Here is a 43743-nt window from a genome sequence, read left to right as displayed (position 1 = left end):
GCGGCTCCCGGAAGATTCCGGCCGGGTGGTTCCCCGGTCAGTTCTCGATGGACACGGCCATGCCCGGGACGTGCAGATTGCCGCCGAACTGGCCCGCCTGGTCCAGCTTCACCTTGCTGAAGTAGGCGTACGGGACGTTGAGCGGCGGCGGGTGCTCCGGATCGAAGACGATCGGGATCAGCCCGAAGAGGTTGCCCTGCAACCGCTCGGTGTACAGCGTGACCTTGCCGCCGCGGATGGTCGACGTGGAACCCGGGGTCGAGCGCACGTGGTAGTGCTTGCCCGACGACGGGTCGTCGACGATCTGGTGCAGGTCGCCGATGTCGATGCTGTCCGCGGTGAACTTCAGGGCCTGCTTGACGTGGCCGCTCTGCGTCGTGACGTTGACGACGCCCTCGTAGTTCAGACCGCGCAGGGTCAGCCCGCTGGACTCCAGGTGCCACGGGAGGTCCGGCAGGGTGACGGGCGTCTGCTCGTCCTTGCCCTTCTGCTTGTTCTCGACGACGCAGGGGTACGCCTGCTTGCCGCTGGAGTCCTTGCCGGTCAGCGCGCCGCCGGCCGCGTTGTCGGCCGTGCCCACCACGCCGTGCGTGGTGTCGTTGACCGCCTTCGACGGGTCCTTGACGGCGTCCGTGACCGGCTTGGTGACCTCGTCCAGACCGGGCCCGGAGTCCGCCGACGAGGCGGCGGGGGTGGACGGGGCCGGCGCCGGCGCCTTGGTGGCGGACGCGGACGGCGAGGGACTGGGCGAGGCCGTCGGCTGATCGGCCTTCTTGTGGACGCCGAAGAGACCGCCGAGCGCGTCGCCGATACCGCCGAGCAGCCCGCCGTCCGAAGAGGCCGACGGCGACGGCGTAGCGGAGCCCGAGGGCGCCTCGGTCTTCGGGGTGGCGGACGGCTTGGCCGACGGCGTGGCGGCGGGCTTGGTGCCCGCATCCTTGCTCGCGGACGGCGAGGGCGAGGCGGAGGGCTTGGCGGACGGCGTGGCGGTGCTCTTGCCGTCCTTGCTCTTCGCATCGTCGGCCTTGGCGCTCTGCCCGGAGTTGTCCGGGGCGGTGACGCACGGACCGTCCTTGAAGGGGCTCTCGGGCGGCGCCGACTTGGCTATCGCCATCTGGGGCGTCAGCCCCATGCCCATGAGCACGGCGGACGGCATCGCCGCGATGGCGATGGCCTTGCCCGCGGGCACATGCAGCCGAGTCAGCAGCGGCTTTCTGGGTGCCGCGTGCCTCGGCCCGGATCTCGCCCCGGCGGCTGCGTTCTCCTGGTGCAGCTCGTCACCCGGCACGGTGCCTCCCGTTCGTTCCGTTGGTCGGGCTCGTTCCTGAGAAGTCGTCCAGTCCGTTGCCCGACCCGGGACCGCCGGCCGCCGGAGCGGGGTTCGTGGCGACCACCGGTCCGACGATGTGGTCCGGTTCACCGGGCTCGTCCGCGCTCTGCACGGGCTTGCCCGGTGCCCAGGAGACACCCAGCGCACCGCCGATCAACCCCAGCAGGAAGCCGATCAGGAAGGCGCCGAAGTTCGAGACGACCAGGGAAACCAGGGAGAGCAGAATCGCCGCGACACCCGCGAAGACCCGCGAGGCCGGCTGGAACCACATGGTCAGACCGAGCACCACCAGCAGGACGCCGATGATCAGCGAGCCTGCTCCGGCGGTGGTCGCCATGCGGACGGTCAGGGAACCGATGGTGAGGTTCGCATAGGGGATGTACATGATCGGTATGCCGGCCAGCAGAGTCAGCAGGCCGCCCCAGAACGGGCGGTGTCCGCGCCATTCCCGGAACGCAAGCCGCTTCCGGCCGAGGATCTCGATCAGCCCTGATCGCGTTTCGGCGCTCATGCACCAGCCTCCTTGCGGTCGGCGGGCCCGCAAAAGTCGTGCCGCGCGCGCCTGTTCTTGACTCTCCCCCAGCGTCCGGCCGGAGGGACCCCCATGGTCCGCTCGCTCATGCCGAGAGCTCGCTTCGCTCGCCCTCGCATTCGCGAGGCGCGCATCCCCCTGATGATTCGCTCGCTCCGCTCGCTCATGTCGTACGGCTCCTCGGACTGGCAAGTCGGTGGATCAGTGGGTACTGCCCGGCGCTACCGGGCGCGCGGGTACGGGGAACGGCTCTCGCCGCGCAGCTCCACCCCGCACCCGCACGCCTCAGCGCGTCAGTAGCACTCGTTCTTGCCCTTGGCGACGCTCATCTTCAGGCCGCTGAGCTTGAACGTACCGGCCGTGGTGGCCCAGGCACGCTGCTGGACGTGGGTCAGGGTGGCCGAGTCGGCTTCCTGGGCGAAGGAGCCCGGGTCCGCCTTGTCGCCCTTGTGCATACCGGGACCCTTGGACGTCGAACCCGCGGCAACACCGATGTTGATGTTGTTGAAGGTCGCGTCCGCGCTGAGCTGGTCGAGGTCGATGTAGAGGTTCTTGGCCTCCACGGGCTGGCTGCCACCGCCGGCCTGGAGCTTCATCGACACGTCGCCGAAGACCGGAACCGGCACGACGACGGACTGGCACAGGTTGTGGATCTTGGCGTTCGAGAACCCCGAGACCGCCACCGGAACGTTCTTGCCACCCTTCTGGGTGTCGACCGCTCCGTACTGAACGAAGCCGGTGCCGTCCAGTCGGTCCGTGCTGACCTTGAACTGCTGGCCGGACACGCTGAACGACGCCGCGAGCGCACCCTGCGAGAGGGCCACGCCGATGGCGGCGGTGGCCGCCACGCTCGGCACCATGACGACGGCGAACCGCTTCCATCTGGTACCGCCACGAGCCAGGGACTCCATGACTTTCCTCCTTCTCGGACGTACATCTCCGGGACGCTCCGCCTCAGTTGAGACGGCCGTACCTGGGATGGGAGAAGTGCTACGTCCTCGGGAAGGAGAGCGCCTGTCCTCGGAGTTACAACGTGTTTCCGAATACCGGCGATCACCCCCGAGCGACAACCACTGGCCACGCTCTCGCGCAACCTCTCTGGACAGGCCCTGCCGTGTGGGGCAGAGACCCCCCTGTCCACGGCCGGCACCACTGCCGCCGGCCGACTCGGTGGGGACCCAAGTGCCCCGCGGCGCCGACCGGATGCCGGGCTGCGGGAATGGACCGAGCGTGGCCGATCGTCGTGCATTCCCGCCCGCCGCACAAGGCCCTCGTTACTTGCGGGTAACGGACCGATAACCACGCCGCGACGGACCGAGATCAACTGGGCACCCAGTGTCGCCGCTAACGACGAGGGGACATAGGGCAATTACCGACATAGCGCCACAAGGGGGCCGCCTGGACTTACTCCAAGTAACAGCGGCCACGCTTACCAAGATTTGGTAAAACGTGGCCGCGGTTCCGTTTGCCGGACAGGCTCACGGGAGCTGCTTCAGGTTCGTACAGGTCAGAAGCGGGCAGGACGGAAGGAGCAGTTGAGTAAGGGCGGGTCGGCTCAGAACAGGACGCGCGCCAGCGCCGTACGCGCCTTGGTCACCCGGGGGTCGTCCGCGCCGATGACGTCGAACAGCTCCAGCAGCCGCAGCCGCGCGGTCTCCCGGTCCTCGCCGGCGGTCCGCTTCACCGTCTCGACCAGCCGGCCGAAGGCGTCCTCGACGTGGCCGCCCACCAGATCCAGGTCCGCGGCCCGGACCTGCGCCGCGACGTCGGAGGGGTTCTCCGCGGCGTCCCTGCGCACCTCCTGCGCGTCCAGGTCCCGCACCCGCGCGAGGAGTTCGGCCTGCGCGAGGCCGAGCTTGGCCTCCGGGTTGCCCGGGTCGTCGGAGAGGACGTTCTGGTACGCGCGGACGGCGCCGCCCAGATCACCGGAGTCCAGCGCGTCGTTCGCCGCGGTCAGCGCCGCGTCGTACGGACCGGCCGGGGCCGGCGCATCGGCACCCTGCTCCTCGGCCGCCGCGGCGTCGACGGGCGCGCCCACGATGCCGAACTGCTGCTCGGCGGCCTGCACCAGCTGGTCCAGCACCTGCCGGATCTGCGCCTCGGGGGCCGCACCCTGGAACAGCGGGACCGGCTGGCCTGCGATGACCGCGAACACCGCCGGGATACCCTGCACCCCGAACTGCTGGAACAGCATCTGGTTGGCGTCGACGTCGATCTTGGCCAGCACGAACTTGCCGGCGTACTCCGCCGCGAGGCGCTCCAGCAGCGGGCCCAACTGCTTGCACGGCTCGCACCACTCGGCCCAGAAGTCGATGACGACCGGGACCTCGGTGGAACGCTGGAGGACGTCCTGCTGGAACCCCGCCTCGTCGACGTCGAACACCAGGCGCGCACCGCTCGCGGGCACCGCGCCCGTGCGGGCGGCCTCGGCACGGGCCTGCTCCGCCTTCTGCTTCGCTTCGCCGGCCGCCTTCACGGCTGCGAGATCGACGACTCCGCTCATGGACATGTTGCGTGGCTGCATGAGTCCATCCTCCCCCCTGTGCGGCCGGTTCCGGAAAGCGATCCGGAAAGCGGTCCGGAGAACGTTCCGGAAAGCGTCGTGGAAACCCGGGACCGGCGGGTCGGGCCGGACCCGGCGGCGGGCTCCGCACCCGTCCGTACGCCCTGCCGGAGTGCGGCGTACGTTCGGGGACCGGCGCCCGGCCCGGTCCCCTGGAAGACCGGTGTACGGCCCCGAGGAGGGCCGGCGTGCGCGGCCATGGGTCCCCACCCACGGCCAGTGGTGTCGCTCTTTCGCTACGGGTCGTAGCGTAACTCGGAGCCGCCCCCGCCCGGCAACCGGTTCCCGGCCGCCGTGGAGTGATCTCCCTCACGGCGCGCCCCGCCCGCCCCCTTACCCGCCGGTATGGTCGCCCGCATGCACCGCTCCCCCTGTCCCCGGAAAGGCCGCACGGGCCGCCCCCGCAGCGTCGAGACCGACCGCGCGATCCTCGACGCGACCCGTGCCGCGCTCGTCGACGTGGGCTGGGGGAAGCTCACCATGAGCGAGGTCGCGGTGCGCGCCGGCGTGGCCAAGACGACCCTGTACCGGCGCTGGGCCAACAAGAACGAGCTGGTCGTGGACGCGGTCGCGGTCCTCTTCGACGAGCTGGAACTCCCCGACCGCGGCGGCCTCCAGGCCGATATCGAGGGCGTGGTGCTCCAGTTCGGCGCGCTGCTCGCCCGGCCCGAGACCAAGACCGCGCTGATGGCCGTGGTCGCCGAGTCGACCACCGACGACGCGCTGCGCGAGCGGATCCGGTCGGCGATCGTCGACCGGCAGAAGCGGCTGGTGCTGCTGGGCCGGGAACGCGCCCAGCAGCGCGGCGAACTGCCGCCCGACACCCCCGGCCCGGAGGGCGCGCTGGCCGCCTCCCAGGCCGTCGGGCTGATCTTCGACGTGATCGCCGGCGCGATCGTGCACCGCACCCTGGTCAGCGCCGAACCGGTGGACGCCGCCTGGGCCCACCAGTTCTCGACGCTGCTGCTGACCGGCCTCGGCGGCCTGGGCTGACGCGCCGTCACCTGCCGGGCCGGTCAGACCTGGTAGCGCTCCGCGCGGAACAGGTGCAGATGGTCCGCGACCCACTCCGAGGTCCGCTCCAGCCCCTCCTTCAGCGGAACCTGCGGCTCCCACGACGCCCACTGCCGCGCGCGGGAGTTGTCCGAAAGCAGCCGCTCCACCTCACTGCCCGACGGCCGCAGCCGCGTACGGTCCACCACCACCTCGGCCGTGCGCCCGGAGGCCGCGATCAGCGCCTCGGCCAGCGCCCCGATGGCGATCTCCCGGCCGCTGCCGAGGTTGACGACCTGCCCCAGCGCCCGGTCGCAGTCGGCCAGCGCCAGGAACCCGGCCGCGGTGTCGGTGACGTAGGTGAAGTCCCGGGTCGGGGTGAGCGAGCCGAGCTTGATCTGCCGGGCGCCGGAGTGGAGTTGGGCCAGGATCGTCGGGATCACGGCGCGCGCGGACTGGCGGGGACCGTAGGTGTTGAACGGGCGGACCACCGTCACCGGCAGCTCGAAGGCGTGCCAGTGCGACAGCGCCATCATGTCCGCGCCGATCTTCGAGGCGGAGTAGGGCGACTGCGGCTGGAGCGGGTGCTCCTCGCTGATCGGGGCGGTCCGCGCGGTGCCGTAGACCTCGCTGGTGGAGGTGTGGACCAGCCGCCGCACGCCGTGCCGGCGGCACGCCTCGGCGATGTTCTCGGTGCCCACCACGTTGGTCTGCACATACGCGCCGGGCGAGTCGTAGCTGTAGGGGATGCCGATCAGCGCGGCCAGGTGGAAGACCGTGTCGCAGCCCGCGACGGCGTCCATCACCCGGCCCGCGTCCCGGACGTCGCCGGCGATCATCTCGACCGGGCTGCCGGGCGCCAGGTAGCGGGCCAGATTGCCCTTCTCGGCATACGGCTTGTAGTGGACGAAGGCGCGCACCTCGGCGCCCGCCTCGACCAGCAGATCGACCAGCGTCGAGCCGATGAACCCCTCGGCCCCGGTGACCAGGACCCGGCGGCCGGCCCACTGCTGCGCGGTGCTGCCGCCGGCGGTGGTCGTGGTGCTGCTGTTGCTGGTGGTCATGCGGACTCCTTCAGGTTCAGGGGGTTGGGGTAGCGGGTGGTGGGGCCGTCGTGGGTGGGGCCGTCGTGGGCCGGGTGGTGCGGACGGCCGGCCAGCGCCAGGGCCTTGGCGGCCAGCAGGTCGGCGGCGCGCGCATGGGTGCCGGGGTCGGCCGCAGCGCCCATCGCGGCGAGCCGGCCGGGGTCGTCGAGGAGCGGGGTGACCAGCCCGTCCAGCCGCTCCGCGGAGGTCTCCGCGTCGGACAGCAGCAGCGCCGCCCCGGCGTCGGAGAGCACCCGCGCGTTGTGCGTCTGGTGGTCGCCGGGCGCATGCGGATACGGGACCAGGACGGCGGGCATCCCGATGGTGGCCAGCTCCGCGACGGTCGCCGAACCGGCCCGGCAGACCACCAGGTCGGCCGCCGCGTACGCCAGATCCATCCGGTCCAGGTACGGCACCGCCTCGGCGACCGCGGCACCGCCGTTCGCCGCCAGCCGCGCCCGGGTGTCGTCCAGCGCCGCCGGACCGGTCTTGATCAGCAGCCGCAGATCCCCCCGCGCCCGGTAGCGGGCCGCGAGGCCCACGGCGGCCTCGGTGAGCCGGGCGGCGCCCAGGCTGCCGCCGTTGACCAGCAGCAGCCGCGCGCCCTCCGGGATGCCCAGCGCCTGCCGGGCGGCCGGCCGCAGCGCGGCCCGGTCCAGCCCGGCCAGCGGCCCGACCAGCGGCATCCCCACCGTCTCCGCCCGCTCGCCGCCGGCCAGATGGGGGCGGCTGCGGTCGAAGGCGAGGGCGAGGTGCGGGGTGAGCCGGGCGGCGAACCGGTTGGCCCGGCCCGGTACCGCGTTGGACTCGTGGATCAGGCTCGGCAGCCCGGCCATCCGGGCCCCGACGATCACCGGGGCGCTGGGATAGCCGCCCATCCCGACCGCGACCTGGGCGCCCTGCTCCTTGAGAATGGCCCGGCACTGGGCACCGGACTTCAGGAGCGCGGCCGGCAGCAGATAGCGCCGGGCGCCCAGCGCCGGGTCGAAGGGAATCATGTCGACGGTGTGCAGCCGGTATCCGGCATCCGGGATGAGCCGGGTCTCCAGGCCGCGTTCGGTGCCGACGAAGGAGATCACCGCGTCGGGCTCGGCCCGGCGGAGCGCGTCCGCGAGGGCGAGTCCGGGATAGATATGGCCGCCGGTGCCGCCCGCACCGATCACGACCGAGAGTGGTGTGCGCATGGCCGCCACGCTCGCCCGCAGCCCTAAGAAGGTTCTAAGACGGGTGTTTGGGAGCCTGTGTCCATGCCCACTCCGCCACCGCCCGGATCCGCACCCACCGCATCCGGGAACACCCCGTCCCCGTCCGCCGCCCCGAGGATCCTGGTCGTCGACGACGAACCGGAGGTCCGCGCCGCCGTATCGGACGGTCTCGCCGTCGAGGGCTACGCGGTACGCGGCGCCGCCGACGGCCTGGCCGCGCTCTCCGAGGTCGCCGCCTGGCAGCCCGACGCCATCGTCCTCGACGTGATGATGCCGGTACTGGACGGCCTGGCGGTCTGCCGCCGGCTGCGCGCCCTGGACGACCGCACCCCGATCCTCGTGCTGACCGCCCTGGACTCGGTCAGCGAGCGCGTCGACGGCCTGGACGCGGGCGCCGACGACTACCTGGTCAAGCCCTTCGCCCTGGACGAGCTGATCGCCCGCATCCGGGCCCTGCTGCGCCGGGCCGCGGCCCCCGCCGCCGACGACACCCGGCTCTCCTACGGCGATCTGGTCGTCGACGCCGCGACCCGCACCGGCCACCGCGGCGGCCGGCCACTGGAGTTCAGCCGCACCGAGTACGCCCTGCTGGAACTGCTGCTGCTCCACCCCGGACAGGTGCTGCCGCGCGAGGTGATCCTGGAGCGCGTCTGGGGCCGCGACTTCGGCCCCGACTCCAACTCCCTCGCCGTGTACGTCGGTTATCTGCGCCGGAAGCTGGAGGCGGGCGGCGAGCCCCGCCTGGTGCACACCGTGCACGGCATCGGCTACCGCCTGGACCGGGCGGAGGGCGCATGACCGGCCGCCGCCGGCTGGGCGGGCGCTGGATCCGCCGCCGCCCGCTGCGCACCCGCCTGGCGCTGGCCGCCTCCGCGGCGGTGGCGCTGGTCGCGGTGGGGGTCTGCGCCGCCGCGTTCCTCGTCATCCGCCACCAGATGAACCGCCAGCTCAACCTCAGCCTGGGGCAGACGGCCACCCAGCAGCTCCAGCGCATCCGCGACTGGGGCCCGATCGCGGGCGACGCCTCCTGCCAGTACCCGGCCGCCGCCTGCGTCCAGATCGTCCCCGCCGACCCCCGCAAGGACGCCCGCGGCCCGTACGCCCTGCCCGTCTCGGCCACCACCCGCGAGGTGGCCGCCGGGCAGCACCCCGCCTACTACACCGACCTCACCGTCGCCGGGCGCCCCGTCCGGATGTTCACCAGGCACCTCCCGCACAAGGACCTGGCGCTCCAGGTGGCGCTCCGCTCCGACACCGTCGACAGCGGCGTCCGCCAGGCCGCCTGGGCCCTGTCCGTGGTCGGCGGCGCGGGCGTCCTGCTGGCCGCCGCCCTGGGCTACTGGGTCTCCCGTACGGGCCTGGCCCCGGTCGCCCGGCTCACCGCCACCGCGGAGCGCATCGCCGCCACCCGCGACGCCCGCCACCGCATCGAGCTGCCGGACGGCCCGGACACCCACGAGGACGAGATCACCCGGCTCGCCACCAGCTTCAACACCATGCTCGGCGAACTGGAGCAGTCCGTCACCGCCCAGCGCCGGCTGGTCGCCGACGCCTCCCACGAGCTGCGCACCCCGCTGACCGCGCTCCGCACCAACGCCGAACTGCTCTCCCGCGCGGACCGCCTGACGGACGCCCAGCGGGACCGGGCCTCGGCCGCGCTGGGCCGCCAGCTCCGCGAGGTCACCACCCTCGTCAACGACCTCATCGAGCTCGCCCGCGACGAGGAGCCCCAGCCACTGGTCGAGCAGGTCCGCCCCGCCGCCCTCCTGGAGCACGCGGTCACCGCGGCCCGCGAGCACTGGCCGGAGATCACCTTCACCAGCCGCATCGACCCCGCGGCGGCCGGGACGACCCTCCCCGGGGTCCCGCCCCGCCTGACCCGGCTGCTCTCCAACCTCCTCGACAACGCCGCCAAGTTCTCCCCGCCCGGCGGCCCCGTGGAGACCGAACTGGTCGCCGTGCCCGGCGCGTTGGAGCTGACGGTCCGCGACCACGGCCCCGGCATCGCCCCCGAGGACCTGCCGCACGTCTTCGACCGCTTCTTCCGCGCCCAGGCCGCCCGCGCCCTCCCCGGCTCGGGCCTCGGCCTGGCGATGGCCCGCCAGATCGCCCGGGCCCACGGCGCCGAGCTGACGGCGGAGCGGGCACCGGGCGGCGGGGCGCTCTTCCGGCTGCGGATGCCGGCGGGGTGACGGGCGGCGCGGTGGCGGGCCCACCGGCGGCCCGCGGCCGTGGCGGCGGGACCGCGTCAGGGGTCAGCGGGCCCCGTCACCGACCCGGCCGCCGCGCCGGACTCCGTCAGAACCCGGCCGGTTCGGTGTAGACCCCCCACTCGTCGCGCAGCGCTCCGCAGATCTCGCCGAGCGTCGCCTCGGCCCGTACGGCGTCCAGCATCGGCTCGATCATGTTCGCCCCGCTCCGCGCGGCGGTGAGCATCGCCTTCAGCGACGCCTCCACCCGGGCGTCGTCCCGGGCCGCCTTGCGCTCCGCCAGCACCCGCACCTGTTCGCGCTCGACCTCGTGGCTGACCCGCAGGATCTCCAGGTCGCCGGTGACCGAGCCCTCGTGGCAGTTGACGCCGACGACCTTCTTCTCGCCCTTCTCCAGGGACTGTTGGTAGCGGAACGCGGATTCGGCGATCTCGCCGGTGAACCAGCCGTCCTCGATGCCCCGCAGGATGCCGGAGGTCATCGGGCCGACCGGGTGCTGCCCGTCCGGCACGGCGCGCGCCCCGCGCTCCTTTATCTGCGCGAAGATCTTCTCCGCGTCCGCCTCGATGCGGTCGGTCAGCGCCTCTATGAACCACGAACCGCCCAGCGGGTCCGCGACATTGGCGACCCCGATCTCCTCCATCAGCACCTGCTGCGTACGGAGCGCGATCTCCGCCGCCTGCTCGCTGGGCAGCGCCAGCGTCTCGTCCAGGGCGTTGGTGTGCAGCGAGTTGGTGCCGCCGAGCACCGCCGCCAGCGCCTCCACGGCGGTCCGTACGACGTTGTTGTACGGCTGCTGGGCGGTCAGCGACACGCCCGCGGTCTGGGTGTGGAACCGCAGCCACTGCGCCTTCTCGCTCGTGGCGCCGTAGACGTCCCGCATCCAGCGGGCCCAGATCCGGCGCGCGGCGCGGAACTTGGCGATCTCCTCGAAGAAGTCCAGATGGGCGTCGAAGAAGAAGGACAGGCCGGGCGCGAACCTGTTGACGTCCAGGCCGCGGGAGAGGCCCAGCTCGACGTACCCGAAACCGTCCGCCAGGGTGTAGGCCAGCTCCTGGGCGGCCGTCGCCCCGGCCTCCCGGATGTGGTAGCCGGAGACGGACAGCGGCTTGTAGTCGGGGATGCCGTGCGCGCAGTGCTCCATCAGGTCGCCGATCAGCCGCAGATGCGGCTCCGGCTGGAACAGCCACTCCTTCTGCGCGATGTACTCCTTGAAGATGTCCGTCTGGAGCGTGCCGTTCAGCACCGCGGGATCGACGCCCTGCCGCTCGGCGGCCACGAGGTACATGCAGAAGACCGGCACCGCGGGGCCGCTGATCGTCATGGACGTCGTGACGTCCCCCAGCGGGATGTCCTTGAACAGGACCTCCATGTCGGCCGCCGAGTCGATGGCCACGCCGCAGTGGCCGACCTCGCCGAGCGAGCGCGGGTCGTCGGAGTCCCGCCCCATCAGCGTCGGCATGTCGAACGCGACGGAGAGGCCGCCGCCGCCGGCGTCGAGGATCATCTTGTACCGCTCGTTGGTCTGCTCGGCGTTGCCGAAGCCGGCGAACTGGCGGATGGTCCACGTACGGCCGCGGTAGCCGGTCGGATACAGCCCACGCGTGAAGGGGTACTCGCCCGGCCAACCGATCCGCTCGAAACCCTCGACCGCATCGCCGGGCCGCGGCCCGTAGACCGGCTCGACGGGATCGCCCGAGAGCGTGCTGAAGTCCGCATCGCGCTTCCGGGCGGAGTCGTACCGGGCCTGCCAGCGGCGGCGGCCCTCTTCGATCGCGTCAGCGTCCATACCCACGAATTTACTAGGACGTCCTAGTACCTGTCGATGGCTGGCGCCCCGGATTCCGGGTCAGGGGCGGTCCCCTAAGGGTTGCGCGGGCCCCCGGACCGGGCCTTCCCCCGGGCCTGAGCAGCGCAAACGCGCCCCTCCGGGAAACGGGAGAGGCGCGTGGGGAACGCATCGGATCGACCGGCCGTAGCGGACCCAACCGGCCGTACCGGCCCCAGGAGCGGGACCGGCGGGCGGCGGGCGGCGCGTCGGGGCGCGCGCCGGCCGCGGCGGACCCGTCAGGCCTCGACCGGCTCCGGCGCGGCGTCCGCCAGCAGCGGCTCGACCTCGCGGACGACCTTGCGCTCGACGAAGAACGCGGCGGTGGGGATCGTGCCGGAGACCAGCACCCACAGCAGCTTCGCGAACGGCCAGCGCGCCTTGGAGCCCAGGTCGAAGGCGAAGACCAGGTAGATGATGTAGAGCACGCCGTGGACCTGGGCGACGACGAGGGTCAGGTCCTTGCCCATCCCGAAGCCGTACTTGAAAACCATGCAGGCGCAGAGCACGAGCAGCATCACGGCGGTGACGTAGGCCATCACCCGGTAGCGGGTCAGCACGCTGGATTTCATGGGTACGAGCGTAACCGCCCGGAAAACCCCCGCGGACGCGGGGACCACGCAACCGCCCGGTACCAGGTGAGAGCCCTTCGCGGGCCCCCGCGGACGCGGGGCACCGGCGCGCCGGCCCGCGGTGACCCTGCTTGGCAGCCTCAGCCCTGGTCCTCGAAATCGTCGGCCGCCACCCGCAGCGGGCGCAGCATCGCGAAGATCTCGGCGCACTCGTCGGCGTCGTACACCCCGAGCCCGAAGTCCATCGCCATCAGATCGCGGGTGGCCGCGTCGCACACCTCGCGCCCCTTGTCCGTGATGGACGCCAGGGTGCCCCGTCCGTCGTTCGGGTTCGGGCGCTTGGCGACCAGGCCGGACCTCACGAGCCGGTCGACGGTGTTGGTGACCGAGGTGGGGTGCACCATCAGCCGCTCGCCGATCTTCGACATCGGCAGCTCGCCCGCCTTGGAGAAGGTCAACAGCACCAGTGCCTCGTAGCGCGCGAAGGTCAGCCCGTACGGCTTGACCACCGCATCGACCTCGGAGAGCAGGATCTGCTGGGCCCGCATGATGGACGTGATCGCGGCCATCGAGGGGACGGAGCCCCAGCGCTGCCGCCACAGTTCGTCGGCGCGCGCAATGGGGTCGAAGGCAAGGCTGAGCGGCTTGGGCACGTCTCCGACCCTACCCGGCGGTCACATGCTGGTCAGCCCTGTCTCAGTTTTCGGTCTCATGGAGTGGCCCCCGGCCGTCGCGGGCCCGGCGTTCCGGGGGCCGTAGCGGCACGGCGGTCAGGCGGTCCGGGCGCGTTCCGCACGCCGCGGCCCGGTCCCCGGCCGCGCTCCGGAGCGCCGTACCTCGGCGATCACGGCGAGGACGCACACCCCGCCCACCACCCCAGCGGCCGGCATCACCACCGGGAGCGGCGCGTGGTCGGCGGCCACCCCGGCCAGTCCCATCGCCACCCCCATGATCGTCATGCGGCCCGCCTGCATCACCGTCATCGCCTGCCCCAGCAGCCCGTCGGGGACCGCGGCGGCGAACCACCGGTCGACCCCGAAGTTGTACGAGATCGAGGTGCCGGTCAGCACCAGCAGGAGCACGGCCCAGCCGAGCGACGGCCGGGCGGCGAACCCGAGGGACGGCAGCACCGCGAACACTCCCATGGGGAACGTCAGCCGGGCGCGCGCCCGCGGCCCGAGGAAGGACCCGACCAGGGTTTCGGCGGCCACCGCCCCGATGGGCATGCTGCACATCAGCAGCCCCGCTCCGGCCGGCCCGGTGCCCAGGAGGTCCCCGTAGGGGACGAGCAGCGCCTCGGGGACGACCACGACCGCCGGCGGCACCCAGCCGAGCAGCAGCAGCGCCCGGATCCGCCGGTCGGCGAGCAGCCGCCGGGTGCCCGCCAAGGAGGCGTCCAGCAGCGCACCGCGGGCCCGCCCTCCCGTCACCCGACCTCCACCCCCAGAAGACGGCGCTCCGCGCCGACTCGCCCCCCGCGCCGGGCGGGCGGCGGTGCCCAGCCGCAGCAGCAGGGCCGAGCAGGCGAAGGTGCCGGCGGTGATGCCGAGCACCGCGCCCGGAGGGACGGCGGTCAGCAGCAGCCCCCCGGCGGCGAAACCGGCCAGCTGCGCGCCCTGGTTGACGATCCGGATCAGCGAGCGCCCCAGGACGAACGGATCGCCCTCGCCGAGGATCTCGCCGAGCGTCCCGGCGCGGGTCCCGGCGAAGACCGGCGCGACGGCCGCGATCACACAGCGCAGCGCGAGCAGCACCGCCACCGGGACACCGGGCAGCGCCATGGCCGCCGCGGCCGGCGCGCACAGCGCGTCGCACAGGACCAGCACCCGCCGTCGGGACGGGATCGGGGTCTCCCCTGCTCGAACGAAGTTGAGAGCTTGGGGACGGTCGGCGACGGCCGACAGCAGGGTGCCGCCGAGGACGTACGGCAGCAGCCCCAGCGCGAAGGTCAGGGCGCTGAGCAGCGGTGAGCCGGTCAGCCGGAAGACCAGGACGGAGAGCGCGATCTCGCAGACGACCACGCCCAGGGAGGACAGCAGGTGCGCGGCGAAGACGTAGCGGAACTCCGTCACGGCGAAGACCGCACGGTAGCCCCGGCGGACCGGGCCGCGGCCCGGTGCGCCCGCGCCGGGGGGCGGCGGGCAGGCGGGAGCGCGGCCCGGTTGTTCGGGCCCGGAGGGGGAAGGCATGACGTCAGCGTGCCGGGGCCGGCCGGCCCGCCGTAGTGTTTCGGCCGGAGCCGAATCCTGGGGAGGGGAGGGCCCGGCCGTGCCGCTGGACCTGCATTTCGGGGCCGACGATCTGCTGCGTATCCGGTTCGCGATCTCGCCGCTGTGCGAGACCCATGAGGCGCTGCGGACCCTGCGGCGGGCCGACCGGCACGGCTATCACCTGCCGTGGCTGCGGCGGATGCGGGAGCGGGTGGCCGGGCTGGACCTGTCGCCGGTGTGGCTGTTCGTGCCCTCCCCGCGGCCCGGGTACACCCCCGATTTCCTGGGCCGGCCGCCGGACGTACCGCTGGCGGACTTCGCGGCGGAGCTGGCGCGCCTGCGGGCCACCGATCCGGCGCTGGCGCGCGCCGAGATGGCCAAGTCGCTGGCCTGTACGCCGGGGGCCGCGCAATCGGCGCGTGGCCGGGCGGCGCTGGCCGACCCGGAGCGGGCCGTCCAGGAGCTGGCGGATGCCACCGAGCGGGCCTGGCACGCCCTGCTGGCCCCGGACTGGCCCCGGCTGCGGGCCCTGCTGGAGGCCGAAATCGCCTACCGGTCGCGGCAGTTGGCGGACGGCGGGCTGCACCGGCTGTTCGCCGATCTGCATCCGCGGCTGTCCTGGTCGGACGGCACGCTCTCGGTCCGCACCCGTACGGACTTCGTGCAGATGCAGGACCTGGACGGGCGCGGGGTGCTGCTGCTGCCGAGCGTCTTCGTGTGGCCGGACGTGGTGAGCGGCTTCGATCCGCCGTGGCAGCCGACCGTGATCTATCCGGCGCGCGGGATCGGCGGGCTGTGGCAGGGCCCGGCGGCCGGCCCGGCGCTGGCGCGGCTGCTGGGCGCCAACCGGGCCGCGGTGCTGGCCGCCCTGGACGCACCGGCGACGACCTCGGCGCTGGCGCACCGGCTCGGGCTGGCCGCGTCGTCCGTGTCGGCGCATCTGTCCGTGCTGCGCGAGGCCGGTCTGCTGACCTCGCGCCGGCACGGGCATCAGGTGCTCTACGAGCGGACGCCGCTGGGCATCGCGCTGGCCGCGGGCGGCTGACGGGGCGGCCCCGTCGCGGGCGTCCGCCAGGAGGCCCGGACTACAGGAGCTCCGGGCTTCAGGAGCTCCGGGTGTCCTGGGCCAGGTGCCGTTCGACGGTTTCGACCTTCGAGGTCAGCCCGTCGGTCACGCCCGGCCGGATGTCGGCCTTCAGGACCAGCGAGACCCGCCCGGAGCGCGCCTCGACGGCGGCGACGGCGCGCTTGACGACGTCCATGACCTCGTCCCACTCGCCCTCGATGGAGGTGAACATGGCGTCCGTGCGGTTGGGCAGCCCGGAGTCGCGGACGACCCGGACGGCGTCGGCGACGTACTCGCCGACGTCCTCGCCGACGCCCAGCGGGCTCACGGAGAAGGCGACGATCATGCGTTCACGACCCCTTCCTTGCGGGCGCGGGCGGCGATCACGCTTGCCTCTTCCTCGCGCTTGAGCACCTTGTCCGCGTACAGGCCGCCGAACGGGACGATGGCCAGGACGAAGAAGAAGGCCGCGCGCTTCCAGGGCCACTTGGTGCGGTTCCAGGCGTCCAGCAGCAGCACCACGACGATGGTGAACAGGACCCCGTGCAGCATGCCGAGCGGGAACACCAGCGCGTCGTAGTGGAGGAACAGCTTGAATCCGGTGCCGAATATCAGCAGCGCCGGGAAGGAGAGCGCCTCCGGAATGGATGCCAGGCGCAGTCGGTGCAGGGCGGCGGCGGTCTTGATGTCCACGGGAACCTCGTTCGGGCGGAGGGGGGAGGCAAGCAGCGATGCTTGTGCAAGAGTTCACAAGCATCCGCCCCATTGTTACAGCCGCCCCGGCGATCACCGCGCCCGGGTCGGGGCCCGGACTCGGGGGGCGATCAGGGGGATGTCGGGGGAACGTCCGGGACAAAAGCCCTGCCCCGCGCCGCCCCGGGCGGATACCGTCGGGGCCGTGGCTCAGTTTCGGCTCCAGGGGAGCAAGGTGCTCGCCGTCGACATGACGGGCGACGCCGTCCGGGCGAAGAACGGTGCGATGGTCGCGTACGAGGGCCGGATGGCGTTCAAGAAGATGACCGGCGGCGGCGAGGGGCTGCGCGGCATGGTCACCCGGCGGCTGACCGGCGAGCAGATGGCCGTGATGGAGGCGAAGGGCGAGGGCACCTGCTATTTCGCGGACCGCGCGTGCGAGATCAACCTCGTCCGGCTCCAGGGCGAGAAGCTGTACGTGGAGGCGGGCAACCTGCTGTGCACGGACGCCGCGCTGCGGACGGGCACGACCTTCACCGGCCTGCGCGGCGCCTCGCAGGGCAACGGCCTGTTCACCACCACCGTCGAGGGCCACGGCCAGGCGGCGATCACCTCCGACGGCCCGGCGGTGGTGCTGCGGGTCACGCAGCAGTACCCGCTCCAGGTCGACCCCGGGGCGTATGTCGCGCACACCGGGGACCTCAGGCAGCACTTCCAGTCCGGAGTGAACTTCCGCACGTTCATCGGCGAGGGCTCCGGCGAGGCGTTCCAGATCCGCTTCGAGGGCGAGGGCCTGGTCTACGTGCAGCCCAGCGAGCGCACCACCGTGGGCGGTGACGTCTGATGCCGTTCACGGCCCTCAACTCCCGCATGGTGGAGGCCACGATCGCTCCCGGGCAGCGGATGTTCAGCCAGCGCGGCGCGATGCTCGCCTACCGCGGCGAGGTGCGCTTCACCCCGAACGTCCAGGGCGGCCAGGGCGGCGTCGGCTCCATGATCGGCCGCCGGATCGCCGGCGAGGCCACGCCCTTGATGACCGTGGAGGTCCCCCAAGGTCTTGATGACCAGGGAGGTACCCCCACCGCGACGGTGATGTTCGGGCACGGCGGCCACCACGTCCATGTCGTCGACCTCACCGGCGAGACGCTCTACGTGGAGGCCGACCGCCTCCTGGCCTTCGACGGCTCGCTCTCCCAGGGCACCATGTTCATGGGCTCCCAGGGCGGGGTGATGGGCATGGTGCGCGGGCAGGTCACCGGCCAGGGCCTGTTCACCACCACCCTCCAGGGCCACGGCTCGGTCGCCGTGATGGCGCACGGCGGCGTCATCGAGCTGCCGATCACCCCGCAGCGCCCGGTCCACGTCGACCCGCAGGCGTATGTCGCGCACCGCGGCGAGGTCCGCAACCGGCTATCCGCCGCGCTCGGTTGGCGCGAGATGATCGGCCGCGGCTCGGGCGAGGCCTTCCAGCTGGAACTGTCGGGCCAGGGCACCGTCTACGTACAGGCGTCGGAGGAGAAGCTGTGACCGGTCCCGTCGTCCACGACGTCCACTCCCTCCCCGCCGACGACAACGTCAATCCCTACGCCTTCAGCGTCGACCTCGACGGCCGGTGGTTCCTCCAGAAGGGGAAGATGATCGCCTACTACGGGCAGATCGACTTCCACGGCATCGGGCACGGCCGCCTCGACCGCCTCATCGCCGGCAGTTTCCATTCGCCACTGCACGCCGCGGACTGGGTCGTCGCCGAGGGCCGGGGAAAGATGCTGCTCGCCGACCGGTCCTTCGACGTGAATTCCTACGACCTGGATGAGGGCAACCTCACTATTCGCTCCGGCAACGTGCTCGCCTTTCAGCCATCTCTGTCGCTGAAGCAGTCGATCATCCCCGGCTTCCTCACCCTCATCGGCACCGGGAAGTTCGTCGCCGCCTCCAACGGCCCCGTGGTCTTCGTCGAGCCGCCGATCCGCGTCGACCCCCAGGCCCTCGTCGGCTGGGCCGACTGCCCCTCCCCGTGCCACCACTACGACCACCGGTACCTGCGGGGATTCCTGGGCGGGCTGCGTGCGCACACCGGTTTCGGCGGCGTCTCGGGCGAGGAGCACCAATTCGAGTTCACCGGCGCCGGAACGGTCCTGCTCCAGTCGACCGAACGGATCGTGCCGGAACTGGCGACCGGCGCACTGCCGGAGGAGGACGGCATACCGGGCGACGGCGGCCACGTTCCGCAAAGTGGCTCACAACTGCCGCAGCTTCCCGGCAACCTCCGGGGGCTCCAGCGCCGCTTCGGGCTGTGAACGGTAGTCTGCGGACGGTGACCTCGAACGTCTGACCAACGCCCGGTCCCGGCCGGCCGGTGTCTGTCACGCCACACCACTGCCATGATTAATTTACTATTCAACTTTCACGGGTAGAATTCATCCATGACGACCGACAGCGACACCCCCTGGCTGACCGACCAGGAGCAGCGTGCCTGGCGCACTCATCTGGACGTCAGCAGACTGCTGATGCACCAACTGGAGCGCGACCTCCAGCCGTTCGGCCTGACGAACAACGACTACGAGATCCTCGTCAACCTCTCCGAGGCCGAGGACCGCCGGCTGCGGATGAGCGACCTGGCCGCCAGCACCCTCCAGTCCAAGAGCCGCCTCTCGCACCAGATCACGCGCATGGAGAACGCCGGGCTGGTACGCCGCGAGAGCTGCGAATCGGACCGCCGCGGCCTCTACGCCGTCCTCACGGACGAGGGCTGGGACACCATGCGCCGGGTCGCCCCGCACCATGTCGCCTCGGTCCGCAGGCACTTCATCGACCTCTTCGCCTCCGAAGACCTCGAAGCCCTCCGCACCTCCCTCACCCCCGTCGCCGAACACCTCCGCGAGCGGCGCAGCGCGCTGTAGCAACGGCGGATCCGGTCGCGGGCCGGCGCCCTGGGAGCGCCGGCCCGCGACCGGACCGCGACCGCAGCGGGCCGCCGGGTCCGGGTCACTCCCCCGACGTCAGGCCCGCCACCAGTTCGTCCGCCGCCCGGTACGGGTCCGTCTCGCCCGCCACGATGCGCTCGGCCAGCGCGTCCACATGGCGGTCGCCCGACAGGTCCCCGATCCGCGACCGCAGCGCGGTGACCGCGATCGTCTCGACCTCGCGGGCCGCCCGCGCGAGCCGCCGCTGCGCGAGGACGCCGTGCTCCTCCATCCAGGCCCGGTGCTTCTCCAGCGCCTCGACGACCTCGTCGACGCCCTCACCGCGCGCCGCCACCGTCTTCACGATCGGGGGCCGCCAGTCGCCGGGCGCCCGCGCCTCGCCCAGCCCCAGCATGTGGTTGAGCTCCCGCGCGGTGGCGTCCGCGCCGTCCCGGTCGGCCTTGTTGACCACGTAGACGTCGCCGATCTCCAGGATGCCCGCCTTCGCGGCCTGGATCCCGTCGCCCATCCCGGGCGCCAGCAGCACCACGCTGGTGTCGGCCTGGGAGGCGATCTCCACCTCCGACTGCCCGACGCCGACCGTCTCGACCAGCACCACGTCGCAGCCCGCCGCGTCCAGCACCCGGATCGCCTGCGGCGCCGCCCACGCCAGCCCGCCCAGATGGCCGCGGGTGGCCATCGAGCGGATGTAGACGCCCGGATCCGACGCGTGCTCGCTCATCCGCACCCGGTCGCCGAGCAGCGCGCCCCCGGAGAACGGCGACGACGGGTCGACGGCGAGCACGCCGACCCGTTTGCCCGCCTTGCGGTACGCGGTCACCAGCGCGGACGTCGTGGTGGACTTCCCGACGCCGGGCGAGCCGGTCAGCCCGACCACGTACGCACCACCGGTCAGCGGCGCCAGCGCCGCCATCACCTCGCGCAGCTCCGGCGCCGCCCCCTCGACGAGGGAGATCAGCCGGGCCACCGCCCTCGGCCGGCCCTGCCGGGCCTGTTCCACCAGCTGGGGGACGTCCACCATCGCCGCTCGGCTCCTTCGGCTCGCTCGTCCGCGTCCGGCCCGCCCGTACGCGCTCGCTTCCGCGCCCGGTGCGCCGGTTCGCGAAGGCAGTCCTCCCGTACCCCGTACGCGAGGACTCCTTCCCGTACCCGCTCCGCGCGGATCGCTTACTTACCCGGTACCCGGATGATCAGCGCATCGCCCTGGCCGCCGCCGCCGCACAGCGCCGCCGCACCCACGCCGCCGCCGCGCCGCCGCAGCTCCAGCGCGAGGTGCAGCACGATACGGGCGCCGGACATGCCGATCGGGTGCCCCAGCGCGATCGCGCCACCGTTGACATTCACCTTTTCCGGGGAAACCCCCAGATCCTTCATTGACTGCACGGCGACCGCCGCGAACGCCTCGTTGATCTCGATCAGGTCGAGATCCTCGACGGCCAGGCCCTCCTTGCCGAGGGCGTGGTTGATCGCGTTGGACGGCTGCGACTGGAGGGAGTTGTCGGGGCCCGCGACATTGCCGTGCGCGCCGATCTCGGCGATCCACTCCAGGCCCAGCTCCTCGGCCTTGGCCTTGCTCATGACGACCACCGCGGCGGCGCCGTCGGAGATCTGCGAGGAGGTGCCCGCGGTGATCGTGCCGTCCTTGGCGAAGGCCGGCCGCAGCTTGCCGAGCGACTCGGCCGTGGTCTCGCCGCGGATGCCCTCGTCCTTGCTGAAGATGACCGGGTCGCCCTTGCGCTGCGGGATCTCCACGGGGGTGATCTCGGCCTCGAACAGGCCGTTCTTCTGCGCGGCGGCGGCCCGCTGGTGGGAGAGCGCGGCGATCTCGTCCTGCTCGGGGCGGCCGATGCCGAGGCGGGTGTTGTGCTTCTCGGTCGACTCGCCCATCGCGATGTTCTCGAAGGCGTCCGTGAGGCCGTCGTGCGCCATCGCGTCGAGCATCTCCACCGCGCCGTACTTGAAGCCCTCGCGGGACTTCGGCAGCAGGTGCGGGGCGTTGGTCATGGACTCCTGGCCGCCGGCGACGACGACGTCGAACTCGCCCGCGCGGATGAGCTGGTCGGCCAGCGCGATCGCGTCGAGGCCGGAGAGGCAGACCTTGTTGACGGTCAGCGCGGGGACGTTCATGGGGATGCCGGCCTTGACCGCGGCCTGGCGCGCCGGGATCTGCCCCGCCCCGGCCTGGAGCACCTGGCCCATGATCACGTACTGCACCTGGTCGCCGCCGATACCGGCCCGGTCCAGCGCCGCCTTGATGGCCACGCCGCCGAGGTCGGCGCCGGAGAAGGTCCGCAGGGACCCCAGGAGCCGGCCCATGGGGGTACGCGCTCCGGCCACGATCACTGAGGTGGTGCCGTTGTTTGCAGACATACGGTGCGGCCTTCCTTTGCAGGGAAGTTAACGAGGGTTCCCGTCAATGTACTGAGGGGTAGCCGCCGGGTCACCGGCAAGCAAGTGTGATCGCGCGCACGTTGCGTAACCAGCCGTGCGGGGGGTGCACTGGAGCCATGCTGACGCGAATCGACCACATCGGGATCGCCTGTTTCGACCTCGACAAGACCGTCGAGTTCTACCGTGCCACGTATGGCTTCGAGGTGTTCCATTCCGAGGTCAACGAGGAGCAGGGCGTTCGGGAGGCCATGCTCAAAATCAACGAGACGTCGGACGGCGGGGCGTCCTATCTCCAGCTGCTGGAGCCCACCCGCGAGGACTCCGCGGTCGGCAAGTGGCTGGCCAAGAACGGCGAGGGCGTGCACCACATCGCGTTCGGTACGGCCGATGTCGACGGGGCCTCCGACGCCATCCGGAACAAGGGCGTCCGGGTCCTCTACGACGAGCCCAGGACGGGTTCGATGGGCTCGCGGATCACCTTCCTGCACCCCAAGGACTGCCACGGCGTACTCACCGAACTCGTCACCGCAGCGCCCCCCGCCGCGACTGACCACTGACCTTCGCCTTCCCCGGCCGGTAGAGTGCAGCTTCGGCCGGGGTACGGGAATGGGGCTCGGTCCATACTCTGCCGATGATCTGACACCATTTCTTCGGAAGGGTCAGCTCCGATGGGTGCGAGTCGGGTACGACAGGACGTGTACGGGACGCGCATTGCAGGACCGGAGCCGGCCGCCACCATGACCAGGGGACGGATGGGACCGCGCAGTGCGGGGCAACGAACGCCAGGAGCGTAAGTGGGCTGAGGCCGACCACCTCTCTCAGTTCGAAGCCGAGATGGAGCGGCTGAAGACCGAGCGGGACAAGGCCGTCCAGCACGCCGACGACCTCGGCTATCAGGTCGAGGTGTTGCGCGCCAAGCTCCACGAGGCGCGCCGCAACCTCGCGACCCGCCCTGCCTACGACAACATCAGCCACCAGGCCGAACAGCTGCTGCGCAACGCGCAGATCCAGGCCGACCAGCTGCGTTCGGACGCCGAGCGGGAGCTGCGCGAGGCGCGGGCGCAGACCCAGCGGCTGCTCCAGGAGCAGGCCGAGCGGCAGGCCCGGCTGGAGGCCGAGCTGCACTCCGAGGCGGTCGGCCGCCGGCAGCGGCTGGACGAGGAGCTCAACGAGCGCCGCCAGACCGTCGAATCGCACGTCAACGAGAACGTCGCCTGGGCCGAGCAGCTGCGCGCCCGTACGGAGTCGCAGGCCCGCCGCCTGATGGAGGAGTCCCGGGCGGAGGCCGAGCAGGCGCTGGCGTCCGCGCGCGCCGAGGCGCAGCGGCTGGCCGAGCGGGCCCGCGAGCGGCTGGGCACCGAGGCCGAAGAGGCCCGGGCCGAAGCGGAATCCATCCTGCGCCGGGCGCGTACGGACGCCGAGCGGCTGCTGAACGCCGCCTCCAACCAGGCCCAGGAGGCCACCGACCAGGCCGAGCAGCTGCGCACCACGGCCGGCAGCGAGTCGGAGGAGGCCCGCCGGCAGGCCGCGGAGCTGACCCGTACCGCCGAGGCCCGGGTCAAGGAGGCGGACACCGCGCTGCGCGAGGCGCGCGCCGAGGCGGAGAAGCTGGTCGAGGAGGCGCAGCAGTCCGCCACCAAGCGGCTGTCGGCCACCGAGTCGGAGAACGAGCAGCGCACCCGTACGGCCAAGGCGGAGATCGCCCGGCTGGTGGGGGAGGCCACCAAGGAGGCCGAGGCGCTCAAGGCGGAGGCCGAGCAACTGCGGGCGGACGCGCGGGCGGAGTCCGATCGGCTGCTCGCCGAGGCGCAGGACTCCGCGCGGTCCAAGGTGGCGGAGGATTCCGCGGCGCAGCTGGCGAAGGCGGCGCGGACCGCCGAGGAGGTGCTGACCAAGGCGTCCGAGGACGCCAAGGCCACCACGAAGGCCGCCGCCGAGGAAGCCGAACGGCTCCGCAGGGAGGCCGAGTCCGAGGCGGACCGGCTGCGCGAGGAGGCGCACGACACCGCGGCGCAGCTCAAGGGCGCGGCGAAGGACGACACCAAGGAGTACCGCGCCAAGACCGTCGAACTCCAGGAGGAGGCACGGCGGCTGCGCGGCGAGGCGGAGCAGCTGCGGGCGGACGCGGTCGCCGAGGGCGAGCGGATCCGCGGTGAGGCGCGCCGGGAGGCCGTTCAGCAGATCGAGGAGGCGGCCGGTACCGCCGAGGAGCTGCTGGCCAAGGCCAAGTCCGGTGCCGAGGAGACCCGTTCGGGCGCGGTCGCGGAGAGCGAGCGGGTGCGGACGGAGGCCATCGAGCGGGCCTCGGGGCTGCGCCGGCAGGCCGAGGAGGCGCTGGAGCGGGCCCGTGCGGAGGCCGAACAGCTGCTGCTGGAGGGCACCCAGGCCGCCGAGGAGCTGACGTCCGAGGCGGAGAAGAGCGCCGCGGCGCTGCGCGCGGAGGCCGAGGAGGCCACCGAGGAGCGGCGGGCCGAGGCGCAGGCCGAACTGGACCGGCTGCGCGGCGAGGCCGAGGACCGGGTCGCCGCCGCCGAGGAGGCGCTGCGCGAGGCCCGCGCGGAGGCCGAGCAGCTGCGCCGGGAGACGCAGGAGGAGGCGGCCCGGCTCAAGGCGGAGGCCGCGGAGCGCCGGCGGTCGCTGGCGCAGCAGGCCGAGGAGGAGACCGAGCGGCTGCGCGCGGAGGCCGCCGAGGACGCCTCGGCAGCACGTTCCGAGGCCGAGGCGGTGTCCGTACGGCTGCGCGGCGAGGCGTCCGCCGAGGCGGAGCGGCTGAAGGCGGAGGCGCAGGAGACCGCGGACCGGGTGCGTGCGGAGGCGGCGGCTGCCGCGGAGCGCACCGGCACGGAGGCGGCGCAGGCGCTCGCCGAGGCCCAGGAGGAGGCCGCGCGGCGGCGCCGGGAGGCCGAGCAGCTGCTGGGCGAGGCCCGCGAGGAGGCCCACCAGGAGCGCACCGCGGCGCGGGAGCAGAGCGAGGAGCTGCTGGCGTCGGCCCGTACGCGGGTGAGCGAGGCGCAGGCGGAGGCCGAGCGGCTGGTCGAGGAGGCGGACCGGCGGGCCGGCGAGCTGGTGGCGGCGGCCGAGCAGACCGCGCAGCAGGTGCGCGACGCGGTCGCGGGGCTGCACGAGCAGGCCGGCGAGGAGATCGCCGGGCTGCGTTCGGCGGCCGAGCACGCCGCCGAGCGGACCAGGTCCGAGGCGCAGGAGGAGGCCGACCGGGTCCGCGCGGACGCCTATGCCGAGCGCGAGCGCGCGTCGGAGGACGCGGCGCGGGTGCGGCGGGACGCGCAGGAGTCGTCGGAGGCCGCGAAGTCCCTTGCGGAGCGGACGGTTTCGGAGGCCATCGAGGAGGCCGAGCGGCTGCGGACCGAGGCCGCGGACGTCCTGGACGAGGCCCGGCGGGACGCCAACGCCGCCCGCACCGAAGCCGCCGAACAGGCCGACCGGCTCGTCACCGAAGCCACCGCACAGGCCGACAAGCTGGTCGCGGACGCCACGGCGAAGGCGCAGCAGCTGCGTACCGACGCGTCGGACGCGCTGGCGTCGGCGGAGCAGGACGCGGCGCGGACCCGGGCCGATGCACGGGACGACGCGAACCGGATGCGGTCGGACGCCGCCGAGCAGGCCGACCGGCTGGTCGCCGAGGCGCGCACGGAGGCAGAACGGATCGTCACCGAGGCCACCGAGCTGACGTCTTCGGCGCAGGACGACGCGGACCGTGCCGTCCGGGAGGGCCAGGAGGCCGCCGACCGGCTGCGCGCGGAGGGCGAGCAGCAGGCGCAGACGATGGTCGCGGAGGCCACCGACGCCGCCGAGCGGCTGCGGGCCGAGGCCGCCGAGGTGCTGGAGAGCGCCCGTACGGACGCGGAGCGCACCGGCGACGAGGCGCGCAAGGCGGCCAACAAGACGCGTGCGGACGCCGCGACCCAGGCCGACGAGCTGGTGGCGGAGGCCGCCGGCGAGGCCGAGCGGCTGCGTTCGGAGGCGGCGGAGCGGACCGCGGACGCCGAGCGGGAGGCGGACCGCACCCGGGCGGACGCCCGCGAGCAGGCGGACCGGATGATCGCCACGGCCACCGCGGAGGCGGACCGGCTGCGCACCGAGGCGGCCGAGACGGTCGCCGCCGCGCAGGAGCACGCCACCCGCACCCGCAGCGAGTCCGCGAAGGTCCGGGAGGACGCCGAGGCGGCTGCCGAGCGGACCAGGACCGAGGCACAGGAGGAGGCCGACCGGCTGCTGGACGAGGCCCGCAAGGACGCGGCCAAGCGCCGCGGCGACGCCGCCGAGCAGGCCGACCAGCTCATGGCCAAGGCTCAGGAGGAGGCGCTGAAGACGGCCACCGGCGCCGAGGAGCAGGCCGACACGATGGTCGGGGCCGCCCGCAAGGAGGCCGAGCGGATCGTCCGGGAGGCGACGAACGACGGCAACGCGCGGGTGGAGAAGGCCCGTACGGACGCCGACACGCTGCTGAGCGAGGCTCGCGGGGACGCCACGGCCATAAGGGAGCGCGCCGAGGAGCTGCGGGTGCGCATCGAGTCCGAGGTCGAGGAGCTGCACGAACGGGCCCGCCGGGAGTCGGCGGAGACGATGAAGAACGCCGGCGAGCGGGTCGACAAGCTCATCGCGCAGGCCACCGCGCAGCAGGTGGAGGCCGAGGAGAAGGCCGACCGGATGATGTCCGACGCGAACAGCGAGGCGAGCAAGGTCCGGATCTCGGCGGTCAAGAAGGCCGAGGGCCTCATCAAGGAGGCCGAGAACAAGAAGGCCGAGGCGGTGCGCGACGCGGAGCGGATGCGTACGGAGGCCGAGCAGGAGGCCACCCGGATCGTGGAGGAGGGCAAGCACGAGCTGGAGGTCCTGGTGCGCCGCCGCGAGGACATCAACGCCGAAATCTCCCGAGTTCAGGACGTTCTGGAGGCGCTGGAGTCGTTCGAGGCCCCCGCAGGGGGCGCGGACGGCAAGGGCGGGGGTGTGAAGGCCGCCGCGGGAGCGGGCGCAACTCGTTCGAGTGGCAAGCAGTCCGAAGGGTAGCCACTCAAATGAGGGGTCATTCTCCACTTCAAACGCGCAATGACTCGATGACACGCCGTTAAGACCCCTAGGATTCTCCTTATCACCTCACCGGTCTCTTTCGACAGGAACCCCATGAGCGACACTTCCTCCCCCTTCGGCTTCGAGCTCGTGCGGCGTGGGTACGACCGCGGTCAGGTGGATGACCGCATTACGAAGCTCGTCGCGGACCGCGACAGCGCGCTGGCCCGTATCACCTCGCTGGAGAAGCGCATCGAGGAACTGCACCTCGAAACGCAGAACGCCCAGGCTCAGGTCAATGACGCCGAGCCGTCCTACGCGGGCCTCGGCGCGCGCGTCGAGAAGATCCTCCGTCTCGCCGAGGAGGAGGCCAAGGACCTGCGCGAGGAGGCTCGTCGGGCTGCCGAGCAGCATCGCGAGCTGGCCGAGTCGGCCGCCCAGCAGGTCCGTAACGACGCCGAGCAGTTCGCCGCCGAGCGCAAGGCGAAGGCCGAGGACGAGGGCGCCAGGATCGTCGAGAAGGCCAAGGGCGAGGCGTCCACCCTGCGCGCCGAGGCGCAGAAGGACGCCCAGTCCAAGCGGGAGGAGGCGGACTCCCTCTTCGAGGAGACCCGCGCCAAGGCCGCCCAGGCCGCCGCGGACTTCGAGACCAACCTGGCCAAGCGCCGTGAGCAGTCCGAGCGCGATCTGGCCTCACGTCAGGCCAAGGCCGAGAAGCGGCTGGCGGAGATCGAGCACCGCGCCGAGCAGCTCCGCCTGGAGGCCGAGAAGCTGCGGACGGACGCGGAGCGCCGGGCCCGTCAGACGGTGGAGACCGCGCAGCGCCAGGCCGAGGACATCGTGGCGGACGCCAACGCCAAGGCCGACCGGATCCGCAGCGAATCGGAGCGCGAGCTGGCGGCGCTCACCAACCGCCGCGACTCGATCAACGCGCAGCTGACCAACGTCCGCGAGATGCTGGCGACGCTGACCGGCGCGGCGGTGGCCGCGGCCGGTGCGCCGGGCGACGAGGAGTCCATCACCCGCGGCGTGCCCGCCCAGCAGTCGCGCTGACCCGCCGGCAGGTTCCCGCCTTGCCGACCCCGCCCCCGTACCGCCTCCGTGGCGGTGCGGGGGCGCCGTCGTAGCCGGTCCACCGGGCGGCGGCGCCCGGTGGCGGGGCGATCATGGCGGGCCTAGCGTGCTGTACATGATCGAGGTCCAGGGGCTGACCAAGCATTACGGCGACAAGGTCGCGGTGGACCATCTGACGTTCACCGTCCGGCCGGGCATCGTCACCGGCTTCCTCGGTCCCAACGGCGCGGGCAAGTCGACGACCATGCGGATGATGCTCGATCTGGACAACCCGACGGCCGGCTCGGTGCGGATCGACGGCAAGCACTACCGGCAGCTGAAGGACCCCCTGACGTATGTCGGGGCGCTGCTGGACGCCAAGGCGATGCACGGTGGCCGCAGCGCCGCCAACCATCTGCTGTGCCTGGCGCAGAGCAACGGCATTCCGCGGTCCCGGGTCGACATGGTGCTGGACACCGTCGGGCTGACCGCGGTCGCCAGGAAGCGGTCGAAGGGCTTCTCGCTCGGTATGGGCCAGCGGCTCGGGATCGCGGCGGCGCTGCTCGGCAATCCGCGGATCCTGATGTTCGACGAGCCGGTCAACGGGCTCGACCCGGAAGGCATCCACTGGATCCGCCACCTGATGAAGAACCTCGCGGCCCAGGGCCGTACGGTCTTCGTCTCCTCCCACCTGATGAGCGAAATGGCGCTGACCGCGGACCACTTGGTGGTGATCGGGCAGGGCCGGCTGCTGGCGGACACGTCGATGCCGGAGTTCATCCGGCAGAACTCGCGGTCGTACGTCCGGGTGCGGTCCCCGGAGCGGCAGCGGCTGCTGGACGTGCTGCACCGCGAGGGCATCCCGGCGGTGGCGGCCCGCGACGGCTCGCTGGAGATCGACCGGGTGCCGGCCCGCCGGCTGGGCGAACTGGCCGCCGCGCACCAGCTGGTGCTGCACGAGCTGAGTCCGCAGCAGGCGTCTCTGGAGGAGGCGTTCATGCAGCTGACGGCCGGGTCGGTGGAGTACCACGCGCACGACGGCGAGCCGGCCGGACCGCGGGCCGGGCAGCCGCGGCGGCCCCCGGTGCCGCAGGGCGCGTTCTCGGGCGGCCCGCAGCCGGGCGGTCCGCAGTGGGCCGGACCGCAATGGGGCGGCCCGCAGCCGGGTGGTCCACAGCGGGGCGGCCCGCGGCCGGGGGGCCCGCCGCCCGGCGGCCCGCAGCCGGGGGGCCCGCAGCCGGGCGGCCCGCAGTCGGGCGGCTGGGGCGCGGAGTGGCAGAAGAGAAGGAGCTGACGGATGGCTGTGGTCGGGCAGGTCCTGCGGTCGGAGTGGACCAAGATCAGGTCGGTGCGGTCGACGGTGTGGACGCTGGGCATCGCGGCGGTGGTGACCGTTGTCGTGGGCGTGCTGATCTGCACCCTCGTCCGGAACGACTTCACCTCGATGCCGGCCGAGCGGCAGCTCGCCTTCGACGCGACCAACATCAGCTTCGCCGGGATGGGCCTGGGCCAGCTGGCGATGGTCGTCTTCGGGGTGCTGGTGGTCTCGAACGAGTACAGCACCGGCATGATCCGCACCTCGCTCGCCGCCGTACCGCAGCGCGGCACCTTCCTGTTCAGCAAGCTGCTGGTGGCCACCGCGCTGGTCTTCGCGGTCGGTCTGGCGACCAGCTTCGTGACGTTCTTCGCGGGGCAGGCGGCGCTCGGCGAGCACCGTACGTACCTCGGCGACCCGGGGGTGCTGCGGGCGGTGGTCGGCGGCGCGCTCTACATGACGATGATCGCGCTGTTCTCGATGGCGGTGGCCGCGATGCTGCGCGGCCCGATGCTGTCGCTCGGCATCCTGATGCCGTTCTTCTTCCTGATCTCCGGCATCCTCGGGAACGTCTCGGCGACCCGGAAGGTCGCCCGCTACCTCCCCGACCAGGCCGGCTCGAAGATCATGCAGGTGGTCGCCCCGCTCAACGACCCGGCGCCGTACGGGCCGTGGGGCGGCTTCGCCATCATGGCGGCCTGGACGGCGGCGGCGCTGCTCGGCGGATTCGCGCTGCTGCGGAGGCGCGACGCCTGACCGGCACGCCGCAGGGGCTGCCCGGCGGGTCGGGGCCGGACACGCCCCTGGCCGCGGCAACCGGTGCCGGAGTGCCCCCGTTTTGACGGGAACCGTCAACGGACAGATAGCCTCCTAACCCTCACGGGGGCACGAGGGCGCCTCTGCCCCGACCATCTGCGAGGGGCGGAGAATGATCGAGGCAGTCGGCCTGACCAAGCGCTACGGGCCCAAGACGGCCGTGCACAACCTGTCGTTCCAGGTGCGGCCGGGCACGGTCACCGGCTTCCTGGGTCCCAACGGCTCCGGCAAATCGACGACGATGCGGATGATCCTGGGCCTGGACGCGCCGACGTCGGGCCGGGCCACGATCGGCGGCCGTCCGTTCCGCGACGTTCCCAACGCCCCGCGCCAGGTGGGCGCGCTGCTCGACGCCAAGGCCGTGCACGGCGGGCGCAGCGCCCGGTCGCATCTGCTGTCGCTGGCCCAGCTGTCCGGCATTCCGGCCCGGCGGGTCGACGAGGTACTGGGGGTGGTCGGCCTCCAGGACGTCGCCCAGCGGCGTTCGAAGGGCTTCTCGCTCGGTATGGGCCAGCGGCTGGGCATCGCGGCGGCGCTGCTCGGCGATCCGCAGGTGCTGCTCTTCGACGAGCCGGTCAACGGCCTGGACCCCGAAGGCATCCTGTGGGTGCGGAACCTGATGAAGCAGCTGGCGGCCGAGGGCCGTACCGTCTTCGTCTCCTCGCACCTCATGAGCGAGATGGCGCTGACCGCCGAGCACCTGATCGTGATCGGCCGCGGCCAGCTGCTGGCGGACATGTCCGTCAAGGACTTCATCTCGGCCAACTCCGCGGACTTCGCCCGGGTGCGGACGCCGGACGGCGAGCCGGAGCAGCGCGAGAAGCTGACCGCGGCGATCGGCGAGGCGGGCGGCCAGGCGGCGCCCGAACCGGACGGTGCGCTGCGGGTGACCGGGCTGCCGCTGCCCCGGATCAGCGATCTGGCGCACGCGGCCGAGGTCCGGCTGTGGGAGCTCTCGCCGCACCAGGCGTCGCTCGAAGAGGCGTACATGCGGATGACGCAGGGCGCCGTCGACTACCGCTCGACGATCGACCAGCGGGCCGGTCTCCAGCAGGCCCCCGCCGGGTACGCCCCACAGGGAGCCGCGCCGCAGGGATACGCCCCGCAGGGAGCCGTCCCGCAGGGATATGCGGTGCCGCCCGGGGTGCCGGGCCAGCTGCCGCCGAATCCGTACGGTCAGCCGGGTCCGTACGCCCAGGCTCCCGGGGCCGCTCCGGTGCCGGGGGCGCCGCTGCCGCCGCAGGGCCAGGGTCACCCGTACGGGGCGCCCGGTCCGTACGGTGCGCCCCACCCGTACGGGCAGCAGCCGCAGCCCGCCGCGCCCGTGCCGCCGGCCGCGCCGCCCGTCGCCGCCCCCGCCGATCTGCCCATGCCGCACCACGAGGACGCCCGATGACCAGCCCTCAGCAGCCGCAGCCCCAGCCGCAGCACGGACCGCACGACACCGGCGCGCAGGAGATGCCGCCCGCCGCCCCGATGCCGCCCACCGCTCCCCCGGCCTCCCCCGCGCCTTCGACGCCGTTCGAGCAGGCGGGCCCCCCGTCGCCGCAGCCGGCACCGGAGCGGCCGGCGCCCGCCGGGGAAGCGGGCACGATGATGCTCCAGGCCCAGCAGGCACCCGAGCAGCCCGCGCCCGCCAAGGAAGCCGGCACGATGATGCTCCAGGCCCAGCAGGCACCCGAGCAGCCCGGCCCCGCCAAGGAAGCCGGCACGATGATGCTCCAGGCCCAGCCGCTCCCCCAGGCCCAGCCGCCGGCCGGCGGCCACCCCGAGCCGACGCCGCTGGCGGCGCACGGTCCGGGCAGGCCGGCTGAGGCGGCGGGCACGATGATGCTCACCGTCCCGGCCGCCGGCCGGCCCCAGCCGCAGCCGCAGGGCCCGCACCCGCAGCAGCGGCCGCCGCAGCCGCACCGGCCCGAGGCCCCCAACTGGCAGGCGGGCGGGGCCGGTTACGTCTCCCCCATCCCGGTGCGCGCGACCCACCTCGGTGATGCGCTGCTCTCCGAGTGGACCAAGATCCGCTCGGTGCGCTCGACGATGTGGACGCTCGGCGTGATGCTGCTGCTCATCGTCGGCGTCGGGCTGCTGTCGGCGCTCGCGCTGGGCTCGGAGCGGCGGGTCAATCCGCTGCTCGCGGTCGGCTTCGTCGGCGTGCTGCTCGGCAGCCTGTGCGTGATGACCCTCGGCGTGCTGTCGATCTCGTCCGAGTACGGCACCGGCATGATCCGTACGACGCTGACCGCCTGCCCCAGCCGCGCCCGGGTGCTGACCGCGAAGGCGATCGTCTTCTTCGGACTGGCGCTGGTGCTGACCACGATCGCCACGACCCTGGTGGCGCTGCTCGACTACGCGATGCTCAACGGCCCGGAGCCGACCGTCGACCAGTGGCTGCGCGGCACCGTCGGCGCCGGCCTGTACGTCGCGCTGCTCGGCCTGCTGGCGCTGTCCGTCGGCGCGCTGCTGCGGCACTCCGCGGGCGCCATCAGCGCCATGATGGGCGTCGTGCTGCTGCCGATGCTGCTGGCGCTCTTCCTCCAGGGCGAGTCCCTCAAGGACTTCCAGCACAAGATGATCGAGTACTCCGTGCCGAACGCGTTCGCGACGCTCTACGACATCCCGTTCCTGCCCGAGGGCCCGTCGGGCTGGGAGCCGTTGCTGATCCTCGCGGGGGTGGCCGCGGTGGCACTGGGCGGCGCCTACGCGGCGCTCCTCAAGCGGGACGTCTGACCGGTCGACTCGCCTTCCGCGCTCAGTACTTGGGCGCGTTCCGGGACCGCTGGAGCCGTGCGCTCCGGCGGTCCCGTGCGTTCCAGCAGGCCCGGTGCCAGTGGCGGCGGTCGTCGACGTCGCCGTGCCGGGGCCAGGTGACGACGTGCGGGACGCCGGGCGGGATCTCCTGGTCGCAGCCCGGGCAGCGGTAGTGCTTGGCCGCGCCGCTCGCGCCGATCTGCCGGACGACCCACTCCTCACCGCGCCACTCCTCGGTGGCTTCCAGGCCGTAGCGCTCGCCGCCCGCGCGCTCGACGGGTTTCGCACCGCGCTGGCGGTTTCGACGCGGGGACACAGCACACCTCGGGATGTCGACGGGGTCACAGGCTGTCACCAGCGTACGCGGCACGGTCAGGGGCAGAAGCCCGCTGTCCCGTTTCTGCGATGATCTGGAAATTTCGCGTCAGGCCGTGCCCTGGGCACGTGTCGCACGTTGTTGCCTGTGTGTGGGGGGGAGTCGCGTCGGCTGCGAGGAGGCAGAGAGCGATGCGCGTAGGTGCGTTCATCCTGGCCGCTCAATTCCCGGGCCAGGGACAGGGGGAAGCGCTGCACCGCGCGGTGCGCTCCGCGGAGGTCGCGGAGCAGGCCGGTCTCCATGACGTCTGGCTGGCGGAACACCACTTCGTGCCGTACGGCGTCTGTCCGCAGGCGACGACGCTGGCCGCGCTGCTGCTGGGCCGGACCCGCCGGATCGGCGTGGGCACGGCGGTCAGCGTGCTGCCGACCCAGCATCCGGTGGCGCTCGGTGAGCAGGCGGCGCTGCTGCATCTGACGTCCGAGGGCCGGTTCACGCTCGGCGTCGGCCGGGGCGGTCCCTGGGTCGATCTGGAGGTCTTCGGCTCCGGCCTGGCCGCCTACGACCACGGCTTCCCGGAGTCACTGGATCTGCTGCTGCGCTGGCTGCGCGAGCCGCGGGTGGGTGCGCAGGGCGAGCGCTATGCCTTCCGGGAGGTGGCGGTGGTGCCGCGGCCGGCCGAGGCGCTGGGGGACCCGGACGATCCGGACGGCCTGGCGGCCGGGCCGCCGGTGGTCGTGGCGTGCACGTCCGCCGCCTCGGTCAGGCTGGCCGCGGCGCGCGGGCTGCCGATGCTGCTGGGGATGCACTGCGGCGACGAGGAGAAGGCGGAGATGGTCGCGCTGTGGCGGTCGGCGGCGCGGGAGGCCGGCCGGGACGGCGACGAGATCGCCGCCGCGGAGCATGTCTCGGCGGGCGTGGTGCAGATCGCGGACGACCGGGCGGCGGCGGTGGAGACGCTGACGAAGGCGATGCCCGGCTGGCTGCGGCAGGGGCTGGGCGCGCATGTGACGGTCGACGGCCGCTATCGCCGGATGCGGGATCCGCTGGCGTATACGGAGCTGTTGTGCGCCCTGCATCCGGTCGGTACACCGGAGTTGTGTGCGGACCGGCTGGCGGAGACCTCGGAGCGAACGGGCATCCGGCGGTTCGCGCTGCTCGTCGAGGGCTCCGGGGATCTCGCCGCCACCGAGGAGAACGTCCGGCGGCTGGGCTCCGAGGTGCTGCCGCAGCTGGGGTGACCCCGGCCGGGGGCCCGTCCGCGCAGCCGGCCGCCGCGAACCCTCGCGGGCCTGCGGGCCGGGGCGAGGGTGGCGGGGCGAGCTGCGGAGCACGGCTGGTCGGTGGTGCTGCCGCCGGTGCACGGTCCCGGAGGGTGCTCCGGCCGACCCGCTCAGCGGCAGCAACTCCGATCAGCAGTCGCGGAGTTCGGGCGACTGGTTCAGCAGCTGGCCCCGGATGGAGGTGAATTTGGCCAGCCGCGCGTCCACCGCCGGGTCGAGCGGGAAGACCGCGACCCGGTGGCAGTTCTGGAAGGCGAGTCGCACACCGAAGTGACGCTCCAACGAACCGCGAATGGCGTCACTCGCCAGCGCGCGCAGCAGCTGGCCGCGCGCCTGCTCGTCCGGCGGCGGCGTCTGGTTGTCGGCGAACTCTCCGCCGTCCACCTTCAGCTGGGCCACCAGCGAGCTGATCATCCCCCATGCGTAGGGCAGGGAGTTCCGGACGCAGTCGACAAATGCGGCTTCGTCGACCTCGCCTCGCTCGGCCTGTTCGAGGAGGGCCGGTGAGACGTCGAGCGACATGAGGTTCTCCTCTCGCGGACCCGCCGGGACGGACGGGGCCTAGGGATGGGACACGGGGAATTCGCGACACAGCGTGTTCGCCTCACGACCCCCTGCTTCAACGGTATGCCGCGCAAGGGGCCCGCACCATGGGATTGCACATACAACCGGCCAATGGCGGGCGCCGGGGGTGCGGGGGTTTCCCCCGTAAAGGGACCGCGGTCCAGGGGCGAATCGCGTCAGCGGCCCCGGTTCGAGTAGCGTGGCGCACCATGCGTCTCGTCATCGCCCGCTGCTCCGTGGACTACGCGGGCCGGCTCACTGCCCACCTCCCCTCCGCCCCTCGCCTGATCCTGGTGAAGGCCGACGGCTCCGTCTCCATCCACGCGGACGACCGGGCCTACAAACCCCTCAACTGGATGTCCCCGCCCTGTTCCCTCAAGGAAGGGGACGGCGATGTGTGGACGGTGGAGAACAAGGGCGGCGAGAAGCTCATCATCACCCTGGAGGAGATCTTCCATGACTCCTCGCACGAGCTCGGGGTGGACCCGGGGCTCATCAAGGACGGTGTGGAGGCCCACCTCCAGGAGCTGCTCGCCGATCGGATCGAGACACTGGGCGAGGGCTATTCGCTGATTCGGCGTGAATACCCCACCGCCATCGGTCCGGTGGATATCTTGTGCCGGGACGCCGACGGCCAGACCGTTGCCGTCGAGATCAAGCGGCGGGGCGAGATCGACGGTGTCGAGCAGCTCACCCGCTACCTCGAACTCCTCAACCGCGACCCGCACTTGGCCCCGGTGAAGGGCGTCTTCGCAGCTCAGGAGATCAAGCCGCAGGCGCGGGTGCTGGCCACCGACCGCGGGATCGGCTGCGTGGTGCTGGACTACGACGGGCTGCGCGGCATCGAGGACGACAAGCTGCGGCTGTTCTGACCACGGGACACCACGACGGCCCGGTACCGGCCGCTCCGCCTTCCGGCGGGCGGCCGGTACCGGGCCGTCGTGGTGTTCCCGGACGTTCTTGAGGCGTCAGCCGGTCGGAGTGCCCTGGCCGGATGCGGACGCCGGGTCGCCGGTGCCGGTGGCCGGGGCCGCGGCGGCGTTGGTGCCGGACGGGCTGTTGCCCGAGGGGCCGCCGGCGCTCTGCGACGGGGTCTGGCCCGTCGGCTTGCCCGTGGGCCCGGTCGGCGTGGTGGTGGGCTGCCCGGTCGGGCCGGTCGGGGACGTCGTGGGGCCGCCGGTCGGGCTGTGCGTGGGGTGGGTCGGCCGGCCGGTGGGGGTGGTGGGCTCGCCGGTCGGCCTGGTGGGTCCGGTCGTCGGGGAGCCCGGGCCGCCGGTCGGCGCGCCGGTGGTGCCGGGACGGCCGGTGGACGGCGCCGGGGTGGGCCTGTGGCCGGGCGTACCGGGCCGGGTGGTGCCGGACGCCCCTGCCGAGGCGCCCGGCAGTCCGGAGCCCGTGCCGGGCTCCTGGGCGGGCGTGTCCGGGAGGCCGTCGCCGCCCGAGGACTGCTCGGTGGTGACGTGGTTGTCGTGGGTGGTGGAGTTGCCGGAGGTCGCTCCGAGGGTGACCACGGTGCCGAGCGCGGCGGCCAGCAGCACCCCGGCGCCGGCGGCGACGAGGTTGCGGCGGCTGCCGCGCAGGATCCCGCGCCGGGCGCCTCCGGTGCCGGTGTCCGCGGCCTTGGCGGCCGGGACGGCGGCGGTGGGCGCGGTGGTCTCGCCGGCGGAGCCCGCTGCGGCGGCGGTGGCAGCCGCGGCTCCCCGGGCGATGACCGTCGGGCCGGTCCCGGCCGGCCGGACGGACTTCAGCTTGGCGGTCGAGACGGCGTCGGGCGCCCCGGCGTCCGGGCCCTGCGACGCCCCCGGGGCGTCCGGCGCGTCCGCGGCTGCCGCCGCCGTCGCGCCCGTGGCTCCCGGGCCGACGGACTTCAGCACGGTGGTGGCCGCGTTCGCCGAGGCGGCCCGGGCGCGGTCGATGACCAGGGCCAGCGCCCGCCGTCCGGCGACCGCGCCGTCGCGGTCGGAGAGCACTCCGCGCAGCCCGATGGACGCCTCCAGTTCGGCGCGCGCCCGGTCGATGTTGCCGCTGCACAGCGCCAGTACGCCCAACTCGTGGTGGAAGTACGCCTCTTCGGCGACCTCACCGGCCAGCCGGGCGGCTTCCTGGCCGTGCCGCAGGCTGCGCTCCCAGGCGCTCCAGTGCAGCGCCGCGGCGAACGCGGGCGCCGCCGTACGGGCCAGCAGCACGGCCGCGGCCGGGTGGCCGCTGTCCCGGCTGCCGGTCAGCACGCCCATCGCGGCCAGCACCGCGTCGGACTCGGCGGCGGTCCGCTCGGGGGTGACCGAGGGGTGCCCGGCCCACCAGGCGTAGTGCTGGGCCGCGGTGTGCGCCCGGGCGGCGGCGCCCTCGGCGTAGCCGGCGGCGGCCAGCTGGTCCCGGACGGTGCCGGCGAGCCGGTAGTGGGTGCCGGCCGGGCTGATCAGGCCGCTGCCCAGCAGCTCGCCGAGGGCGGCGTCCGCGTGGGTGTCCTGGGTGAGGGCCGGCAGATGCGCCTGGTGCGGCAGTTCGCCGTTGAGGGCGACCGCGAAGCGGAGCGTCTCCTGGGCGGCGCCGCCGAGCCGTTCGGCGAGCAGCGCGGCGGGCGCGGCGGCCTCGTCGAGCGGCGGCAGCGGCGTCTCGGGCCGCTCGCCGGGCTCTCCGGCCGCGTCGGCGCCCTCCTCGGGGAACAGCCCGTAGCCGTCGTCCAGGGCGCCGGGCGCGGTGCGCGCCCGCTCGCGGTGCCGCAGCAGGGAGGCGGCCTGGACGAACCGCAGCGGCAGCCCCTCGGACTCGAACCAGAGGTCGGCGGCCCAGGTGTCCTCGTCGGCGGTGAGCGGGCGGCCCACGGCGCGCTCCAGGAGCCGTACGCCGGCGTTGCGGCTGATGCCGCCGACGAAGACCTCTTCGAGGTGCGAATCGGCGCTGGGGGCCGGGACGTCGGGGGTCGCGGCGAGGAGGAAGGCGCACTCGGGGGTGGCGTCGAGGAGCTCGTCGAGCGCGGCGCCGCCGAACTCCAGGTCGTCGACGACGACGATCGCGCCGACGCCGCCGAGGAGGCGCAGCAGCTCGGGCCGGTCGGGGCGGTGCAGCGGGGCGCGGTAGACCGCCGCGTACAGCGCCTGGAGGACGTCGGTGACGCCCCTGTGGTAGCCGGAGAGCCGGATCACGCCGTCGGGGGCGAGGTCCGCCACGGCGCCGGCGACGGCGTCCAGCAGCCGGGTGCGGCCCGAGCCGGAGGGGCCGGTGACGCGGACGGAGCGTCCGCGGGTGAGCAGCCGGACCAGCCGGTCCACGTCCTCGTCGCGCTCTTCGAGGGGGACGTCGTGGCCGGCGAAGGAGACCGGGCCGGACGGCACCGGGGGCGCCGCGGCGCGGGCCGCCTCGGCGCGTTCCTCCTGGTCGAGCTTCTCCGGGAGGGCGGGTCGCTCGCCGGGCGGGCAGGGCTGTATCTCGCTGCCGTCGACCGGGTTGACGGTGACCAGGAAGTTGCCGGAGACGAGCCGGACGACCCGGGCGAGCCCGCCGGAGCCGCCCTGCCGGTCGGCGGACGCGGAGGCCGGCGGCGCGTCGGGCGCGCCCTGCTCGCCGTACTCCTCAGGTCCCCGGTGCGTGTTCGGGTCCATGCTGCAAGCTCCCAGAATGTGCGTGCCGTCGGTGCTTCCGGCCGTCCGCACTCCCCCGGCTCCGGCGGATCTGCTCAGCCGTCGCGTCTGGTCCGGTGCCCCGCCGCGGTTGATGGCATACGGCGGGGACCCGAACCCTAGCCCCGGTCCCCCGGGGAGCGCACGGTGGGGTGGCACCCTGACGAGAACGCCCCGGATTGGGGGTCAAGGTGCGGTTTGCGACATTCCTCCCGGGTCGGCCGGCTCACCGCGGCCGGCGGGTCACACCCGGGGAAGCGTTTCCGCTTCGATGCCGCCCTCGATCGCGAGGATGCGGTGGAGCCGGGTGGCGACCAGGAGGCGCTGCATCTGGGGCGGCACTCCGCGCAGCACCAGCCTGCGGTTGACCCGGCCCGCGCGCCGGTGCGCGCCCATGATCACGCCGAGGCCGGTGGCGTCCCACGAGTCCAGCTCGGTCAGGTCCAGCACCAGATCGCCCCGGCCGGAGTCGACGGCGGCGTGCAGGGCCGTACGGGCGTCCGCCGCGCTGCGGACGTCGAGGCGGCCCCCGACGACCAGCTCGACGTGGTCGCCCCTGATGTGCATATGCGCTCCCCGATGTCATGGGTTGTGGTGCATTGTCGTCTACAGATCTGACTGCCTCTCATACGGCGAAGTTGCCGCCTGTAAGCGAACCGATACCGAATTCACCCCACGGGGTGACACCCTCGGACCAAAGTCCTGATGCGGCATCAGTGCTCGTAGAAGCCCTGCCCACTCTTGCGCCCGATATCGCCCGCATCGACCATGCGCCGCATGATCTCCGGCGGCGCGAACTTCTCGTCCTGGGACTCGGTGTAGATGTTCTCGGTGGCGTGCAGCAGGATGTCGACTCCGGTCAGATCGGCGGTGGCCAGCGGTCCCATCGCATGGCCGAAGCCCAGCTTGCAGGCGGTGTCGATGTCCTCGGCGCTGGCGACGCCCGATTCGTAGAGCTTGGCGGCCTCGACGACCAGCGCCGAGATCAGCCGGGTGGTGACGAAGCCGGCCACGTCGCGGTTGACGACGACACAGGTCTTGCCGACGGACTCGGCGAACTCCCGTGCGGTGGCGAGGGTTTCGTCGCTGGTCTTGTAGCCGCGCACCAGCTCGCACAGCTGCATCATCGGCACCGGCGAGAAGAAGTGGGTGCCGACCACCCGCTCGGGGCGGGAGGTGGCAGCGGCGATCTTGGTGATCGGGATGGCGGAGGTGTTGGAGGCGAGCACCGCGTCGTCCTTGGCGAGCTTGTCGACCGCCTGGAAGATCTCCCGCTTGACCTCGATCTTCTCGAAGACGGCCTCGACGACGATGTCCGCGTCGGCGACCGCGTCCAGGTCGGTCGTGGTCGTGATGCGGGCCAGCGCCTGCTCGGCGGCGGAGGCGTCCAGCTTGCCCTTGGCGACGAACTTCTCGTACGAGCTCCGGATGCCGCCCTTGCCGCGGGCCAGCGCCTCATCCGTCACATCGCGGAGCACCACGTCCCAGCCCGCCTGGGCCGAGACCTGCGCGATACCGGAACCCATGAGTCCGGCGCCGATGACGGCGAGCTTCTTTGCCACTGCTGTCCCCTCACACCCTGTGCATTTGACGGTCCTGATGACGTTAGCGGTCGTTGGCGATCGATTGGTGGCTTAGAGATGCGCGTCACGCCCGCCCGTCACCCCACCGCATACCCCGTGACAAGGCGCTTTCGGCCTCGGCGGGCGCTTCATGACGGACATCACACACGGCGGGGCGCACCCGGCCCCCGGAGGGGCGTCAGCCGGCCGCCCGCACCGCGCAGTTGAGGGCCTTCCCGCTCGGCAGCTCCGCGACCCCGTCGGGCGGGTCCGGTGCACCGCGCAGACCTGAATCACCATCAGGCCGCCGGGTCGCCGGACCCGCCGCACCGGCCTCCTGGCGGAGGACGGCCTCCAGGTCCCCCCGGACCGCTCCCGCCGGACGTACCGCGTCGCCGGCCGCCCTCCACCGCGCGCGGGTCTCCGTGGCGCGCGTGGGCCGCGTGGCGCTCGTGGCGCTCGTGGCGCTCGTGGCGCCGGCCACGGCGCTCTGCGCCCGGGCCTTCCACAGGGCCGCGGCGTAGGCTCGCACCATGGTGAATCTGACCCGCATCTACACCCGTACCGGCGACAAGGGCACCACCGCCCTGGGCGACATGAGCCGCACCGCCAAGACCGATGCGCGGATCGCCGCGTACGCGGATGCCAACGAGGCCAACGCGGCGATCGGGGTGGCGCTGGCGCTCGGTTCGCTGCCCGAAGAGGTCGCCGCGGTGCTGCTGCGGGTGCAGAACGACCTCTTCGACGTCGGCGCCGACCTCTCGACGCCCGTGGTGGAGAACCCGGAGTTCCCGCCGCTGCGCGTCGAGCAGTCCTACATCGACAAACTGGAGGCGGACTGCGACCGCTTCCTGGCCGAACTGGAGAAGCTCCGCAGCTTCATCCTCCCCGGCGGCACGCCCGGCGCCGCCCTGCTCCACCAGGCCTGCACGGTCGTCCGCCGCGCCGAGCGCTCCACGTGGGCTGCCTTCGAGCAGCACGGCGAGACCATGAACCCGCTCACCGCCACGTACCTGAACCGCCTCTCCGACCTCCTGTTCATCCTGGCCCGGACGGCCAACAAGGAGGTCGGGGACGTGCTCTGGGTGCCGGGCGGCGAGCGGTGAGCCGGCCGACCCGCTAGCGCAGCGACTTCTCCTGCGGCCGGGCCGCCGCCTCGGAGGCGGCCCGGCGCGGCGCCTTCTTCGGGAACACCAGGTACGTCAGCGCGATCACGCCGTGGATGATCAGGATGCGCAGGCTCATCATCTGCCAGTGCTTCAGCGACGCGGTGTCGCCGTCGTGGCCCACGTACCAGATCGCGCCCTGGAGCAGCGCCGCCGCGACGGCGACCATCAGCACCGTCCGCAGCACCAGTTTCAGCTCGTGCTTGAAGCGGTCGAGGCCGTAGTGCCTGACGGGGCGCGGGCCGCCCGCGAAGCGGTGTGCGACGTGCCCGTCGACCCACTTGATCGTGTAGTGGCCGTAGGCGACCGTGTAGCCGATGTAGACGGCGGCCAGGCCGTGCTTCCAGTCCGCGGAGGCGCCGTTCTTCAGGTCGATCGCGGTGACGATCAGCAGCGCCAGCTCCAGCAGCGGCTCCAGCAGCAGCACCGCCGCACCCGTACGCGGCATCCGCGCCAGATAGCGCAGGGACAGGCCCAGGGCCAGCAGCACCCAGAACCCGACCTCGCAGGCGATGATCAGCGTGACGACCACGGCAGTCTCCTCTCCGGCCGCTCCGAGTCCAGGACCGCTCGGACCGAACACCTCCAGCGTTCCAGCCGCCACCGCCCGGTACGTCGTCGCCGGCGATGATCCGGAGCTGCATCTTTCGATGTAGCCCGGCGCGTCGTCGGATGACCCGGAGGTGGCACAACCGGCCCCGGCGCCGTGTTTCATGGAGGGGTGACCGCAAGATCCCCCGCCGCGCCCGGCCGGCCGCACCGCCTCGATGTGATCATCGCGGGCGGCGGGCTGCTCGTCGGGCTGCTGCTGTGGACGCTGGATCTGCACGGCGGACCACCGCTCCTCGGCCTGCCCGCGTCGCTGACCCTGCTCGCGCTCACCACGATGTCGGTGGCCGAACTGATGCGCCGTACGGCCCCCATGGCCGCGCTGGCCCTCGCGTTACCGGCCCTGGCGCTGGACCTCGTCACCGGCGCCCTGGTCGCCACCGTCCTGATGTTCACCGATGTGGTCTACGCGGCGGTGCTGTACGGTCCGCCGGCCGCGGCCCGCCGGATCCCGGTGCACTCCGTGCTGGTGACGGTGCTGGCCACCGTCGTGCTGACGGCGCTGTGGCGCAACCCGCAGGTCGTGCTGATCAGCATCGGGATCGCGCTCGCCACCACCGCCCCGGCCTGGACCGGGGTGATCATCCGCAACCACCGCGACGCCGCGCAGACCGCCCGGCTGCGGGCCGAACAGACCGCGCTGCTGGCCGAGATGGACCGCACCCAGGCGGTGGCGGGCGAACGCGCCCGGATGGCCCGCGAGTTGCACGACCTGGTCGCCAACCACCTGTCCGCCATCGCCATCCACGCCACCGCCGCGCAGACCATCGACGACCCGGCCGCGACCCGCGACGCGCTCGGCGTGATCCGGGAGAACAGCGTCCAGGGCCTGGCCGAAATGCGCCGCCTCATCGGGCTGTTGCGGGACCCGAAGGCCGCCGGGCACAGCGACGAACCGGCCGCGACACCCACCCTCGACGGACTGGAGGCCCTGGTCCACCAGGCCCGTACGAACGGCGCCGGCAGCGGCCTGACCTTCTTCCTGGACGACGCCCGCCGGCTGACCGGCCCGGACGCCGAGCCGAAACCGCCCGCGCCGGTCGAACTGGCCGCGTACCGCATCGTCCAGGAATCACTGACCAACGCCCTCAAGCACGCCGCGCCCGGCCAGGTCCGGGTGCGCATCGCCCACGCCCCCGAGGGGACGCTCGTCATCATCGTCCGCAGCCCGTACGCCGACCGGCCGCGCCCCCGCGCACCGGGCTCCGGCGCCGGGCTCGTCGGCATGCGCGAGCGGATCGCCCTGCTGGGCGGGGATTTCGACGCCGGCCCCGAGGGCGGGCCGGACGGAAGAAACTGGCTGGTGCGGGCGACGCTGCCCGCCACCGGGGAGGAAGAACAACCATGACAGGCGCCGCCGCGCAGCCGATCCGGGTCCTCGTCGCCGAGGACCAGTCCGCCGTACGGGCCGGGCTGGTCCTCATCCTGCGTTCCGCGCCCGACATCGAAGTCGTCGGGGAGGCGGTGGACGGCGAGGAAGCCGTCCGCCTGGCCCGCGCGTTACGACCGGACCTGGTCCTGATGGACATCCAGATGCCCCGCCTGGACGGGGTCTCGGCGACCCGCCAGGTGGTCGCGGAGCAGTTGGCGGACGTCCTGGTGCTGACCACCTTCGACCTGGACGAATATGTCTTCGGCGCGCTGCGCGCCGGGGCCTCGGGCTTTCTGCTCAAGGACAGCGACGCGGCGGCGCTGCTGAGTGCGGTGCGCACGGTCGCGTCCGGTGAGGGGCTGATCGCCCCGGCCGTGACCCGCCGGCTGATCGCCGAGTTCGCCCGGCCCCGTGCGGCGGTACGGCCGCCGCGGGACCGCGAGACGCCCGATCCGGCGGTGCTGGACGCGCTGACGCCGCGCGAGCGGGAGGTGCTGGGGTGTCTGGGCCAGGGACTGTCGAACGCCGATATCGCACTGCGGCTGGCGATGGCGGAGGCCACCGTGAAGACCCATGTCAGCCGGCTGCTGGCCAAACTGGACCTGCGCAGCCGGGTACAAGCGGCCGTCCTGGCACAGGAGTTGGGGGTGGACGCGCCGTAGCGGGGGCTCGCCGCCGGGCCGAAAGGC

The 43743-nt window shown here is 72.9% G+C and carries 41 protein-coding genes; 20 read left to right on the top strand and 21 right to left on the bottom strand.

What is annotated here, in order from left to right; translation table 11 throughout:
* Positions 1–37: 37 nt before the first annotated feature.
* From IEZ17_RS02145 to IEZ17_RS02130, 4 genes are all read right to left on the bottom strand, one after another.
* Positions 38–1288 carry a hypothetical protein gene (locus IEZ17_RS02145; protein WP_189295698.1) on the bottom strand — a complete coding sequence of 417 codons (1251 nt, stop codon included), beginning with the start codon at positions 1286–1288 and terminating at the stop codon, positions 38–40.
* Positions 1278–1841 carry a DUF6114 domain-containing protein gene (locus IEZ17_RS02140; RefSeq protein WP_189295696.1) on the bottom strand — a complete coding sequence of 188 codons (564 nt, stop codon included), beginning with the start codon at positions 1839–1841 and terminating at the stop codon, positions 1278–1280. Before IEZ17_RS02140 ends, IEZ17_RS02145 begins: the two co-directional genes overlap by 11 nt.
* Positions 1842–2155: 314 nt before the next feature.
* Positions 2156–2773 (bottom strand): DUF6230 family protein, encoded by a 618-nt coding sequence (locus tag IEZ17_RS02135; protein WP_189295694.1) that lies wholly within the window; start codon positions 2771–2773, stop codon positions 2156–2158.
* 644 nt (positions 2774–3417) lie between these two features.
* Positions 3418–4386, bottom strand: coding sequence for a tetratricopeptide repeat protein (locus IEZ17_RS02130; RefSeq protein ID WP_189295692.1), 969 nt, complete (start codon positions 4384–4386; stop codon positions 3418–3420).
* 396 nt (positions 4387–4782) lie between these two features.
* Between IEZ17_RS02130 and IEZ17_RS02125 the strand changes: the two genes are divergently transcribed.
* The gene (locus tag IEZ17_RS02125; protein WP_229851687.1) at positions 4783–5418 is read left to right on the top strand and encodes a TetR/AcrR family transcriptional regulator; all 636 of its coding nucleotides are present in this window, start codon (positions 4783–4785) and stop codon (positions 5416–5418) included.
* Between the two features lie 23 nt (positions 5419–5441).
* On the opposite strand, the gene IEZ17_RS02120 is transcribed toward IEZ17_RS02125, so the two are convergent.
* Complete coding sequence (locus tag IEZ17_RS02120; RefSeq protein WP_189295688.1) at positions 5442–6482, bottom strand: GDP-mannose 4,6-dehydratase; 1041 nt, start codon at positions 6480–6482, stop codon at positions 5442–5444.
* Positions 6479–7687: a UDP-N-acetylglucosamine--N-acetylmuramyl-(pentapeptide) pyrophosphoryl-undecaprenol N-acetylglucosamine transferase gene (locus tag IEZ17_RS02115; protein WP_229851684.1), complete on the bottom strand. Its 1209-nt coding sequence runs from the start codon at positions 7685–7687 to the stop codon at positions 6479–6481. Before IEZ17_RS02115 ends, IEZ17_RS02120 begins: the two co-directional genes overlap by 4 nt.
* Positions 7688–7750: 63 nt before the next feature.
* On the opposite strand from IEZ17_RS02115, the gene IEZ17_RS02110 reads away from it, so the two are divergent.
* Positions 7751–8506: a response regulator transcription factor gene (locus IEZ17_RS02110; RefSeq protein ID WP_229851682.1), complete on the top strand. Its 756-nt coding sequence runs from the start codon at positions 7751–7753 to the stop codon at positions 8504–8506.
* Positions 8503–9900: a HAMP domain-containing sensor histidine kinase gene (locus tag IEZ17_RS02105; RefSeq protein WP_189295686.1), complete on the top strand. Its 1398-nt coding sequence runs from the start codon at positions 8503–8505 to the stop codon at positions 9898–9900. The genes IEZ17_RS02110 and IEZ17_RS02105 overlap by 4 nt, the downstream gene beginning before the upstream one ends.
* Before the next feature lie 106 nt (positions 9901–10006).
* On the opposite strand, the gene icmA is transcribed toward IEZ17_RS02105, so the two are convergent.
* From icmA to IEZ17_RS02085, 4 genes are all read right to left on the bottom strand, one after another.
* A complete protein-coding gene (gene icmA / locus IEZ17_RS02100; RefSeq protein WP_189295684.1) occupies positions 10007–11707 on the bottom strand; it encodes a coenzyme B12-dependent isobutyryl-CoA mutase large subunit in 1701 nt (566 codons plus the stop codon).
* A 278-nt stretch (positions 11708–11985) separates the two neighbouring features.
* Positions 11986–12318: a DUF3817 domain-containing protein gene (locus tag IEZ17_RS02095; RefSeq protein WP_189295682.1), complete on the bottom strand. Its 333-nt coding sequence runs from the start codon at positions 12316–12318 to the stop codon at positions 11986–11988.
* A gap of 140 nt (positions 12319–12458) precedes the next feature.
* On the bottom strand, positions 12459–12971 hold the full coding sequence (locus IEZ17_RS02090) for a MarR family winged helix-turn-helix transcriptional regulator (RefSeq protein WP_189295680.1): 513 nt from the start codon (positions 12969–12971) through the stop codon (positions 12459–12461).
* 117 nt (positions 12972–13088) lie between these two features.
* Positions 13089–14507 carry an MFS transporter gene (locus IEZ17_RS02085; protein WP_189295677.1) on the bottom strand — a complete coding sequence of 473 codons (1419 nt, stop codon included), beginning with the start codon at positions 14505–14507 and terminating at the stop codon, positions 13089–13091.
* Positions 14508–14586: 79 nt separating this feature from the next.
* On the opposite strand from IEZ17_RS02085, the gene IEZ17_RS02080 reads away from it, so the two are divergent.
* On the top strand, positions 14587–15573 hold the full coding sequence (locus tag IEZ17_RS02080; protein WP_189295675.1) for an ArsR/SmtB family transcription factor: 987 nt from the start codon (positions 14587–14589) through the stop codon (positions 15571–15573).
* 58 nt (positions 15574–15631) lie between these two features.
* Here the strand turns inward: IEZ17_RS02080 and IEZ17_RS02075 are convergent, their stop codons facing one another.
* Complete coding sequence (locus IEZ17_RS02075) at positions 15632–15940, bottom strand: MTH1187 family thiamine-binding protein (RefSeq protein ID WP_189295673.1); 309 nt, start codon at positions 15938–15940, stop codon at positions 15632–15634.
* Positions 15937–16287 (bottom strand): DUF3817 domain-containing protein, encoded by a 351-nt coding sequence (locus IEZ17_RS02070; protein WP_189295671.1) that lies wholly within the window; start codon positions 16285–16287, stop codon positions 15937–15939. Before IEZ17_RS02070 ends, IEZ17_RS02075 begins: the two co-directional genes overlap by 4 nt.
* A 205-nt stretch (positions 16288–16492) precedes the next feature.
* On the opposite strand from IEZ17_RS02070, the gene IEZ17_RS02065 reads away from it, so the two are divergent.
* The 4 genes from IEZ17_RS02065 (at position 16493) to IEZ17_RS02050 (ending at position 19187) form a co-directional block, all read left to right on the top strand.
* Entirely contained in the window at positions 16493–17131 is a 639-nt protein-coding gene (locus tag IEZ17_RS02065; protein WP_189295668.1) for an AIM24 family protein, read from the top strand.
* Entirely contained in the window at positions 17131–17814 is a 684-nt protein-coding gene (locus IEZ17_RS02060; RefSeq protein ID WP_189295666.1) for an AIM24 family protein, read from the top strand. Before IEZ17_RS02065 ends, IEZ17_RS02060 begins: the two co-directional genes overlap by 1 nt.
* Positions 17811–18584, top strand: coding sequence for an AIM24 family protein (locus tag IEZ17_RS02055; protein WP_189295664.1), 774 nt, complete (start codon positions 17811–17813; stop codon positions 18582–18584). Before IEZ17_RS02060 ends, IEZ17_RS02055 begins: the two co-directional genes overlap by 4 nt.
* Before the next feature lie 126 nt (positions 18585–18710).
* Positions 18711–19187, top strand: coding sequence for a MarR family winged helix-turn-helix transcriptional regulator (locus IEZ17_RS02050; RefSeq protein ID WP_189295662.1), 477 nt, complete (start codon positions 18711–18713; stop codon positions 19185–19187).
* A gap of 85 nt (positions 19188–19272) precedes the next feature.
* Here the strand turns inward: IEZ17_RS02050 and meaB are convergent, their stop codons facing one another.
* Positions 19273–20232 carry a methylmalonyl Co-A mutase-associated GTPase MeaB gene (meaB, locus tag IEZ17_RS02045; protein WP_189295660.1) on the bottom strand — a complete coding sequence of 320 codons (960 nt, stop codon included), beginning with the start codon at positions 20230–20232 and terminating at the stop codon, positions 19273–19275.
* Between the two features lie 146 nt (positions 20233–20378).
* A complete protein-coding gene (locus tag IEZ17_RS02040) occupies positions 20379–21554 on the bottom strand; it encodes an acetyl-CoA C-acetyltransferase (RefSeq protein ID WP_189296206.1) in 1176 nt (391 codons plus the stop codon).
* A 164-nt stretch (positions 21555–21718) separates the two neighbouring features.
* Between IEZ17_RS02040 and mce the strand changes: the two genes are divergently transcribed.
* From mce to IEZ17_RS02005, 7 genes are all read left to right on the top strand, one after another.
* On the top strand, positions 21719–22159 hold the full coding sequence (gene mce, locus IEZ17_RS02035; RefSeq protein ID WP_189295658.1) for a methylmalonyl-CoA epimerase: 441 nt from the start codon (positions 21719–21721) through the stop codon (positions 22157–22159).
* A 208-nt stretch (positions 22160–22367) separates the two neighbouring features.
* A complete protein-coding gene (gene scy, locus IEZ17_RS02030) occupies positions 22368–26630 on the top strand; it encodes a polarized growth protein Scy (protein ID WP_189295656.1) in 4263 nt (1420 codons plus the stop codon).
* A gap of 114 nt (positions 26631–26744) precedes the next feature.
* Positions 26745–27683, top strand: a complete 939-nt coding sequence (locus tag IEZ17_RS02025) for a coiled-coil domain-containing protein (protein WP_189295654.1) — start codon at positions 26745–26747, stop codon at positions 27681–27683.
* Between the two features lie 136 nt (positions 27684–27819).
* Entirely contained in the window at positions 27820–28977 is a 1158-nt protein-coding gene (locus IEZ17_RS02020; RefSeq protein ID WP_189295652.1) for an ABC transporter ATP-binding protein, read from the top strand.
* 3 nt (positions 28978–28980) lie between these two features.
* Entirely contained in the window at positions 28981–29754 is a 774-nt protein-coding gene (locus tag IEZ17_RS02015) for an ABC transporter permease (protein ID WP_189295650.1), read from the top strand.
* A 172-nt stretch (positions 29755–29926) separates the two neighbouring features.
* The gene (locus IEZ17_RS02010) at positions 29927–31210 is read left to right on the top strand and encodes an ATP-binding cassette domain-containing protein (protein WP_189295648.1); all 1284 of its coding nucleotides are present in this window, start codon (positions 29927–29929) and stop codon (positions 31208–31210) included.
* Positions 31207–32541 (top strand): ABC transporter permease, encoded by a 1335-nt coding sequence (locus tag IEZ17_RS02005; protein WP_189295646.1) that lies wholly within the window; start codon positions 31207–31209, stop codon positions 32539–32541. Before IEZ17_RS02010 ends, IEZ17_RS02005 begins: the two co-directional genes overlap by 4 nt.
* Positions 32542–32563: 22 nt before the next feature.
* On the opposite strand, the gene IEZ17_RS02000 is transcribed toward IEZ17_RS02005, so the two are convergent.
* Positions 32564–32878 (bottom strand): Rv1322 family protein, encoded by a 315-nt coding sequence (locus tag IEZ17_RS02000; RefSeq protein ID WP_189295644.1) that lies wholly within the window; start codon positions 32876–32878, stop codon positions 32564–32566.
* Positions 32879–33069: 191 nt separating this feature from the next.
* Here IEZ17_RS02000 and IEZ17_RS01995 point away from each other — a divergent pair, with 191 nt between their 5' ends.
* Positions 33070–34119 carry an LLM class flavin-dependent oxidoreductase gene (locus IEZ17_RS01995; protein ID WP_189295642.1) on the top strand — a complete coding sequence of 350 codons (1050 nt, stop codon included), beginning with the start codon at positions 33070–33072 and terminating at the stop codon, positions 34117–34119.
* Between the two features lie 171 nt (positions 34120–34290).
* On the opposite strand, the gene IEZ17_RS01990 is transcribed toward IEZ17_RS01995, so the two are convergent.
* Entirely contained in the window at positions 34291–34683 is a 393-nt protein-coding gene (locus tag IEZ17_RS01990) for an SCO5389 family protein (protein ID WP_189295640.1), read from the bottom strand.
* Between the two features lie 251 nt (positions 34684–34934).
* Here IEZ17_RS01990 and nucS point away from each other — a divergent pair, with 251 nt between their 5' ends.
* Positions 34935–35597, top strand: a complete 663-nt coding sequence (gene nucS, locus IEZ17_RS01985; protein WP_159508034.1) for an endonuclease NucS — start codon at positions 34935–34937, stop codon at positions 35595–35597.
* A gap of 96 nt (positions 35598–35693) precedes the next feature.
* Here nucS and IEZ17_RS43750 read toward each other — a convergent pair whose 3' ends face one another.
* The 4 genes from IEZ17_RS43750 to IEZ17_RS01965 form a co-directional block, all read right to left on the bottom strand.
* Entirely contained in the window at positions 35694–38327 is a 2634-nt protein-coding gene (locus IEZ17_RS43750; RefSeq protein ID WP_189295638.1) for an ATP-binding protein, read from the bottom strand.
* 261 nt (positions 38328–38588) lie between these two features.
* Entirely contained in the window at positions 38589–38912 is a 324-nt protein-coding gene (locus IEZ17_RS01975; RefSeq protein WP_189295636.1) for an STAS domain-containing protein, read from the bottom strand.
* Between the two features lie 146 nt (positions 38913–39058).
* A complete protein-coding gene (locus IEZ17_RS01970; RefSeq protein WP_189295633.1) occupies positions 39059–39907 on the bottom strand; it encodes a 3-hydroxyacyl-CoA dehydrogenase family protein in 849 nt (282 codons plus the stop codon).
* 199 nt (positions 39908–40106) lie between these two features.
* Positions 40107–40442, bottom strand: a complete 336-nt coding sequence (locus IEZ17_RS01965) for a hypothetical protein (RefSeq protein WP_189295631.1) — start codon at positions 40440–40442, stop codon at positions 40107–40109.
* Here IEZ17_RS01965 and IEZ17_RS01960 point away from each other — a divergent pair.
* Positions 40441–41013 carry a cob(I)yrinic acid a,c-diamide adenosyltransferase gene (locus tag IEZ17_RS01960; RefSeq protein ID WP_189295629.1) on the top strand — a complete coding sequence of 191 codons (573 nt, stop codon included), beginning with the start codon at positions 40441–40443 and terminating at the stop codon, positions 41011–41013. The two genes, IEZ17_RS01965 and IEZ17_RS01960, sit on opposite strands and share 2 nt — an antisense overlap.
* A 13-nt stretch (positions 41014–41026) precedes the next feature.
* Here IEZ17_RS01960 and IEZ17_RS01955 read toward each other — a convergent pair whose 3' ends face one another.
* Positions 41027–41605 (bottom strand): hypothetical protein, encoded by a 579-nt coding sequence (locus IEZ17_RS01955; protein WP_189295627.1) that lies wholly within the window; start codon positions 41603–41605, stop codon positions 41027–41029.
* A gap of 189 nt (positions 41606–41794) precedes the next feature.
* Here IEZ17_RS01955 and IEZ17_RS01950 point away from each other — a divergent pair, with 189 nt between their 5' ends.
* Positions 41795–43030, top strand: coding sequence for a sensor histidine kinase (locus IEZ17_RS01950; protein WP_189295625.1), 1236 nt, complete (start codon positions 41795–41797; stop codon positions 43028–43030).
* A complete protein-coding gene (locus IEZ17_RS01945; protein ID WP_189295623.1) occupies positions 43027–43716 on the top strand; it encodes a response regulator in 690 nt (229 codons plus the stop codon). Before IEZ17_RS01950 ends, IEZ17_RS01945 begins: the two co-directional genes overlap by 4 nt.
* Positions 43717–43743 lie beyond the last annotated feature (27 nt).

The sequence above is a fragment of the Streptomyces albospinus genome, from assembly GCF_014648695.1.
Lineage (GTDB): Bacteria > Actinomycetota > Actinomycetes > Streptomycetales > Streptomycetaceae > Streptomyces > Streptomyces albospinus.
This window is presented reverse-complemented; position numbering and strand designations above follow the sequence as displayed.

Coding starts and splice junctions, on each gene's coding strand:
- IEZ17_RS02015 (WP_189295650.1), top strand. CDS start 28,981: ATGGCTGTGGTCGGGCAGGTCCTGCGGTCGGAGTGGACCAAGATCAGG.
- IEZ17_RS01960 (WP_189295629.1), top strand. CDS start 40,441: ATGGTGAATCTGACCCGCATCTACACCCGTACCGGCGACAAGGGCACC.
- IEZ17_RS02110 (WP_229851682.1), top strand. CDS start 7,751: ATGCCCACTCCGCCACCGCCCGGATCCGCACCCACCGCATCCGGGAAC.
- meaB (WP_189295660.1), bottom strand. CDS start 20,232: ATGGTGGACGTCCCCCAGCTGGTGGAACAGGCCCGGCAGGGCCGGCCG.
- IEZ17_RS02075 (WP_189295673.1), bottom strand. CDS start 15,940: ATGATCGTCGCCTTCTCCGTGAGCCCGCTGGGCGTCGGCGAGGACGTC.
- IEZ17_RS02010 (WP_189295648.1), top strand. CDS start 29,927: ATGATCGAGGCAGTCGGCCTGACCAAGCGCTACGGGCCCAAGACGGCC.
- IEZ17_RS02105 (WP_189295686.1), top strand. CDS start 8,503: ATGACCGGCCGCCGCCGGCTGGGCGGGCGCTGGATCCGCCGCCGCCCG.
- IEZ17_RS02095 (WP_189295682.1), bottom strand. CDS start 12,318: ATGAAATCCAGCGTGCTGACCCGCTACCGGGTGATGGCCTACGTCACC.
- IEZ17_RS02135 (WP_189295694.1), bottom strand. CDS start 2,773: ATGGAGTCCCTGGCTCGTGGCGGTACCAGATGGAAGCGGTTCGCCGTC.
- IEZ17_RS02025 (WP_189295654.1), top strand. CDS start 26,745: ATGAGCGACACTTCCTCCCCCTTCGGCTTCGAGCTCGTGCGGCGTGGG.
- IEZ17_RS02020 (WP_189295652.1), top strand. CDS start 27,820: ATGATCGAGGTCCAGGGGCTGACCAAGCATTACGGCGACAAGGTCGCG.
- mce (WP_189295658.1), top strand. CDS start 21,719: ATGCTGACGCGAATCGACCACATCGGGATCGCCTGTTTCGACCTCGAC.
- IEZ17_RS01945 (WP_189295623.1), top strand. CDS start 43,027: ATGACAGGCGCCGCCGCGCAGCCGATCCGGGTCCTCGTCGCCGAGGAC.
- IEZ17_RS01995 (WP_189295642.1), top strand. CDS start 33,070: ATGCGCGTAGGTGCGTTCATCCTGGCCGCTCAATTCCCGGGCCAGGGA.
- IEZ17_RS02125 (WP_229851687.1), top strand. CDS start 4,783: ATGCACCGCTCCCCCTGTCCCCGGAAAGGCCGCACGGGCCGCCCCCGC.
- IEZ17_RS43750 (WP_189295638.1), bottom strand. CDS start 38,327: ATGGACCCGAACACGCACCGGGGACCTGAGGAGTACGGCGAGCAGGGC.
- icmA (WP_189295684.1), bottom strand. CDS start 11,707: ATGGACGCTGACGCGATCGAAGAGGGCCGCCGCCGCTGGCAGGCCCGG.
- IEZ17_RS02005 (WP_189295646.1), top strand. CDS start 31,207: ATGACCAGCCCTCAGCAGCCGCAGCCCCAGCCGCAGCACGGACCGCAC.
- IEZ17_RS02115 (WP_229851684.1), bottom strand. CDS start 7,687: ATGCGCACACCACTCTCGGTCGTGATCGGTGCGGGCGGCACCGGCGGC.
- nucS (WP_159508034.1), top strand. CDS start 34,935: ATGCGTCTCGTCATCGCCCGCTGCTCCGTGGACTACGCGGGCCGGCTC.
- IEZ17_RS02120 (WP_189295688.1), bottom strand. CDS start 6,482: ATGACCACCAGCAACAGCAGCACCACGACCACCGCCGGCGGCAGCACC.
- IEZ17_RS02060 (WP_189295666.1), top strand. CDS start 17,131: ATGCCGTTCACGGCCCTCAACTCCCGCATGGTGGAGGCCACGATCGCT.
- IEZ17_RS01990 (WP_189295640.1), bottom strand. CDS start 34,683: ATGTCGCTCGACGTCTCACCGGCCCTCCTCGAACAGGCCGAGCGAGGC.
- IEZ17_RS02140 (WP_189295696.1), bottom strand. CDS start 1,841: ATGAGCGCCGAAACGCGATCAGGGCTGATCGAGATCCTCGGCCGGAAG.
- IEZ17_RS02050 (WP_189295662.1), top strand. CDS start 18,711: ATGACGACCGACAGCGACACCCCCTGGCTGACCGACCAGGAGCAGCGT.
- IEZ17_RS02085 (WP_189295677.1), bottom strand. CDS start 14,507: ATGCCTTCCCCCTCCGGGCCCGAACAACCGGGCCGCGCTCCCGCCTGC.
- IEZ17_RS01975 (WP_189295636.1), bottom strand. CDS start 38,912: ATGCACATCAGGGGCGACCACGTCGAGCTGGTCGTCGGGGGCCGCCTC.
- IEZ17_RS02130 (WP_189295692.1), bottom strand. CDS start 4,386: ATGCAGCCACGCAACATGTCCATGAGCGGAGTCGTCGATCTCGCAGCC.
- IEZ17_RS01965 (WP_189295631.1), bottom strand. CDS start 40,442: ATGGTGCGAGCCTACGCCGCGGCCCTGTGGAAGGCCCGGGCGCAGAGC.